Below are 54,173 nucleotides of genomic sequence, written 5' to 3'. Positions count from 1 at the left end.
TAGGCCAGCAGCTTCTGCAGGGCGTTGGGGTTCTTCAGCAGGGCGTCGAGCTGGCCCGGCGGCAGGGCCGCGAAGGCCGCGTCGGTCGGGGCGAACACCGTCATGGTCGGGTGGCTCTTGATCACCCCGACCAGGTTGGCGGTGGTGAGGGCCTTGATAAAGGTGTTGAACTGGCCTGACGCCGCCAGAGTGTCGATGAGGTCACCCTTGGCCACTACCTTGGCCGTGGTCGCGGCGGGAGCGGTTGTCGTGGTGGTCGTGGTCGTTGCGACGGCCGGGCCGGCCGCCGGAGCGGCGGCCGGCGTAGCCGGGGCGGCCGTGGTGGTGGTGGTGGTCGTCGTCGCGGCAGCGGGCTTGGCGGCCGGCGCGGCGGCCGGAGCCGTAGCGGGCTTGGCGGCCGGCTTGGTCGCGGTCGGCGCGGTGGTCTGGGCCGCGGCGGCGCCGGCGATCAGCGCGGCGATGCAGGCCCCGGCGAGCAGGGTAGTGGTCTTCATGGGATCCTCACGGGCAGTTGACGGGAACGCGGCGTAGACGCCGCGCGGGGAAGGAGCGCGGTCCTAGTTGCCGCGCGGGGGAGTCTTGCGGCCGCCATTGGACATCGGGCCGCCGTACTTGGCGCGGTTCTCGGCGGTGTCGGGAATGGGGGCGTTGCTGATGGTGTTGGGCGCGCCGGCGACCAGCTTATAGGCCTGATCCGGCGGGGTCGGCGACGACTGCAGGATGGTCACCGGATTTTGCGACGGCATGGTCGCGGTCGTATCGCCCGGCAGCGGCTGTTCGGCCGGCATCTGGGTGGCGGGATCGGTCGGCGGGGTGACCGGGTCGCTGGACTGGGCCAGGGCGGGCGCGGCGATCAGAGTGGCGAACAAGGCCAGGGCGGACAGAGTCTTCGGGGACATGGCTAATTCTCGCTTTCGGCGTCGCCCCCGACCCCGCATCTACGCGTCGCCCCCGAGTCGAGTTCCGCACACAGCAAGGGATCACGGGTTCGTGATCAGGTGCAGATCAGCGTCCGGTGAAGACAAACGCCGCCCCGACGGCGATGAAACCAAAGCCTACCAAGGTGTTCCATTTGATCGGCTCGCCCAGATACAGGGCGGAAAAGGCCACGAAGACGATCAGGGTAATGACCTCCTGCATGGTCTTCAGCTGGGCGGTGGACCAGGCATAGCTGCCGAGGCGATTGGCCGGGACCGCAAGCGCATACTCCGGCAGGGCGATCATCCAACTGGTCAGCACCGCCAGCCACAGCGCCGAGCCCCGGTGCTTGAGGTGGCCGTACCAAGCGTAGGTCATGAAGACATTCGAGGCCAGCAACAGGACGATGGGCGCCAGGCGGGCCCAGATCGGGGACGGCATCGCAAATCTCTCCATGCGGATGATCGAAGCCTAGCGGCCAGGGCGCCTTTCTTCGAGGCTTTGCGGCGCCTAAAAACCGGGCACGGCGTTTGTGCGGCGCACAAGGAACGGGCGGGGCCGGGGTTTCTTGCCGATTCGTTACCGCCCGCGCCCTTGCCGGGAACCCCCGTCGGTAGCGTGGCCGTGATCGAGGGGGCGGCCAAGCGGGCCTCTCCGCGATCGCCATTAACAAAAACCAGGGGCGCCCGGCGCGATCCGACGGGCGGAACAAGGCGAATGAAACTGATCATGGCGGTGGTCAAACCCTTCAAGCTCGACGAGGTGCGTGAAGCCCTGGTCGCGGCGGGCGTGGAGGGTCTGACGGTTTCGGAGGTCAAGGGTTACGGCCGGCAAAAGGGCCAGACCGAGATCTACCGGGGCGCGGAATACCAGGTGAACTTCGTGCCGAAGGTGAAGCTCGAGGCCGTGGTCGATGACGCCGCGGCCGCCAAGGCGGTCGAGGCCATCAAGGCCGCCGCCGCCACCGGCAAGATCGGCGACGGCAAAATCTTCGTCCTCAATGTCGAGGACGCCGTGCGGATCCGCACGGGCGAAAGCGGCGCCGCGGCGCTTTGATCATCATCGGGTGAAGGGGATACCAACGATGAAACGCAACCTATTCACACGGATGGCGGGCCTTGGCCTGGCCGCCATAGCGGGCTTTGCGCCCCTCCTGGCGCCGGCAATGGCCAGCGCCCAGGAACTGATGGCCCACCAGGCCAAGCTCGAACTGGACGGAGCCGGCACCGCCTGGATCCTGACCTCGACGGCCCTGGTGCTGCTGATGACCATTCCGGGCCTGGCGCTGTTCTACGGCGGCATGGTGCGGCGCAAGAACGTCATCGCCACCGTCGCCCAGTCCTTCGCCATCACCTGCCTGGTAACCGTCGTCTGGATGGCGATCAGCTACGGCATGGCCTTCGGGGTGAACCCGGATCCGAACATCAACAAGTTCGTCGGCAGCTTCCAGGTCCTGTTCCTCAACGGGGTCGGTATCGACACAGCCTATTCGGCGGCCAAGGGCCTGCCCGAGTTCCTGTGGATCACCTACCAGCTGACCTTCGCCATCATCACCCCGGCCCTGATCGCCGGCGCCTTCGCCGAGCGGATGAAGTTCAGCGGCATGCTGCTGTTCATGACCCTCTGGTCGATCCTGGTCTATGCGCCGATCGCCCACATGGTCTGGGGCGGCGGGTGGCTGGGCACGCTGGGCGTGCTCGACTTCGCCGGCGGCACGGTGGTGCACATCAACGCCGGTGTGGCGGGCCTGGTCTGCGCCCTCTTCATGGGCAAGCGCAAAGGCTACGGCTCGGAGAACATGGCCCCGCACAACCTGGTCCTGACCATGATCGGCGCCTCGCTGCTGTGGGTCGGCTGGTTCGGCTTCAACGCCGGGTCGGAATGGGCCGCTGACGGCCTGGCCTCCGCGGCCATGCTCAACACCCAGGTGGCCACCGCCGGCGCCGCCCTGGCCTGGATGCTGGTCGAGTGGGTCGAGCGCAAGAAGCCCGGCATGCTGGGCCTGGCCTCCGGCGCGGTCGCCGGCCTGGTGGCGGTGACCCCCGCCGCCGGCTTCGTCACCCCGCAAGGCGCCCTGATCATCGGCCTGATCGCCGGGGCCGGCTGCTATGCCGGCGCCGTGTGGGTCAAGAAGATCTTCAAGTACGACGACAGCCTGGACGCCTTCGGGGTGCACGGCATCGGCGGCATCATTGGGGCCCTGCTGACCGGCGTGCTGGTCTCCACCTCGATCAACTCCGGCGCGGCCGCCACCGCCGCCGCCGCCGACCGGATGCATGCCCTGATCACCCAGGCCACCGGGATTGGCGTGACCATCGTCTACACGGCGGTCGTGACCTTCGTCATCCTGCTGATCTGCAAGTTCACCACCGGGGTGAAGGTGTCGGAAGAGGCCGAGGTCGAAGGCCTGGACGCCGCCCTGCACGGCGAAGCCCTGCACGAGTAGCGTGCGGCATAACAGTGAAGCGTGGGAGCGGGGGTCCTTTAAGGGCCCCCGTTTTCGTTACTCCGCCTCCGTAGGGGGCGGACGGCCCGCCCGAGGCGCGCCTGCAGCGCGCCCGTGGCCGGCCAGGTGGGGGTGTTCGGGCAGGGGCTGGGGATTGCCGGCTGCGTGAGGGCTGATTGCAAAACGCCCGAGCATTATCGGACAGCAGCGCGCCCTTGCCCGAAGACCCCCTCCTGACCGCGCTCTGGCGCGGTCGTCCTCCCCCTACGGGTGAGGAGTTTCACCCCAGCCGGCACCGCCGGACCCACCAGTCCGGCCGCATCGACTGCAGCCGGTCGGCCAGGCCCTCGGCCTCGATGTCCTCGGCGCAGAGGGCGAAGCAGGTGGCGCCCGAGCCCGACATGCGGGCCAGCAGCACCTCCGGTTCGTCGCGCAGGGTTTCCAGCACCTCGCCGATCACCGGGGTCAGCGACACGGCCGGGGCCTCCAGGTCGTTGCGGCAGTAGCTGAGCCAGCCGGCCAGCTCGACCACGTCCTCGAAGGCGTCCGGCAGGTCCGGCCGCTCGCAGCCGCCCGGCGCGCCGGCGGCGTCATAGGCGCGGTAGACGGCCCCGGTCGGCGATTCCACGCCGGGATTGACCAGCACCGCGTTGAGCTCGGGCAGGCGGGGGGCGCGGGACAACTTCTCGCCCCGGCCCTCGGCGATCACCGCCCGGCCCCACAGGCAGGCGGCGCCGTCAGCCCCCAGGCCGGCGGCCAGGTCTTCGAGGATCTCGTCCTGGATCGGCAGGCCCAGCACCTCGCGCAGCAGGCGCAGGGTCGCCCCGGCGTCGGCCGAGCCGCCGCCCAGGCCCGCCGCCAGCGGCAGGCGCTTGTCGAGGATCAGGCGGAACGGCGGGACCGGCCCGCCGATATGGCCCAGGATGGCGCGGGCCGCCCGCATGACCAGGTTGTCGCCCTCGGGGTCCAGGCCCAGGCCGAACGGTCCGGTGATCTCGAACTCGGGCGTATCGGCCGGCTGGATGGCGATCTGGTCGCCGACGTCGGCGAACACCATCAGGCTGCTGAGCGGATGATAGCCGTCCGCGTCCAGCCCGCCGACATGCAGGTAGAGATTGACCTTGGCCGGCGCGAAGGCGGTCAGGTTCATGTCCGCCCCTCGTTAAGGCCCGACTAGTTGCCGGCCACTCGCGACTTGACCGGCGCGGCCGGCGCCAGGCCGTCCTTCAGCTTGGCCTCGACCTGGGCCTTGATCTTGGCGTCCGGCTGCAGGGTCAGCACCCGGCTCCACTGGTAGCGGGCCTCGACCTTGCGGCCGATCTGCCAGTAGGCGTCGCCCAGGTGGTTGTTGATCTCCGGATCGGCGGCGTCCAGTTCGACGGCCGCCTCCAGCTGGGCGACGGCGTTCTTGTAGTCGCCCAGGCGATAATAGGCCCAGCCCAGGCTGTCGACGATGGCCCCCGAGCGCGGGTTGGCGGCCACCGCCCGTTTGACCATGTCCAGCGCCTCGTCCAGGTGCTCGCCCCGGTCGATCCAGCTGTAGCCCAGGAAGTTGAGCAGCTCGGGCTCGTTGGGCGACTGGGCCAGGGCGGTCTTCAGGTCGCGCTCGGCGTCGGGCCAGCGGCCGGCCGCCTGCAGCGAGACGCCGCGCATATAGAGCAGCCGCCAGTCGGGCGTGGCCCCCTGCCTGGCGATCACCCCGTCCAGCACCCTGACCGAGTCCTCGTAGCGCTCGTTGGCGCGGTAGAGGTCGGCCTGGTTGATCAGGGCCGTCTGGTCGTTCGGGGCGGCGGCGACCGCCGCCTCGACCAGCTTCAGGGCGGTGGCGTTGTCGCCGGCCCCCTGGTAGCTCCAGGCCAGCTTGGTCTGGGCCGAGACCCACTGCGGCGAGCCCAGACGCACGTGCGAATAGGCGACGCGGGCGCCCTCCAGGTTCTTGCGATCCTCCATCAGGGCGCCGACCAGCACCCAGGTCTCGTCACGCTCCGGATCGAGGCGCAGGGAGAGGCGCAGATAGGCCATGGCCAGGTCGCTCTGCTTCTCGGAGATCAGGCCGGCGGCCGCGGCGACCATGGCCCGCGCCGCGCCCTGGCGGTAGCTCAGCATGGCCGGGGCCTTGCCCTTGGCGGCGGCCCGGGCCCGGGCCCGCTGCAGGCCGGCGTCGGCCGGATGCTCGGCCAGGGCCTGGTCGTAGAGGGCGAGGGCGTCGGCCGAACGGCCGCGGCGCTCCAGGAACTCGCCGTAGTCGGCCACGAACAGCGTGCCGGCCCCGTTCAGGCTGGCCAGGGCCTTGTAGTCGGTCTCGGCCTCGTCATAGCGGCGCATGCGCTCATAGAGGCTGGCCTGACCCAGCTGTCCGAACACCGCCACGATGCGGTCGCCGCCATCGACGGGCGAGATGCTGGCGCCCTTCATGTCCCCCGCCGCCGCCGCGGCCCAGGGCTTGAGCAGGGCCCCTGCCCCGCTGAACGGATAGCCGATGCCGCCGTCGGCGCTGAGGATGGCCAGCGAGCCCTTGCCGTCGCCCGAGGCCAGGGCCTCCACGGCCTTGGTCAGCAGGCCCAGCCGCCCAAAGACCGGCGAGGTCGCGTCGGCGTTGGGAGCCAGCTTGGCGGCCCGGGTGATGTCGCCGGCCAGCAGGCTGGTGACGAAGGCCTGCTGCTGGATGTAGGCGCCGTCCAGGCCGGCGTTGGAGGCCTGGCCGAAATAGCGGGCCGCCTGGCTGTTGTCGCCGTCGTTCATCGCCGCCTGGCCGGCCAGGAACAGGCCGAACGGCGAGGATCCGGCGGGCGGCGGCGGCAGGTCGGACTCGGCGGTGACCGGGTCCTGTCCCGGCGGCGGACCGGCGGTGGCGCAGGCTCCCAGCAGGGTGAGCGGGATCAGGATAGCGAGCGAAGCGGCAAGGCGTGACATGGGACGCACCTTGCGCGTTTTTGTGTCGTCGGCAAGGCCACTTAGCTGTCGGCGAGTGTGGCGAAAGACTGCAGTATAGCCGGCCAGCCGCCGGGCGAACCGACACTGTTGGCGACCTCGTCGGCCCGCTGGCCATAGGCCTCCAGGCCACGGTGCTCGAAGTCGACCCGCGTCCCCGTCCCGTCCGGCGTGAAGGTCACCGCCACCTCGGTCGTCAGGTCCGGGTCATAGGTCCAGTCGGCGCTCAGCTGCCAGGCCAGCACCAGTTCGCGCGGCGGGTCCCAGACCAGCACCCGGCCCCAGTCGCACTCGGCCCCGGTGGAGGTCTTCTCGTACCAGCGGCCGTCCACGCGCGGCTCGACGATCACCTGCGCCAGCTCACCCTCGCCGATATGGTGGCTGGGCGGCCACCAGCGGCCCATACCGGCGGCGAAGACGTCGAAAGCCCGCTGCGGCGGCGCCTTGACCGAGAAGCTGCGGCGCACCGGGGCCGGCGTGATCGTCCTCATGGTTCTTCCTTGTCGACTTCGGCGGCGTAGGCGGCCAAGGCGGCATCCCAGAACTGGTCCAGCCAGGCGCGAATGGCCCCCAGGCCAGCCGGATCGATGCGATAGATGCGCCGCGTGCCCTCGGCGTGGTCGGTAACCAGTCCGGCCGATTTCAGCACGGCCAGATGCTGCGATACCGCAGGCCGGCTGACCGGCATGTCCCTGGCCAGCGCGCCCACGGCGCTGGGCCCCGCGCCCAGTCGCTCGAAAATCTCCCGCCGCGTCGGATCGGCCAAAGCCTCTAGGGAAGAATGGGCGTCGAGAGCACGGTTCGCGTTAGCCATGGCTAACTGTTAGCGCCTGCTAACTCAGGGGTCAAGAACAGCCCACGCCGGGATTGCGCGCCGCGATATCCTCCAACAGCCCCCGCACCACATCGAAGTCGATCTTCTCGATCTTCTTGTAGCGGATGCAGCCCTTGCCGCAGTCGATGCCGGCCAGCTGGTCTTTGAACTTCGCCATCGCCGTCTGACCGGCATAGAAGGCGATGTAGCCCTTTTGGCTGTTGAAGGCGGTCACATAGGCGCCGCTCGGGCCATAGGTCGGCATGCCGTAGTTCATGCCCTCCTCGTAACCGACCAGCACCTCCTTGAAGAGCGCCCGCATCCGCTTCATCGCTTCGAGGCGCTCGGGCGCGACCGTCTCCATGTATTCGTCGACGGTCGCGGCGGTGGACTGGACCACGGCTATTCTCCCGTGAAGACCTTCTTCAGCTCGTTCTTCATGATCTTGCCGTTGGCGTTGCGCGGCAAGGTCTCGTGCCAGAACTCGATGCGGATCGGCACCTTGAAGGCGGCGATGCGGTCGGCGACGAAGGCGCGCAGTTCCTGCTCGGTGGCCTCGGCGCCCGGTTTGAGGGTGACCACGGCGCCCGGCTCCTCGCCCAGGGTCTTGTGCGGGATGCCGACCACGGCGGCGTCCATCACGGCCGGATGGTCGTAGAGGACGTTCTCGACCTCGATGCAGTAGATGTTCTCGCCGCCGCGGATCAGCATGTCCTTGGCCCGGTCGATGATGAACAGGAAGCCTTCCTCGTTCAGCCGCGCCAGATCCCCGGTCTTGACCCAGCCGTCGACGAAGGTCTGGGCGGTGGCTTCCGGCTTGTTCCAGTAGAGTTTCACCACCTGCGGGCCCTTGCACCACAGCTCGCCGACCTCGCCGATCGGCAGCTCGCGGTCGCCCTCGATGGTCATGATCTTCAGGTCGGTGACCGGCACGGCCGGGCCGGCGCTGTCGGGATAGGCCTCATAGTCCTCGGCGCTGTTGGACGACGCCGTCGCCGAGGTCTCGGTCATGCCCCAGCCATTGCCGGCCGACGACTTGGGCCAGGCTTCCTTGATCCGCTTGACCAGTTCCGGAGCCGACGGCGCGCCGCCATAGGCCACCGCCTCGATCGAGGAGAGGTCGTACTTGCTGCGGGCGGGATGCTCCAGCAGCTGCCAGGCGATGGTCGGCACGCCGCCGACCTGGGTGACCTTCTCGCGCTCGATCATCTGCATCGCCGCTTCCGGCTCCCAGCGGCGCATCAGGCAGATCTTGGCCCCGCCGAACAGCACGGGGTTAAGCACGGCGAAACAGCCGGTGGCGTGGAAGAAGGGCACTGACAAGAGGGTCGAGCGCTGCGGGGCGTCGGGATCGGGGGCCGGCGGCATCTCCCCCCGGCGCAGGAACGGCCGCTGGGCGGCGGCCATGGCCGCGCCGATGTTGGAGTTGATGTTGCGCTGGGTAGCCAGGGCGCCCTTGGGCTTACCCGTCGTGCCCGAGGTGTAGAAGATGGTGGCGTCGTCGTCGGGGCCGATGGGGACGGTCGGCAGCGGGGCGTCGGGCAGGTCCTTCCAGCTGTTGGGATCGCCGATCACGTCCTCGATCTTGCTGATGTAGGGGTGGGCGACCTCGTCATCCTCGCGGCTGACATAGACCTTCTTCAGGTCGGGGCAGTTGGGCAGGTGCTCGGAGACCCGCTGCAGCCGCTCGGCGTCGACGATGAGGATCTTCGAGCCGGAATCAGTCAGGCCGTATTCCAGCTCCGGCCCGGTCCACCAGGCGTTCAGGGGCGTGAGGATCGCGCCCAGGCTCAGCCCCGCATAGAAGGCTACCGGCCATTCGGGCAGGTTGCGCATGACCAGGGCGATGCGGTCGCCCTTGACCACGCCCTGCTTGGCCAGTTCGGCGGCGAAGGCGGCGACGGCGCGGTGGAAGGCCTCGAAGCTGACCCGCTCGTCCTCATGCACCAGGAAGATCTTCTCGCCATGGGTCGCCCGGCCATAGCTGACCACGTCGCGCAGGGTCGGCGGGATGTTCTTCCAGACCCGGGTCTTGATTCCCCGGATCTCGATCTCCTCCATCTCGCAGGGCGTTCCCGGCGCGGTGATGGCGGCGTAGGCCTCCTTGATCGACATGGCGGGCCAGTTGGTCGGCGCCGGCGCGGCGTCGGTCATCGCAGTTCTCCCAAATGATGTATCGCTCGCGCTCTTTCCGGCGCGTCAGGTGGGGTTCCGATAAGCATCTGCGCGAGGCGATGTAAACGTCCGCCGGCGGCCTTTCATGCGCTGACGGCATGATTGCCATGCCAAGGGCTGGTCTTCCCGCGCCGGCTGGCCGGCGTATCCTCATCGCATGGAGTTTTCGCTGCACAACTGGACGACCGCCCCGGCCGATTCCCGGGCCGCGCTCAAGCGGGTCGGCGAGGAGCTGGGCTATGTCCCCGCCCTGCTGGCCCAGATGGCCGAGAGCCCGCCGGTGCTCGAGGCCTACGGGACGCTGTCGGCCATCTTTCGCCGGTCCAGCCTGACCCCGATCGAACAGCAGATCGTGCTGCTGGCCGTGTCGGTCGAGAACGCCAGCCACTACTGCACCCCGGCCCATGCGATCCGAGCCCGGGCGGCCAGCCTCGACGAGGCGGCCGTCACCGCCATCCGCCGCGGCCGCCCGCTGCCGGACGCCCGGCAGGAGGCCTTACGGCGGCTGACCGTGCAGATGGTCCGCAAACATGGCACGGTCAGCGAAAGTGAACTCGATGCCTTTGTAACCGCCGGCTTCACCCGGGCGAACATCCTGGAAATCATCCTCGCCGTGGGGCTGAAGACCTTGTCCAACTATGTGGCCTTTGTCGCCAAGACCCCGCTCGACCCTCCGATGGTGGCCGAAGCCTTCGCGGCCGGCCGCCCCTGCGCCTGAAAGTGAGCCCGTCATGAAGCGTCTGATCCTTGCCCTGGCCGCCGCCCTCGCCCTGGGCGGCCTGCCCGCCGCCGCCTTCGCGGCCCAACCGGCGATCTACACCGCGCCCTTCAGCAACCTCGCCGTCGGCGGCTACGATACGGTCTCCTATTTCACCGGCCGACCCGTGAAGGGCAGCGCCCTGTTCCAGACCAGCTGGAAGGGCGCGACCTGGCAGTTCGCCAACGCCGCCGACCTCGCCAAATTCAAGGCCAATCCGGCCGCCTACGCGCCGCAGTACGGCGGCTATTGCGCCTGGGCCGTCGCCGACGGCCACACCGCCAAGGGCGATCCGCTGCAGTGGAAGATCGTCGGCGGCAAGCTCTATCTGAACTACGACGCCGCGGTCCAAGCCAAGTGGGTCAAGGACATTCCCGGCTTCATCAAGAAGGCCGACGCCAACTGGCCGGCCGTGCTGAAATAGGGGCCCCATGAATCGCTATCTGAAATACGTCCCGGACCTGATGGCCATCTTCATGGCCGTCATCTTCCTCGACAGCCTGTTCTTCAAGTTCACCGACGATCCCAAGACCATCCAGATTTTCACGATCCGCCTGGATGGTTGGGCGTCCAGCCTCAACCTGCCTGGCCTGTTCGGCCACACCGGGCTGTTCTCGCAATACGTGATCGGCTCCATCGAGCTGTTGGCCTCGGTCCTGCTGCTGGTCGGCCTGCTGCCCCGCTACAAGCACCTGCAGGCGGCCGGCGCCCTGGCCGGTCTCCTGGTGATGATGGGGGCGGTCAGCTTCCACCTCTTCACCCCGCTGGGCATCGATCCCAACAACGACGGGGCGGGCCTGTTCATCGCCGCCTGCACGAACCTGGTGTTCGCGGCGCTGCTGCTGGGCTTCTTCCGCCGGGCGGCCTTCCTGGAGTTCGTCGGCCGGGTGCTGGCGATCTTCAAGCCGAGCTAGGGGCCAGCAGGTCCACCGCGCTGGCCGCGATCATCGCCAGTTCGGACCGCGGCGCTCCAGCCCGCGCTCGCACCGCCAGCGTGTGGAAGATCGAGGCGGCGATCTTGGCGCGGGCGGCCACGTCCGCCCCCGCCGGCAGGTCGCCTTCCGCCGCCGCCCGCTCGAAACGGCGCAGCATGACCATGTCGGTGTTGGCCAGCGCCGACCGCACCGCCTCCAGGATCGGCCCCTCCCCTAGCGCTTCCGAGCCGGCGGTCATCACCGTGAAGCAGCCGCGCGGGTTGTCGCCGCCCTCGCTGTAGACCTCGATAGCGATTTCATAAGCGCGTTCAAGCGTCTGGCGCAACGACTTCTCGGCTGAGAAGGCGTCGGCGAACACCTCGAGCATCCGGGCGCGGTAGCGCTCATAGGCCTTGAGGAACAGCGCCCGCTTGTCGCCGAACGCGCCATAGAGGCTAGGCCGGTTGATGCCCATGGCCGCCGACAGGTCGTCGAGCGAGGTGGCCGAAAACCCGCTGTCCCGGAACACATCCAGCGCTCGCGCCAGCGCCGCGTCCGGCTCGAAGGCGCGGGGACGGCCGCGCGGCTTGGGAGTCGACTCTTTTTGTACCACTTCGCACTTAATCCATTGACCAGCCCTATTTTATGCGAGACGGTATGAAAATCAACTAGCCCAAGGAGCCCTCCCCATGGACCTCTATTTCTCCCCCCTCGCCTGCTCGATGGCCTCGCGGATCGCCCTCTATGAGGCGGGCGGCGAGGCGGCCTATCTGGAGGTCGACGGCAAGACCAAGATCGTCCAGCAGGGCGGCTCGGACTTCCGGACGGTCAACCCGCTGGGCCTGGTCCCCACCCTGCGCACCAATGACGGCGCGGTGCTGACCGAGAACGCCGCCATCCTGCAGTATCTCGCCGAACAGTTCCCCGGGGCCGACCTGGGGGCCAAGGACGCCGCCGAGCGCAGCCGGCTGCAGCAGTGGCTTTGCTTCATCGGCACCGAGCTGCACAAGGCGCTGTTCGTGCCACTGCTCGACGCCAAGGCTCCCGAGGGCGCCAAGCAGTACGCCATCGACAAGGGCCTGGAGCGCCTCGACTACCTCAACGCCTACCTGACCGACCGCGAGTTCCTGCTGGATCGCTTCACGGTGGCCGACGCCTATCTGGCCACGGTGCTGAACTGGTCGCTGGCGACGCCGCAGATCGATTTCAACAAGTGGCCGGCGGTGAAGGCCTATCTCGACCGCCAGCGCGCCCGGCCCGCCATGGCCCGGGCGCTCGGCGAGGAACTGAAGCTCTACCAGGCTGAAATGGCCCGGCGGGCCGCCTAACCCACCGTCTCCAGCCGACCGAGCGCCGCCTGCAGCTTGGCGCGGGCGGCCTCGGCTTCGGCCAGGCGCTCGCGGTTCTCCTCGACCACCTCTTCCTTGGCCTTGGCCAGGAAGTCGGGATTGCCCAGCTTGCGGTTGGTCCGCTCGATGTCGGCGTCCTGGGTGGCGATTTCCTTGGTCAGGCGGGTGCGTTCGGCCGCCAGGTCGATGAAGTCGGCGATGGCCAGAGCCGCCGTCGCCTCACCGATCACAAAGGGCACGGAGCCGGCCGGCGGGGCGGCCGCTTCGGCGACGTCGCCCAGACGGGCCAGGGTCAGGATCAGGTCGCGGTGACGGGCGAGGCGCTGTCGGGTCGCCTCCCCTGCCCCGGTGACGCTCAGCGGAATGCGGGCGCCCGGCGGCACGTTCATCTCGGCGCGGATCGAGCGGACCTCGCCGACCAGGCCGATCAGCCAGCCGATCTCGGCCTCGGCCTCGGGGTCGACCCAGGCCAGAGGCAGGTCGGGCCAGGACGTGGTCATCAGGAATCCATCGCGCTCGCCCGTCTGGGCCCAGAGTTCCTCGGTCAGGAACGGCATAACCGGGTGCAGCAGCAGCTGGCACTGGTCCAGCACCCAGGCGGCCATGGCCTGGGTCTCGGCCTTGGCGGCTTCATCGTTCCCGTTGAGGATCGGCTTGGCCAGCTCGACATACCAGTCGCAGACGACGTTCCAGATGAAGCGGTAGAGGGCGTTGGCCGCATCGCCGAATGCGCAGGCCTCCAGCGCCGCGGTGACCTCGGCCGAGGTCTTGGCCGCCTCGCCGCGGATCCAGCGGTTGATGGTCTGCCTCACGGTAGCGGGATCGAAACCCTCCACCCGCGCGCAGCCGTTCATCTGGCAGAAGCGGGCGGCGTTCCAAAGCTTGGTGCCGAAATTGCGATAGCCTTCAATGCGTTGCTCGGACAGCTTGATGTCCCGCGCCTGGCCCGACATGGCGGTCATGGTGAAGCGCAGGGCGTCGCAGCCGTATTTGTCGATAATAACGAGCGGGTCGATGACGTTGCCCCTGGTCTTGGCCATCTTCTCACCCTTGGCGTCGCGGACCAGGGCGTTGATCACCACCCGCTGGAACGGAACCTCACCCGTGAAATGCAGCCCCATCATCATCATCCGGGCGACCCAGAAGAAGATGATGTCGAACCCGGTGACCAGGGTGTGGGTCGGGTAGAAGCGCTGTAGGTCCGGCGTCTTCTCCGGCCAGCCCAGGGTCGAGAAGGGCCACAGGCCCGAGGAGAACCAGGTGTCCAGAACGTCCTCGTCCTGGGTCAGCGGCCGCTCGTGGCCGTAGATGTCCAGAGCCTGGGCCTTGGCCTCCTCCTCGGTCTCGGCGACGAAGATGCGGCCGTCCGGGCCATACCAGGCGGGGATGCGATGACCCCACCAGAGCTGGCGCGAGATGCACCAGGGCTCGATGTTGCGCATCCATTCGAAGTAGGTCTTGTCCCAGTTCCGGGGCTCGAAGACCGTGCGGCCGTCCTCGACCGCCTTGATGGCGGGCTGGGCCAGGGTCTTGGCGTCGACGTACCACTGGTCGGTCAGCCAGGGCTCGATGACCACGCCCGAGCGGTCGCCGTGCGGGACCATGTGGCGGGTCTTCTCGATGCCGCGCAGCAGGCCCAGTTCCTCGAACGCCGCGACCACCTTCTTGCGGGCGGCGAAGCGGTCCAGGCCCCGGTATTCGGGCGGCGCGCTGTCATTGATCCGCGCGAAGGCGTCCATGACGTTGATGACCGGCAGGTTGTGGCGCTTGCCGACCTGGAAGTCGTTGAAGTCGTGGGCCGGGGTGATCTTGACCGCGCCGGAGCCCTTCTCGGGATCGGCGTAGTCGTCGGCGATGATCGGGACCGGCCGGCCGACGATCGGCAGTCGGACGCACTTGCCGATCAGATGCTTGTAGCGTTCGTCGCTGGGGTGAACGGCGACGGCGGTGTCGCCCAGCATGGTCTCGGGCCGGGTGGTGGCGACGACGATCTCGCCGCTGCCGTCCTCGAGCGGATAGGCGAAATGCCAGTAGGCGCCCTCGACCTCCTTCTGCTCGACCTCGAGGTCGGAGATGGCGGTCTGGAACTGCGGGTCCCAGTTGACCAGCCGCTTGTCGCGATAGATCAGCCCCTGTTTGTGCAGGGTGACGAAGACCTTGCGGACGGCGGCCGACAGGCCCTCGTCCAGGGTGAAGCGCTCGCGGCTCCAGTCGCAGGAGGCGCCGAGCCGGCGCAGCTGGTTGACGATGACCCCGCCGCTTTCGGCCTTCCATTCCCAGACCTTGTCGACGAAGGCCTCGCGGCCCATGTCGCGGCGTCCGGCATTGCCGCTGGCGGCCAGCTGACGCTCGACGACCATCTGGGTGGCGATGCCGGCATGATCGGTGCCGGGCAGCCACAGGGCCGCCTTGCCGCGCATGCGCTGGAAGCGGATCAGCACGTCCTGCAGGGTGTTGTTCAGGGCGTGGCCGATGTGCAGCGAGCCGGTGACGTTGGGCGGCGGGATGACGATGCTGAACGGCTGGGCGTTCGGGTCGTCGGTCGGGGCGAAGGCTCCGGACGATTCCCAGGCGGCGTAGAGCCGCGGCTCGGCGGTTTTCGGGTCGAAGGTTTTTTCAAGCATGGTCTTTGAACACGGAGAAGCCGCCGGCGCTTTTTGCAGCGCCGCCGGCGTCTCTATCAGGGGTGATACGGATCGCGAAGCGGCTGGCGGCCCTTACGGTCCGCTATGTCAGCCTAGGCTACTCGGCCGCGGGTGATCCGCTCGACTTCCTCGGCGACCTTGGCTTCGACGATGTGGGTCAGGTTGTCGTCCAGCCACTGCTTGAGCAGCGGGCGGAGCAGTTCGCGAACCACGTCTTCGAGCGTGCGGCCGCTGGCCGGCATGGCGATGGCGGCCGAGAGCTGGCCAAACATCGAGGCCGAGGCCGCCGCCGTGGCGGCGCTGACCAGCGGCTCATCGGCCGCGGGCGGTGGGGAATAGACCGGCTCAGGGTCCTGGCGCCAGTCGGCGACGGGTTCCGGCGCGGGGGCCGGCGGCTCGTAGACATCGAGGTCGCCGTGAGTCTCGACGGGCGCGACATAGGGCTCGGGCTCGTCGATGGCCTCGGTCAGTTCCAGCACATCGTCCTCTTCCGGCGGGGCCGGGATGGGCATGGGGGCCGGTTCCGGCGCGGGCGCGGCTGCATCGGCGGCCGGCGCGTCATCTTCCGAAATGATGCGGCGGATGGAGGCCAGGATTTCCTCCATCGTCGGTTCCTGGGCGGACTGGTCGGACATGGGCTCGCCGTGGGCTGGAGGCGCGACGAATCCGCCGCAAATTCAACGTAGCGCGCCCAGCCGCCTCTGCAAACACCTGCTGGTGCGACAGAGCGCCTTGGCGCGGGTTTCATAGAGCCTGGAAAGCCTTGCGCGGGGGTTACCGCGCAAGGTCCGCGTTGCGTTTGCCTATTTGGACGTCGCCATGGGCGCATCGGCCGGCGCCGGGGCGATGCCTGGGGCCAGTATGCGGTCGGCGGCCAGGATCAGGCCGTCCCAGGGCGTGCCGCCCCAGGCCTTGTTGACCCTCTTGGCGTTCCGGGTCGGGTCGTAGCGCGGCACGTCGGGGGTCAGGTAGCGGGCCTCGAGCGAACCCATGGCCTGCAGCAACAGGGCGGCGGCGACATACTCGTCGTGACGGGCGCTGACCAGCGACAGCTCGGCGTTGCGCAGTTCCTGCTCGGCGTTCAGCACGTCCAGCGTGGTGCGCAGGCCGACCTGGGCCTCCTGGCGCACGCCCTCGAAGGCGATCCGGGCGGCCTTGACCTGCTCTTCGTTGGAGATCAGCAGCGCCCGCTGGCCCTGCAGGCCGTTCCAGGCCTGGGCGACATTCTTGAGCACCTCGCGGCGCGCCACCTCGATGGCCAGGCGGTCGGCGTTGCTGCGTTCCTGCTGCTGGCGGATCTGCGAGGAGGTCAGGCCGCCGGTGAACAGCGGGATGGTGGTGACGATCGAGGCCGAGGAGGCGCGGTCGAAATCATCGAAAGGCGGGTTGTTGCCACTTTCGCTGTCGCTCCAGCCGACGCTGCCGCGCAGGGCGACAGTCGGGCGGGTGGCGGCCTTGGCCTGGGCGACGCGGGCGCGGCTGGCCTGCTCGGTGTAGTCGGCGGCCAGAATCTGCGGGTTGTATTTCTCGGCGGCGTCGAAGGCCGCCTCGATGGTGGTGGGCAGCAGGTTGTCGAGCGAGGGCTCGGCTTCCAGGTCGGTGGGGTTCTGGCCGACGACGGCGGCGTAGGAGGCGCGGCTGATCGCCAGCTGGGCCTGGGCCGAGGACAGGCCGGCCTGGGCGGCGGCCAGGCGCGCCTGGGCCTGGGCAACGTCGGTGCGGGTGATCTCGCCGACGTCGAAGCGGGCCTGGGATTCGTCGAGCTGGCGCTGCAGCACCGCGACATTGTCCTGGGAAATCTTCAGCCGCTCCTGGTCGCGGCGCACGTCGACATAGGCCTGGATGACGCTGAACAGCACCCCGGCCTCGACCCCGCGCAGGCTCTCGCGGCCGGCCAGGATGTCGGCCTGGGCCGCGTCGATGGCCGAGCTGACCCGCCCGCCGGTATAGAGGGGCTGGGTGAAGGAGATGGTGGCGCCCGAGGACGAGCCTTCCTGGCTGCGGATCTTGGTCGGCGAGAAGATGCTGGTCTGGGTCAGGCTGCCGAAGACGGTCTGCTGGCGGGCGACGTCGGCCGAGAGGCTGGCCGTCGGCCGGATGCCGGTCTTGGCCTGGACGACGTTCTCATCGAGCGCGCGCAGATTGGCCCGCTGCTCCTGCAGGGTCGGGTTGGTCTGGTAGGCCAGGGTCAGGGCGTCAAGCAGGCTCTCGGCCGCCACCGGCGAGGCGAGTGCGGCCATCAGGCCGACGCTGCAGACTGCGGCCAAAAGCTTGGCCCGACGACTCTTCGACATCGATACTATCCCCTGGGGACGCGCATGGGGCGCGCCGCCAACCTTTATATGATCGCCTGTAAGTGGGACCGCCAGTCCCGACCAGTTAAGCTTTTTTCACACGCCGAACATTGCTGCCGGATTTCAACACTCAGAACCTTTTGGGGCCCTCAAAAGGCAAAGCCCCGCGCCGGCTCGAAACCCTGAAGATATGGCGGCGCCGAGTCAAACACCGGCCGGCCGCTGATTCCGTCGTCGGCGCGGACATAGATCATGGCCCGGCCGGCCGGTCCGGTGCGCTCGACGACGCCCAGCCGGCCCCCGACCTTCAAGGCGGCGGTCCAGGCGTCCGGGACCTTGGCGACGGCGCCTTCCGAGACGATCAGGTCGTAGTCGGCGCCGGAAACGGCCTTCAGATCGCCCTCATCCAGCCGCTCGACGGTCAGACCCATGCCCTCCAGAACCAGGGCGGCATAGGGGGCCGCGATGGCCAGGGCCCGCTCGCCGGCCTTGGGGCGCAGGTTCTGCAGCAGCTTCGATATGTCGCGCGGTCGCAGCAGCCAGCGGCCCGGCGCATACTCGACCTCGGCGTCGGCATAGGCGGCGAAGGCCTTGGCCGGCGGCAGCAGCGATTCGCGCGGCGCGGAACGGATGACGTCGGTCAGGGCCAGGTCGGTGACGTCGGCCGTGCGCACCTGGCTTTCGACCATATTGGCCCGGGCGGCGGTGAAGTCGGCGCTCATGAGTCTCACACTCTGGAAGATGGCAGGCTTATAGGTCGGCCCTTAACGACAAGGCAATCGCCTGACCATAGACGTTGAACCGCGCGGCGGGCTCTGATAGCCATCCGCCCTCCCGATGGCCCGCCAGCATCGGGATGACGTGAGGCCCGGTGGCGGAGTGGTTACGCAGAGGACTGCAAATCCTTGCACCCCGGTTCGATTCCGGGCCGGGCCTCCAATCTTCCCTTTCAGGATCAGCCTTCTCCGTTCGGGCCTGAGCGTTCAGGCCGCGTTAACCATGTTTGGCGCAGAGATTCCCCGTCTTCAGTTTTGCAGTTTCTTGAGGACACCCATCACCACCGACTTCTTCAGCCCGGCTTCGCGCCGGGCTTTTTTTGCGGGCAAACGGCGCTTGCGTGCCCCCTTCTTTCCTAAGAAACGGCGCTTGCGCGCCGGGCGGACCCATCCTATACCCCGCGTCCTTCAAGGCCGATGATCCTCGGTAGCTCAGTTGGTAGAGCAGGCGACTGTTAATCGCCGGGTCGCAGGTTCGAGTCCTGCCCGGGGAGCCATCCCCCTTCATCGAAAACCTTGAATCCGCTTCCCCATCGATTTTCCCCTGGCGGTTTCGCCTCGTTGCGTCGCCGCGGGAAGCCGGTATGACTGCCGGGATTGGTGAGGGGGATTTCACGTGAAAACGCGTCTGTTCGCGCCGGTGCTCGCCGGCCTGCTGTTGCTGGCGGGGGCCGCCTGGGCCGACGCCATCGACGACGCCAATGACGCCCTGGACCGCAAGGACTACGCCACGGCGCTGCGGCTGCTACTGCCTATCGCCGAAAAGGGCGACGCCGCGGCGCAGTACGATCTGGGGCTGATCTACGACGAGGGGTATGGCGTCCAGGAGGACGACGCCCAGGCCGCGAAATGGTACCGGCTCGCCGCCGACCAGGGCGACGCCGACGCCCAGCTGGCGCTCGGCCTGTTCTATGACGAGGGCGACGGCGTGCCGCTCAACGACAAGGAGGCGGCCAAATGGTACCGCCGCGCCGCGGACCAGGGCAACCGGGCCGCCCAGTTCAATCTGGGCCTGATGTACGACGCCGGCGAAGGCGTGCCGAAGAACTCTGGCGAGGCGGCGCGCTACTACCGGCTCGCCTCCGACCAGGGCGACGTCAACGCCACCTACAATCTGGCGATCATGTACGACAACGGCGAGGGCATGGCCGAGGACAATGTCGAGGCGGTCCGGCTCTATCGCAAGGCCGCCGAGGCCGGCAGCGCCCTGGCCCAGGGTAATCTCGGCGTGATGTATATCGACGGCGAGGGTGTCGACCGCGACCCCGAGATGGGCGTCCACTGGTTCCAGATGGCGGCCGACCAGGGTGAGGCCGGCGCCCAGGCCAACCTGGCCTACTGCTATCGCAAGGGCATCGGCGTCACCCGGGACGAGGTGAAGGCCTATGCCTGGCTGAAGCTGGCCGTCGCCAATTTCAAGCCGGACGACAAGCGGCTGAGCGAAGCGCGGTCGGACGCGCTGATGCTGACCGCCAAACTAAGCCCCGAGGAGCGCGCCCGAGGGGACCGAATGGCGGAGGCCTGGTCGCACAACAGCTCGTCCGGTTCGTAAGGCCATCGATTTTCGAGGGGAATTGGCATGAAATCACGTCTGTTCGCACCGATGTTGGCCAGCCTGCTGCTGGTGGCCGGAGCAGCGCTGGCGGGCTCCCTTGAGGACGCCACCGACGCCTTCAAACGCAAGGATTATGCGGAGGCCATGCGCCTGACCCGGCCTGTGGCGGAAAAGGGTGACGCCGTCGCTCAGTACGACATGGGTCTGTTCTATGACCAGGGCCTGGGCGTGCCCGAGGACAATGCGGAGGCCGCGCGCTGGTACCGCCTCGCCGCCGATCAGGGCGACTCGGACGCCCAGTACAACCTGGCGATCATGTACAGCGCCGGAGAGGGCGTGCCGAAGAGCGACGCCGAGGCGGTGCGGCTCTATCGCCTGGCCGCCGCGCAGGGGGACCTCGAGGCGCTCTTCAATCTGGCGACCCACCTGGACAACGGCCGGGGCGTCCCGGAGGACAATGTCGAAGCCGCCAGGCTGTATCGCGAGGCGGCGGACGCCGGCCAAGCCAAGGCCCAGGCAAACCTGGGCATACTGTATCTCAAGGGCGAAGGCGTCGATAAGAACCCCGAAGAGGGCGTCCGTTGGCTCCGGAAGGCGGCCGATCAGGGCCTGCCGGGCGCTCAGGCCAACCTCTCCATCTGCTACGAAAGGGGTGAGGGCGTCGCCAAGGACGCGGTGAAAGCCTACGCTTGGCAAAAGCTGGCCGTCGCCAATTTCGAACCTACCGACAAGCGGTTGAAGAACGCCCAATCGGACCTGGCCGAGTTGGCGGCCCGGTTGACCCCCGCGCAACTGGCCAGAGGCGACGCCCTGGCCGAGACCTGGTCGCACGGCAAGGGGTCCTAGACGGCCGGCCGCCGCGCGCCGCGCCGAAGGGCGTCGGCGCCGATGCCGTCCATGATGGCCTGGGCCAGGGGGCGGGCCAGGCGCGCCATCAGCAGCATCAACCCGTTGGAGAACCCCAGCAGCCGTTCGGGCGGTCCGCGCTCGGCCGCCCTGGCGAACCGCGGCGCGGCCCAGGCCTTGGTGAAGGGCTGGGGGCCGACCAGGTCGGCGCCGCCGTCGGTCATGTGGGGCGGGGACAGGATCTGCACGGCGATGCGATGGCCGGCCAGTTCGCGGCGGGACGAGCGGGCGAAGCTGATCAGGGCGGCCTTGGAGGCGCTGTAGCCGTCCAGCGAGGGACAGCCGACATAGCCCAGCGTCGAGGCCACGGCGACCAGCCGCACCGTCTGGCCGGTCGGCTTGAAGGCGGCGACCGCCTGGCAGAGCCGCACGAAGCCCAGATAGTTGGTGTCGATCTCGGCCCGCAGCATGGCGTCCGGCGCCTCGGTGAGCGGCCCCTGGTAGAGGGTCGAGGCCATGTAGACGATCACCGCCGGCCCCCGCCCCTCGCCATACAGGCCGGCGATGGCGGCCTCGAAGCTGTCGAGGCTGGTGACGTCCGCCTGGCGCCAGGCCTCGAACAGGTCGGGCGCCGGGCAGGGCCGCCGGCCCAGTCCCACCACCCGGCGCTTTCGCCGCGCATAGTCCCGCGCCACCTGCAGCCCCAGGCCCTGCGAGGCTCCGACGATCCAGATTTCCTTGGCCATTCGCGGCTCCCGGTTCTAAGTTGACAGGAGCAACATCAAGGCTGGAGACAATGTTGTCAATGCCAACATCTGAGCGTCCCTATCATCATGGCGATCTGCGGCGCGCCCTGGTCGCCGAGGGCGAAGCGCTGCTGGGCGAGGTTGGGGCGGCCAATCTGGCGCTGCGCGAGGTCGCCAGACGGCTGGGCGTCTCCCACAATGCCCCCTATCGCCACTTTCCCACGCGCGAAGCGTTGCTGGCGGCGATCGCCACGGCCGGCTTCGAGGCCCTGGCCGAACGCACCGATCAGGCTGGCAAGCGCGGGACCGGCGGCGTCATGCAGGAGCGGGGCCTGGCCTATGTCGCCTTCGCCCTGGAGCGGCCGGCGGTGTTTCGGCTGATGTTCTCCGACCAGGTCGACCGGACAGCCTTCCCCGAGCTGGCCGCCGCCGCCCAGGCCAGCCTCGCCCGGGCCAGCGCCGCCATCGGCGCCGCCTATGGCGAGGAGGGCGACGCCGTCATGGCCGCCTGGTCGTTCGTGCACGGCCTGACCGTCCTGCTGCTCGACGGCCAGACCCCGGAGGCCCTGCGCAAGGGTCGCGACGACCTGGCCCTGGCCAAGGCGACGCTGGCCGCCATGGCTCATGCGGTGAGTGAGGATTGAATGTAAGGACGATGAGCCTTACATTGCCGGATCTGGAGTTCGTCCGATGAGCAAACTCACCGTGACCGCCAAGGGTCAGGTCACCTTCCGCAAGGACCTCCTGCAGCACCTGGGAGTAGGGCCCGGCGAGAAGCTGGAAGTCCATAAACTTCCCGACGGCCGCCTGGAGGTCCAGGCCGCCAGACCGACGGGTGACATCTCCGAGGTGTTCGGCATGCTCAAATCGAAGACCTCGGTGGCGCTCTCGATCGAGGAGATCAATGAGGTCGCCGCTCAGGGTTGGGCCGGAAAGCGGTGAGGATCACGGCTGACACCAATCTTCTCGTCCGCGTTCTGGTCGGCGACGACCTCGATCAGGCCGAGGCGGCGCAAGCCGAACTGTCCGCGGCTGAACTTGTCGCTCTCCCCCTGGCCGCTCTTTGTGAGCTGGTATGGGTGTTGGAGCGAGGCTACGGGATCGAAGGCTCCGATGTCTCCAAGGCGCTTCGTGGCCTCTTGAACGGCGCCAATATCGAAACCAACCGGCCGGCCGCGGAAGCGGGCCTGGCGATGCTCGAAGCAGGCGGCGACTTCGCCGACGGCGTAATCGCCTTCGAAGGCTACTGGCTGGGTGCGGAGACTTTTGTTTCCTTCGACCGCAAGGCCGTGCGGCTGATCGCTGCGCAGGGCCGGTCGGCGCGCCTGCCCGCCTAGGTATTCAGTCCCGCCCTTCCGGCGCCCCCAGCGGGAACATGTGGCGGTAGGGCCGGGCCTCGTCGAGGGCGCGGGCGTAGCTGGGCCGGGCCAGCAGGCGGTCGCGATAGGCCCACAGATGCTTGAACTGGCGCGGAATGGCGTAGGTCCAGTCGGCGTAGAGCAGGGCCGGCGCGGCGGCGCAGTCGGCCAGGCTGAACTGGTCGGCGGCCGCCCATTCGCGGCCCTCCATGCGTTTGTCGAGCAGGGCGTAGGCCTTGTCGAACTCGTCCTTCCAGCGGGCGCCGTCCTGGCCGTCGGCGGGCTCGCGGCCGATGGCGAGGTAGACGATCCGCTGCTGGGGATAGTTGACGTAGTTGTCGAAGAAGCGATCCCACATCCGCACCTCGGCGGCGGCGGCCGGGCTGGCCGGGATCAGCCGAGGGGTATCCGGATACTTCGCCTCCAGATACTCGATGATGCCGGTCGCCTCGAAGACCAGCTGGCCGTTGTCCACCACCACCGGGAACTTGCCGATGGGCCAGAGGGCGCCAAACTCGCTGGCCACGGGTTCGGAGCCGTCCAGCATCTTGGCCTCGAACGGCACGCCTTTTTCGTAGAAGCCGGTCTTGGCCTTCTGCACATAGGAGGACAGGGGGTGGAGATACATCGCCAGGGTCATGGCCGCGTTCCTATCGGCTGAAGGTGACATGGGTCGCCAGGTCGCTGGCGGTGCTGGAGGTGACGCGATAGCCCAGGGCAGGCAGGTCCAGCCCGGTGAACAGCGCCTCGCCCTGACCCAGCACGACGGGCGAGATGGCCAGGTGCATCTCGTCGATGACGCCTGCGGTCAGATACTGCCGCACCGTCGAGACGCCGCCGCCGACCTTGACGTCCAGATTCCCGGCCGCCGCCCTGGCCTGCTCCAGCGCCGCCATGGCCCCATTGACGAAATAGAAGGTGGTGCCCCCCTCCATGACGATGGGGTCACGCGGGTAGTGGGTCAGGACGAAGGTCGGGACGTGATAGGGCGGGTTGTCGCCCCACCAGCCCTTCCACGCGTCGTCGGTCCAGTCGCCTCGGCTCGGGGCGAACATGTTGCGGCCCAGGATGTGGGCGCCGAAGCCATCCATGGCGGCGTGGGCGAAGTCCTGGTCGACGCCGTCGACCCCACCGCCCTCCCCGATCATGTCCTTGAAGAAACGGGTGTTGAATATCCACTCATGAAGCTCCTCGCCACGCCTGCCGAGCGGGTTCTCCAGGCTCTGATCGGACCCCGCCCCGAAACCGTCGAGCGAGACCGAGAAACCGGCGACCTTGACCTTGGACATGACGACACCTCACCGCTTGCAATTTGCAACCAGTTTCGAAATAGCAGGACCGATCCGGATATGCAAGCGGTCCTAGCCGCCGCCTATCCTGTCGATCAGCACCACCTCACTGTCGGGCCTCAGCGCCGCGCCCCAGGCGTTGCGGTGGATCTCACCGTCGATGGCGATGGCCACCCGGCGCTCGATGAGGTCGCCCAGCCCCGGGAACCGCTCGTCCAGGGCCAGGATCAGCCGGCGCACCGTGTCGGCCGCCACCTCGAACCGGGTCTCCCCGCCCGTGAAGGCCAGGACGTCGGACGAGACGGCGACCACCTGGGCCATGCTCAGCCGCTACGGTCGAGCGCGGCGCGGACCTTGGGCGGCGACAGAGGCAGGTGCGCCATGCGGAAGCCCAGCGCCCCGCGCACGGCGTTGGCGACGGCGGCCAGCGGCGGCACGATCGGCACTTCACCGACGCCCTTGGCGCCGAACGGGTGGCGGGGATTGGGCACCTCGACCATCACCGCCTCGATCATCGGCAGGTCGCTGGCCACCGGCATGCGGTAGTCGAGGAAGCCGCTGTTCTGCATGCGGCCGTCGTCGCCGAAGACATATTCCTCGTTCAGCGCCCAGCCGATGCCCTGGGCCGCCCCGCCCTGGATCTGGCCCTCGACATAGGCCGGATGGATGGCCCGGCCGACATCCTGCACCGCCGTGTAGCGGGTGATGGCGACATGACCGGTCTCGCGGTCGATGGCGACGTCGCAGATGTGGACCCCGAAGCCGGGGCCGGCGCCCTGGGCGTTCAGCGACACCTCGGCGCTGATCGGTCCGCCGGTGCGGGCGGCGTTGGCGGCCAGCTCGGCGAGGCTGAGGGCTTTGACGTCCTTGGCCGGGTCGAGGCAGATGGCTTGGCCGTTCTCCCAGGCGACGTGCTCGGCGCCGGTTTCCCAGGTCATGGCGGCCCGCGCCTTGAGGCTCTCGACGACCTTCTGGGCGGCCTGGGTGACGGCCATGCCGGTGGCGAAGGTGGTGCGGCTGCCGCCGGTCAGCATGGAAAACCCGATCGAGGCGGTGTCGGCCACGACGGGCCGGACGCGGTCGGCGCCGACGCCCAGCACCTCGGCGGCCATCATGGCCATCGAGGCGCGCGAGCCGCCGATGTCGGGGCTGCCGGTGACCACCACGGCGCTGCCGTCCTCGTTGAGGTGCAGGGCCGCGGTCGATTCGCCGCCGACATTGAACCAGAAGCCGGCCGCCACCCCCCTGCCCTCGCCGGGCGCCAGCGGAGCGCTGTAGTGGGGGTGCTCGCGGGCGGCCTGCAGGGTTTCCTGGAAGCCGATGTTGCGGAAGGTCGGGCCGTAGGACGCCTTCATGCCGTCGCGCACGCCGTTCAGTTCGCGGATGGCAATGGGGTCGATGCCCAGGTTGCGGGCCAGCTCGTCGATGACGCCCTCGACCGCGAAGGCGACCATGGGAGCGCCCGGCGCGCGATAGGCCGCCACCTTGGGGGTGTTGGTCACCACGTCCCAGCCGATGATGGAAAAGTTCTCCAGGTCGTAGCAGGCGAGCGCGGTCATCACCGCCGCCCCGGCCGGGGAGCCAGGGAAGGCGCCGGCCTGGTATTTCAGCTCGACCTGCGCGGCCGTGAACCTGCCGTCGCGGGTCGCGCCGATCTTGACGGTGATCGCCGTGCCCGAGGTCGGGCCGGTGGCGCGGAACACCTCGTCGCGGCTCATCACCAGCTTCACCGGCGCGCCGGAGATGCGGGAAAGCGCCAGGGCGACCGGCTCCAGATAGACCGTGGTCTTGCCGCCGAACCCGCCGCCGATCTCGGCCGGGATGACCCGGACGTCGGCCACTTCCAACCCCAGCAGCTTGGCGCAGTAGGTGCGGACCATGAACTGGCCCTGGCTGGACGACCAGACGACCGACTGGCCATCCTCGGTCATGGTGGCGACGCAGGCGTGGGGCTCGATATAGCCCTGGTGGACGGCCTGGGTGGTGAAGCTGTCCTCGATGACCACCTCGGCGGCGGCGAAGCCGGCCTCCAGGTCGCCGCGCTGGGAGGCGAAGCGCTTGGCGATGTTCGAGGGCCGGGTCGGCGGGGGCGTCACGCCCTGGGTGATCATCCCCTCATGCAGCAGCGGGGCGGTCGGCGACATGGCCTCCACGACGTCGGTGACGTGGGGCAGAACCTCGTAGACCACCTCGATCAGGCCTAGGGCCTCCTCGGCGACGGAAGCGGAGGTGGCGGCGACGGCGGCCACCGCATGGCCGTCATACAGCACCTTGTGGCGGGCCATGACGTTCAGCGACAGGTCGCGGATGTCGGCGGCGCTCTCGCCGGCCTCGTATTCCTCGGAGTCGAGGTCGGGGAAGTCGGCGGCCGTCACAACCGCCTTCACCCCGGCCAGGGCCTTGGCCTTGGTCGTGTCGATCGAGACGATCCTCGCATGCGGATGCGGGCTGCGCAGGATCCGCCCCGTCAGCATGCCCGGCAGGCGGTAGTCCGCCCCGAACGCGGCGCGGCCGGTGACCTTGTCCACCCCGTCGGGGCGGACCGGGCGGGTGCCGACGACTTTCAGGTCGGGCCCATCCTGCTTAGGCTTGTCGATGACGTCGGTCATGTCACGCGCTCCTTTGGGGTTCAGGCGCTGTGGGCTTGGCGAAGTTCGGCGGCGGCATCCATCACCGCCCGGATCACCTTGTCGTAGCCGGTGCAGCGGCAGAGGTTGCCGGCCAGCCAGAAGCGGGTCTCGGTCTCGGTGGGGTCGGGGTTCTGGTCGAGCAGCGCCTTGGCGGCCACCAAGAGACCCGGCGTGCAGAAGCCGCACTGCAGGGCCGCATGTTCCAGGAACTTGCGCTGCAGCGGGTGCAGGCCGCCGTCGCGGGCCATGCCCTCGATTGTCTCGATGCGCCGGCCCTCGGCCTCGGGGGCCAGCATCAGGCAGGAACAGACCAGCCGCTCGTCGACCATGATGCTGCAGGCGCCGCAGTCGCCCGAGCCACAGCCTTCCTTGGCGCCGGTCAGGCCCAGCTCGTCGCGCAGGGCGTCCAGAAGGGTCATGCCCTGTTCGGCCAGGAACTCGACCGGATCGCCATTCACCCGGGCACGGATATGAACCTTGCTCACGCTCTTTTCTCCGCGCGTTCCCAGGCGATGGCCACAGCCCGCCTTGCCAGCACCCCGGCGATCCGGGTGCGATATTCGACGGTGCCGCGTTTGTCGCTGATCGGCCGGCAGACGACCTGGGCCGCCGAGTCCAGCCGCTCCAGCGCCGCCTCGTCCAGCCTGAACCCGACCAGGGCCGCGCTGGCCCCGGCCACGATGACGGCGGTGGGCGCCACCGCCCCCAGCACGACGCGAACGTCCTGGCAGACGCCGGCCTCGTCCAGCACGATGTCGGCTCCCGCCCCGGCGACGGCGATGTCCATCTCGGTGCGCGGGATGGCCCGCAGATAGGCGTCGGCGGCGCGGGGCGGCCGGGGCGGCAGGCGGATTTCCAGCACGAACTCGCCGGGTCCCAGCGAGGTCTTGCCGACCCCGGTGACGATGGCCTGCACCGGAACCTCGCGCCGGCCGCCGGGCCCGGCCACGATACAGGTCGCCCGCGCCGCGATCAGCGCCGGCACGCTGTCGGCGGCGGGCGAGGCGTTGCAGAGGTTGCCGGCCAGGCTGGCGCGGTTCTGGATCTGGGTGGAGCCGATCAGGCCGGCCCCTTCGACCACGCCCGGCCAGGCGGCGACCAGGCCGGCATGCTCGCCCAGCAGGGCGGCCGGCGTCGCGGCGCCGATGATCCAGCCGCCGTTCTCCTGGCGGATGCCCTGGGTGCCGGCCACGTTCTTGAGATCGACGATGGGTCCGGGGGGCAGGCGGCCGGCCCGAAGTTGCACCAGGAGGTCGGTGCCTCCGCTCATCGCCCGGCCGCCGGCGCCGAGAGCCTTGACGGCGTCCTCGACGCTGCCGGGCGCATAGTATTGCAGCTGACTCACGGTCTCTCCCTGCGCTGGTCGCCTATCGTGGCGCCTGGAACCGCGCTTGTCGCCTGCCTCTCGGCTGTCGCCGCGCGTTTGTTGTGCAGGTGGGAGGCTGGACCGGCCGGCGCCAGTCCCGCGCCGGCAAAACCGGCGATCAGTCGCCGGCGTCGGCCCGGCCGGTTTCGCCGTCGTTCAGCAGGATCGGCAGGATCAGGAACTCGGCCAGCAGGCCCAGCAGGCCCAGCCCCATCGCCAGGACGATGGCCTGTTGGCCAAACTCAAAGATGTCACGCCGCTGGTTGCTCAGCCCGGACAGCGCCATCCAGGTCCAGACGCCGCCGACCGCCAGGGGCGGGCCGACCAGCAGCAGGACCGATAGCACCCTCAGGAGCATGAGGCCGGGCCGCAGTCTGTGTCGGGTCACTCGGGTCATTCGGCGGCTCCGAACCATCGCGGGCCAGACGGGCGCCCCGCACTGTGCTTGGGGGGACAGCGGGACGCCCTGGCCGTCCGCGGTTGCAAGTGGACGGTTTGCCGGTCGGAGGGATCGGCGAGAGGCAGGTTGGCTTGGCCGCCGCCGAGTCGCCTTGATGCAGATCAACGGCGCCGCGCCGGCAAGCATACATCCCCAGATTGGGGTGACAGCCCGCAACATACATTCAATAGAAAGAGCGCCTGGCTGAAGCCAGGCGCTCTTAACCGGATTACCGGGCGGGGGGACCGTCCCGGTGGGCGAACAAGTTACGCAGTTGCTTTGTCCGGTCGCCGACATATATCTGACTCGGCTCGATCTATGCCTGCGATCATTACCCAAAATGACGTTTCAGGGAATTTGTCGCAGGCGCGGTTCCTTGACGGCCACGACCAGCACCGTCAGCGCGACGAGCTGCAGCCCGATCGAGAGGCCGAACACCGGCCCATAGCCGAGCCAGTCGGCGATGACCCCGCCGGCCAGCGGCCCCACGAAGGACATCAGGCCCTCGACCGTGCTGGAGATGCCCAGCCGCATGGCCACGTCCTGCCTGGCGCCGAACTCCAGCACCATGGTGCTGCTGCTCATGCTGTAGCCGGACTGCGCCGCCCCCAGGCCGAAGAAGGCCAGGGCCAGGAACAGGGTGTTGTGGGAGACCATCAGCAGCACGGTCGAGCCGATGAACAGCACCAGCGAGGCGACGAAGCTGGAGCGGAAGCCGCCCCGGTCGCCCAGATAACCCCAGACCAGGTTGGAGAGGGTGTCCGCCCCCAGATAGGCCAGGCTGAGCAGGCCCAGCTGCGCCCCGGTCAGGACCGCCACCTTGCCGGCGTGCAGCACATAGAAGGGCGCGGCGACCCGGGCGGCCATGGCGAACAGCTGGGCGATCAGGAAGTTGCGGTAGTCGCGGTCACCGGCCACCAGGGCCGGAAAGTCCTTCATCCGGTCGCGGAACCGGGTCTGCTGGGGCAGGTGCGGCGAGACAGGCTCGCGGATCAGCACCTGCAGTACGGTGAGGCCCGCGCTGGTCAGCAGGAAGGCCAGCATGAAGGTGGTGGCGTAGCCGTTGCCCAGGACATTGAGCTCGATCAGGTAGCGGCCCGCCAGATAGGCCAGGCCCGCGGCGATGGCCCCGCCGGTGAAGTTGCGCCAGGCCTGCAGCCGCCCGCGCCGGCTGATTGGGATGACCTTGGCCATCAGGAGCTGGAAGACCACTCGCTGCGAGCCGCTGAACAGCCCCATCAGGAACAGCATGACGATCAGGGTGATCAGCAGCGGCTGGCCGTGCATCAGCCAGCCGGTCACCGCCATGGCCAGGATCGGCAGGCGCATCAGCGTGCCCAGCAGCACCGCCGCCGGCATCAGCTTGGCCCGATGCTCGACATGGGCCGCGCCGACCACGGGCGAGACCACCCCGCCCAGCTGCTGCAGGGCCATGCCCAGCCCGACGACCGCATTGGAGCCGGACAGCATGTGCAGATAGGCCGGCACGATGGTCGGGGCGTTGAGCAGCCGAAAGCCGGTCATGCCCAGCATGCCGTGGACATAGTTGGCGGCGTAGTTGCGGCGCAGATTGGCCCAGACGAACCTGTCGAACTCCGCTTCCGGCGTCTCGGGGGCCGTCTCGGGACTCGGCGGATTCTCGCTCATAAGCCTAGCGTAGCATCCGGTTTGCCCGGGCGAGTAACCAGAAAAGACGAACCCAGCCTCAGGCAATCGCGCAGGCCCGCCGTTACCTGCCGGGTAATCGCTTCGCCGCCGCCGATCGGTTTTCCTGCCGCCATCGCACAGGAGGCCATCATGCACCGCCGAGACATCCTCACCCTGACCGCCGCCGGCGCGGCGGCTGCCGCCCTCCCCGCCCCCTCTTCAGCAAAAGGGGCCGCCCCTCGCTCCAAGACCCCGGACCTGTTCGTCCGCGACTGGGGCGAGGGCCGCCCGGTCGTCTTCCTCGCCGGCTGGACCCTGACCTCGGACACCTGGGGCTATGTCATGCAGCCGCTGGCCCGGCAGGGCTTGCGGACCATCGCCTATGACCGCCGCGGCCATGGCGGCTCCGCCGACCCTGGCCGGGGCTACGACTTCGACACACTGGCCGACGATCTCAAGGCTGTGCTGGAGCGGCTCGACCTCAAGGACGTCGTGCTGGTCGCCCATTCGATGGGCGGCGGCGAGGCGATCCGCTATTTCGCCCGTCATGGCGGAACGCGCCTGTCCCACCTGGTGCTGGTCGCCCCGGCCACCCCCTGCATCATGCAGAAGGCCGACAACCCGATGGGGGTCCCGGCCGCCGCCCTGGATCAGAACCGCGCGGTCATGGCCCGCGACTTCCCCGCCTGGATGGACGCCAACGGCGGTGGCTTCTTCACCCCCGACACTTCCGAGGGGGTGAAGACCTGGGTCAAGACCCAGATGCAGCGAACCTCGCTGCAGGCCCTGGTCGAATGCAATCGCGCCCTGTGCGAAGCCGACTTCCGTCCCGAACTTTCGAAGGTCAGCGTCCCGACGCTGGTCCTGCACGGCGACAAGGACGCCTCCGCCCCGCTCGACTTCACCGGCCGGCGCACGGCGGCGGGGATCAAGGGCGCGAAACTGGTCGTCTACGAGGGGGCCCCGCACGGCCTGTTCGTCAGCCACGCGGCGCGTTTGGCGGCGGACATCGCCGCCTTCGCCAAGACCTAGCGCGTCACGATCGGCCGCTTCATCGGGGCCAGCAGGGCCAGGAGCCTGTTCTGGGCCGCGAAGGGCACCTGCTCCCTGTCCATCGCCGCCTGCAGGTCCTCGACCAGGAAGTTGAACTCGGCGGTGGTGACGCCCAGGTCCTTGTGGACGCTGGTCATTTCGCGGCCGGTGTAGTCGCAGCCGCCGTTGAGCAGGTAGCAGAACTGCTCCTTCAGGGTCCGGCGCAGGCGAACGATGTCGTGGCTCTTGAACACGTCGGCGATGCGGGGATCGGTGGTGATGCGGTCGACGAAATCGTCCACCACACGGTCCAGACCGGCCTTGCCGTGGAAGGCCTCCAGCAGGGTCGCGCCGGTCACGGGGCTCGCCCCGGCGTTGGCGTTGGACTGGGTGTAGGGATCGACCGGCTGCTCCTGGGCCAGGACCAGGGTGGGCGCCAGGGCCAGGGCGATGACGAGATGCTTCATGGCCAGGGTCCTCTAGAAGCCGGCCTGCAGGGACAGGTAAAGGCCGCGCTGGCCGTCGAAGGTGGCGATCTCGCCCAGGTCCGCGTAGCCAACCGTCACCGAGACGGTCTTGTTGATGGCGTAGGCGGCGAAGAGATCGAACCAGTCGTCTTCCTTCAGTCCCGCCAGGTTGTCGGGCTTGGAGCGGTACTCGCCGCCGATCAGCAGGCGCCTTGAAACAAGCCAGCCGGCCGAGCCTTCGAACTGGGCGCTGTAGCCGTCGTCCTTATTGCCGCCGAAGCCCAGCAGGCCGGTCTGGTTGGCCTTGGTCATCCGCACCGTGCCGTTCAACACCAGGCTCTTGTCCAGCAGCACCTTGGTGGCGGCGACATAGTAGTCGGTCCCGCTGTCGTTCCGTCCGCCAACGGCGGCGATGATGGCGCCCTGGCCGGCCCGCTTGTGCTGAACGCCCACGGCGATCTGCGGCAGGAGCCGGTCCTGGTCATAGAGGGCGTCGCCCACCACCCGCAGCTTGGCGCCATAGACGTCCTGGCCAAAGGCAAAGCCCTTGCCCAGACCCAGCAGAGCGCCGGTGTCGCCCGTGTCGAACTCCTGGCGCGTGTAGGAAAGCTCGACCCGGTCATAGAGGCCGACTGCCGCCCCATAGGCGCGGAATTCGTAGTCGGGGGTCCTCACATAGGTGGCGTGGACGTTGGCGCCGATCCCCTCGGGGGTCTCATAGCCGGTGATGGTGGCCCAGGTGGCCAGGCCGCCGCCACCCGAGCCCTCGAGGGTGGTGACTCCGCCGGTCAACAACAGCTTGCCGCCGTTGACCACCTCCCCGGCCCGGCACGGATCGGCCGCCAGCAGGCCCAGCCCCAGAGCCAGCAGGGTTCCCAGACGTCTCGACATGCGTCACCCATGACCGCCGGGCGACCCCGCCGCCCGCCTACCCGTTTTGGGCGGGGCAAGTTGCGGGAAGCTTAACGTCATGGCGTTTCAGTCCAGCGCTGCGCAGGCTCGCAACTGGTCCAGAAAAATGAGCGTTTCACTTGGACGGTATTGAGTATTGAGGTCGAAACAGATCCGGACATCTGTCCGCCTGGACCCAACCGGCGGCGGATTTACGCCCAATTCACGCCCACCCGTTATGGGTAGGGCATGCGTCCCGCCCTCGCCGCCCTCATCGCCACGCTGTGCCTCGCCGCCCAGGCCCAGGCGGCCGACCTGACGGTGCGGTTGAAGAACGCCGCCGGCCAGCCGATCGCCGACGCCGTGGTGACGGTCAAGCCGGCCGCCGGCCTGCCATCCGGACCCATCAGGTTCGACTGGCCGCTGCGCATGTCGCAGCAGAACATCGCCTTCCACCCCTTCGTGCTGATCGCCCCGGTGGGCGCCACGGTGGCCTTTCCCAATTTCGACAAGGTCCGCCACCACGTCTACTCGTTCTCCCCGGCCAAGAAGTTCGAGTTGAAGCTCTATGGCAACGACGAAACCCGCTCGGTGGTGTTCGACAAGCCTGGCGTGGTCGCCCTTGGCTGCAACATCCACGACCAGATGCTGGCCTTCATCCGGGTGGTCGATACCCCCTATGCCGCCAAGACCGACGCCAGCGGCCTGGCGGTGATCCGCGGCCTGCCCTCCGGCGCCGCCACGGCCACCATCTGGCAACCCTATCTGCGGGCGCCCAAGAACGAGATGAGCCGGCCCGTCAGCGTCACCCCGGCCGGCGCGAGCCTGAACCTGACCGCCGAGGTCCGCCCGCCGGCCCCGATGAAGATGTAGGCGTCCCATGTTCACCCGCCTGCGCACCAAGCTGACCGTCCTCTATGCCGGTCTTTTCGGCCTGGCCCTGCTGCTGATCGCCAGCGCCGTCTACCTGGCCATCGCCAGCAACGCCGAACGCCAGGTGCGCGGCGAACTGCAGGCCAGCGGCACGGTGTTCGACCGGGTCTGGGCGCTGCGCAGCCAGCAGCTGCGCGACAACGCCGACCTGATCTCCAAGGACTTCGGCTTCCGCGCCGCCGTCGCCACCCGTGACGCCGCGACCGTCCGCTCGGCGCTGGACAACCTCAAGGGCCGGGTCGGGCTGGAGACCGCCTTCCTGGTCGACATGGACGGCAACGTCACCGGCCTGGACGCCGCCCGACTCGACGCCGGGGTCGAGGCCCTGTGGAGCGCGCTCGACGCCCAGGACGGCGCCTCGGGCGTGCTGATGATCGGCGGCCAGCCCTACCAGGCCATCTCCGCCCCGGTCATGGCCCCGACCCTGACCGGCTGGGTGGTGTTCGCCACCCGGCTCGACGCGGCCCAGATGCGCTCGCTCGAACAGCTGTCGGCCATTCCGCTGACCGCCCGGGTGCTGATCCGCAAGCCCGACAGCCACTGGACCAGCGGCCGCGACACCGCCCGCGTCGACGCCTTTGTAGCCGGCCGCAGCAACGCGCCGGGCGAACTGGACCTGTCCAGCGGCGCGGCGCTGGCGCTCGCCAAGCCCCTGCCCTCGCTGGGCGCCGCCTCGCCGGCCGTGCTGTTACTGCAGTATCCGCTGGCCACCGCCATGGCCCCCTACCGGCCGCTGCTGATCACCATCGGCGTCACCGGCCTGCTGGGCATCCTGCTGCTGATCGCCGGCAGCTGGGTGCTGGCCCGCAGCCTGACCCGGCCGATCTCGGCCCTGGACAAGGCCGTCCGCCGCCTGCAACGGGGCGAGGAAGCCGATGTCGCCATCGAGACCCAGGACGAGATCGGCCGCCTGGCCGGCAGCTTCAACAGCATGGCCGCCGAAATCCGCGAGCGGGAACGCCACATCACCCACCTGGCCCTGCACGACAGCGAGACCGGCCTGCCCAACCGCGTGTCCCTGGACCGTGGCCTGGAGACGCTCTGCCAGTCCAGCCGCCGGACGGTCTTCGTCGCCGCCCTGGGTCTCGACCGCTTCCAGATCGTGCGCGGCGCCATCGGCTACGAACTGGCCGCCCGCCTCATCGCCGAGGTCGGCGGCCGGATGATGCGCCAGCATCCCGATCGCCCGATCGGCCGCCTGTCGTCGGGCATCCTGGCCCTGGCCTTCGAGGCGAGCAGCCTGGAAGACGCCCGCGCCTTCGCCGCCGCCCTGCTGGGCGACCTGGAACAGCCCGTGACCCTGGACGGCTCGACTGTCGATGTCAGCCTGACGATCGGCCTGGCCCCGCATGCCGACCAGGGCGCGCCGGCCATCGACCGGGCCAGCATCGCCGTCGATCAGGCCCGCGCCGGCCATCAGAAGATCGGCCTCTTCGACGCGCAGGCCTATGGCGATCCCGCCAGCAATCTGTCGCTGACCAGCGAGATGATGAGCGGCCTGAAGGATGGCCAGCTCTTCCTGCATCACCAGCCCAAGTTCGACCTGCGCAGCCGCAGGATCGGCGGCGTCGAGGTCCTGGCCCGCTGGAAACATCCCGAGCGCGGCATGATCCGCCCGGACCTCTTCATCGGCATGGCCGAGGAGACCGGTCATATCCGCCCCCTGACCGAATGGGCCCTGACCCAGGCCATCGCCGACCAGGCCCGCCTGCGCGAGGCCGGCCATGCGCTCACGGTCTCGGTCAACCTTTCCGGCCGGCTGATGAGCGACCCCGACCTGGCGCAGGCCGCCATCGATCAGATCCGCGCCGCCCAGGCCGACATCTGCTTCGAGATCACCGAGACGGCGGTGATGGATAACCCCGCCGTGGCGCTGGGCATCATCGACGCCTTCGCGGCCAATGGCATCGGCGTTTCGATCGACGACTATGGCTCGGGCGTCTCGTCGCTCGCCTATCTCAAGCAGATCAAGGCCAACGAGCTGAAGATCGACAAGGCCTTCGTCTCGACCATGGCGGACAGCCGCAGAGACGCCCTGCTGGTCAAATCCACCATCGACCTGGCCCACAGCCTGGGCCTGAAGGTCACCGCCGAGGGCATCGAGACCCCCGAGGTGCTGGCCATGCTGACCGGCATGGGCTGCGACCTGGCCCAGGGCTACCTGATCGCCAAGCCGATGCCCCTGGCCGAGCTGATCGGCTTCCTGGACAGCGAAACGGCCCCGGTCGCCAGGCCCCGCCGCAAACGGGCCTAGTCGGCCCCAACAGCCGGAGAGCCCGTCACCTCTTTCCATTCCATGACACCGGTGTCAGTGTGTATGGACAAGAGCGTCCAACGCCGTCCAGGAAGCGTACCCATGTCCCTCGACCGTAGAAGCCTGCTGACCGCCACCGCCGCCACGGCCCTGGCTGCCGCCCTGCCTGCGCTGGCCGCTCCCACCAAGGACGCCGTGCTGGCCACCATGCGCCGGGCCACCGCCTTCATGACCGACAAGGTCGCCAACCGCGGCGGCTATGTCTGGTCCTACCTGCCGGACTTCTCGCGGCGCTGGGGCGAGATGGAGGCGTATCCGACCCAGATCTGGGTGCAGCCGCCGGGCACGGCGACCATGGGCCATCTGTTCCTCGACGCCCTGCACGCCACCGGCGACGAGGCCTACTACCGCGCCGCCGAGAACGCCGCCCAGGCCCTGGTCGACGGCCAGAACCCCAGCGGCGGCTGGAACTATCTGATCGACTTCGCCGGCGAGGCCTCGACCCGGCGCTGGTACGACACCATCGGCAAGAACGGCTGGCGGCTCGAGGAATTCCAGCACTACTACGGCAACGCCACCTTCGACGACGCCGGGACCTCGGAGTCCGCCCAGTTCCTGCTGCGCCTGCATGTGGAGAAGGGCGACAGGCGCTGGCGTCCGCCGCTGGACAAGGCCATCGCCTTTGTCCTGGACAGCCAGTACCCCAACGGCGGCTGGCCCCAGCGCTTCCCGCTGAAGGACGAGTTCCACCACCACGGCCTGCCCGACTACACCAGCCTGATCACCTTCAATGACGACGTGGCGGCCGAGAACATCAAGTTCCTGCTGATGTGCCTGCAGGCGCTGGGCGACGAACGGGTCATCGACCCCATCCGCCGGGCCATGGACTGTTTCATCATCTGCCAGCAACCCCAGCCACAGCCCGCCTGGGGGTTGCAGCACACGGTCGCCGACCTCAAGCCGGCCGGCGCGCGAACCTACGAACCCAAGGCCTTCGTCACCCACACGACGGCGGCCAATATCGGCCAGATGCTGACCTTCTACGAGCTGACGGGCGAGGAGAAATACCTGGCCCGCCTGCCCGAGGCGATGGACTGGCTGCAGTCGGTGAAACTGCCGCCGGAACAGGCCCATGACGGCAAGGCCTGGCCGACCTTCATCGAGATCGGGACGAACGAGCCGCTCTATATCCACCGCAAGGGCTCGAACGTCGTCAACGGCGAATACTATGCCGACAAGAACCCGGCGGGGACGCTGATCCACTACAGCAGCTTCCGGAAGATCGACGTGGACGGCCTGCGCAAGCGCTACGCCGCGCTGAAGGCCCAGCCAGTCGCCGAGCTGGCAGCCAAATCCCCGCTCAAGCTGCGCGGCCAGCCCCTTCCCCGCTACTTCTCGCTGGGCGAGGTCTCGGTGTCGGACCTGAACGTGGGCGACATCGGCGCCAAGGGCAAGGTCACCGACGACCAGATCGCCGCCCTGGGCGCCGGCCTCAATGCCGAGGGCTGGTGGCCCACTGAACTGAAGGCGACCAGCCATCCCTACAGCGGCGACGGCTCGCCCACGCCCGCGCCCGGCGACTACAGCCAGACCCGCGTCGGCGACATCACCGACACCTCGCCCTTCATCGATCCCAAGCCGGCGATCGGGATTTCGACCGGCGCCTATATCGAGAACATGATCGCGATGATCCGGTGGTTGGGGGCGAAATAGCCCCGGCTAGTCCACCGCCACCGTATAGTTCAGCGCCAACCTTCCCCCGTCCGGATAGATGGTCTGGCCGGTCATGTAGCTGGCGTCCTCGCTGGCCAGGAACACCGCCACCCGGCCGATCTCGTCCGGCTCGCCGAAGCGCTTGAGCGGGGTACGGGCCAGGACGCCGCGCCTGGCGGCCTCGTCCTTCATCACGCCCTTGAGGATGTCGGTGGCGATGGTGCCCGGGCCGATGGCGTTGACGCGGATGCCGTGCGGGGCCAGGCCCAGGGCCATGGTCTTGGTCAGCTGGTTGATCGCGCCCTTGCTGGTCACGTAGGGGACCTGGTTGGGGATGGCCAGGACGGCGTTGATCGAGCTCATATTGATGATCGCGCCCTTGATCCCGCCGGCGACCATGGCCTGGGCCACGGCCTGGCCGATGACGAAGACGGCCCGCAGGTTCACCGCCAAGACGCGGTCGAAGTCTTCCAGCGTCGTGGTCAGGATGTCGCCCGGCGCCAGGATGCCGGCGTTGTTGACCAGGATGTCGAGCGGCCCGATCGCCTGGGCGGCCTGGGCGACCATCGCGCGTGCGGCCATGGCGTCGGCGATATCGCAGGCCAGGCCGACGGCCTTGCGGCCGGTCTTGGCAACGATCGCCTTTGCAGCGCCCTCGACCCCGGCGGCGTCGATGTCGGCCAGCACCACGTCGGCCCCCTCGCGGGCGAAGGCCTGGGCGCAGGCCAGGCCAATGCCGTGGGCGGCGCCGGTGACCAGCGCCCGCCTTCCCTCCAGCCGCATCACCAGGCCCCAACGTTGGGCATCGAGGTCCAGGGCTCGGCGGGTTCCAGGCTCTTGCCCTTCTGCAGCAGCTCGACCGAGATGTTGTCCGGCGAGCGGACGAAGGCCATGTGGCCGTCGCGCGGCGGGCGGTTGATGGTCACCCCGCCGTCCATCAGCCGCTGGCAGGTCGCATAGATGTCGTCGACCGCATAGGCCAGGTGGCCGAAGTTGCGGCCGCCCTGATAGTCCTCGGCATCCCAGTTGTAGGTCAGCTCGACCATCGGCGCCTTGCGGGCCTTGGCCATCTCGACGTCGTCGGGGGCGGCCAGGAAGACCAGGGTGAACCGGCCGCCGGGATTTTCGACCCGGCTGACTTCGCTAAGGCCCAGCTTGTCGACATAGAAGGCCAGCGAGGCGTCCAGGTCGCGCACCCGGACCATGGTGTGGAGATACTGCATGGCTTGGCCTCCTTGAGGGTTTCGAGACGCCATACACGGAAATCGGCTGAGTGGGCTATGCTGGCTTCATGCTGCGGCGCCTGACCCTGGAAGACATGGATACGGCGGCCGTCATCCACCGGACGGCTTTCGACGACCGGCTGCCCTGGCTGATGGGCCTGCACACCCCCGAAGAGGACCGCGACTATTTCCGAGGTCCGGTGTTCGAGACCTGCACGGTCTGGGGCGCCCTGCGCGGCCAGCGCATCGTCGGCTTCATCGCTTTTCGCGAAGGCTGGATCGACCAGCTCTACGTCCTGCCGGACGCCCAGGGGCTGGGCCTGGGCCGCATGCTGCTCGACCGGGCTAAGGGGAGCTGGCCGATCCTCAAGCTGTGGACCTTCCAGGCCAACAGCCGGGCGCGGGCCTTCTACGAGGCGGCGGGGTTCGAGGCCATCGACGAGACCGACGGCGACAACGAGGAGCAGGAGCCCGACGTGCTCTACCGCTGGGAGCGGGCCTAGGTCACCGCCGTGCGGACGCTGTAGGCCGGGTCCTCGTAGACCCGTTCCGCCACCACCTCGCCCAGCATTTCCGCCGCCGCCTCGACCTCGGCGAAGGACAGGAACAGCGGCGAGAAGCCGAACCGGCAGATGTCCGGCGCCCGGAAATCCCCGATCACCCCGCGCGCGATCAGCGCCTGGACGATGGCGTAGGCCTGCGGGTGGCGGAACGACACCTGCCCGCCCCGCTCGCCCGAGTCCCTCGGGCTGGCGAGGCTGAGCGCCGCCGCCGCCGGTCCGGCCTCGATCACTTCGATGAACAGGTCGCCCAGCGCCCGGGCCTTGGCCGCCAGGCGCGCGGGGCCGGCGCGCAGGGCCAGGGCGGCGCCGGCTTCGAGGCCGGTCAGGCTGAGGATCGGCGGGGTGCCGCAGGCGAAGCGGCGGATGCCCTCGGCGGGGGCGTAGCCGTCCTCGAAGGCGAAGGGCTGGGCGTGACCCATCCAGCCGCCCAAGGGCGAGATCAGGCTGTCCTGATGGCGTTTGGCGACGAAGAGATAGGCCGGCGCTCCCGGCCCGCCGCTGAGGTATTTGTAGGTGCAGCCCACCGCCAGATCGACGTTGCAGGCGTTGAGCTCGACCGGCAGCACCCCACCGCTGTGGCTGAGATCCCAGAGCACCAGCGCCCCGGCCGCCTGGGCCCTGGCGGTCAGGCCCGCCATGTCGCGCACCCGGCCGGACTTGTAGTGGACATGGCCCAGCAGCAGCACCGCCGTGTCGGGGCCCAGCGCCGCTTCCAGGTCTTCCGGCTCGCGCAGGTCCAGCCGCCGCCCGCCGCCCAGAGTGCGGACCGCGCCCTGCGCCATATAGAGGTCGGTGGGGAAGTCGCCCGGCTCGCTCAGCACCACCGTCCGCTCAGGCCGCGCCTGCAGGGCGGCGACCAGCAGCTTGAAAAGATTGACCGAGGTGGAGTCGGCGACGATCACCTCGCCGGGGTCCGCGCCGATCAGCCCGGCCAGCCGGTCACCCAGCCGGGTCGGGGCGTCGATCCAGCCGGCGGTGTTCCAACTGCGCACCAGCCCCTGGCCCCAGGCCTCGTGAGCGGCCTCATTGAGGTCCTCCAGGGCCGCCAGCGGCGGCGGCCCCAGGCTGTTGCCGTCCAGGTAGATGACGCCTTCCGGCAGAGCGAAGGCCTCGCGGAAATCCGCCAGCGGATCGTCGCGGTCCAGGTCCTCGGCGCGGCTCCCAAAGGCGCTCATCGGGTCAGCTCCCGCAGCACCGCCCGCACCGGAGCGGCATCGAGGTCGGCGAGGTTGAGCGGCAGGGCGATCAGTTCGTAATCGCCGGCCGGCGGATCATCCAGCACCAGGCCCTCCAGAATGGCCATGCCGTGCCGGGCCACCACCGCATGGGCGTCCATGGTCTTGGATTGCTCGGGATCCAGCGAGGGGGTGTCGATGCCGATCAGCCGCACCCCCGCCGCCGCCAGCCGCTCCAGCGTCGCGGGGGCCACGGCGGTAAAACCGTTGTCCCAGGCGTCATGCGGAAACCGCTCGTAGGTGCGCAGCAAAAGGCGCGGCGGCGGGTCAGCCAGCGCCGCCTCGACATGCCGCGGCTGGACCAGCGGCCCGCAGTCCCGCACGTCCACCAGCCGGCAGGGGCCGACATAGACGGAAAGATCGAAGTCGCCGGCCAGATGTCCCTCGGCGACATAGTGTCTCGGCGCGTCGGCGTGGGTCCCGGCATGGGTCGATTGCGAGAAGCGGCCGACATTGACCGGGCTGCCGGGTCCCATGGTCCAGACCTGCGCCTGGGCGAAGGGCGTGTCGCCGGGCCAGGTCGGCATGCCGGCCCGTAAAGGCTGGCTGATATCCCAGAGCTTGGGGGACTGTTGCATGCTCGCCTTATCCGGCGCCGGAACAGTTCTGACCAGTCAACCTGTCCAGGATTTCATTTGCGATTTCGAGTGCGGCGCAGCATATCAGAACGCTGTTCAGATCAAGGTTCCCGGGGTGGCCGGGTCGCGCGCGCGGCCCGAGACGCCGGGCGCTACCCGGGAAGCTGGCTCTATGCGGATCAAAACGTCTTATCTTGTCGCGGGCGGCATCGTGCTGTTCGTGATCCTGTTCCTGGTGGTCATGTCGTTCGCCAGCGCCGGCAAGACCAAGGCCAAGGCAAAAGCCGAGGCCCAGGCCGCCGCGGCCGCCAGCAAGACCGTGACCCCGCTGGTCACCGCCCCGATCGTCCAGGAGACGATGCGGCCGGTCAGCCTTGTCGTGCGCGGCCATACCGAGGCCAACCGCACCGTTGCGGTGCGCTCGGAAACCGCCGGCCCGGTGGCCGCCACCCCGGCCCGCGAAGGCGGGTTCGTCAAGAAGGGGACCGTCCTCTGCCGCCTGGCCGTCGACGCCCGCCAGGCCAGCCTCGACCAGGCCAGGGCCAACTGGAAGATGCGCCAGCTGCAGCGTGAGGCTTCCGCCAAGCTGGCCGACCAGGGCTTCCGCTCGCCGACCCAGGTCCTGCAGGACCAGGCCAACCTCGATTCCGCCCAGGCCGCCGTCCGGCAGGCCGAGGTGCAGCTTGAGCAGGTCAATATCCGCGCGCCCTTCTCGGGCGTGTTCGACAACCGCGTCGCCGAGATCGGGACCTATCTGTCGCCCGGCGGCGAGTGCGGCACGATGATCGAGCTGGACCCCATCGTCATCATCGTCGACGTGTCGGAGAGCGATATCGGCACGGTCAAGATCGGCGCCCCGGTCACCGCCAAGCTGGTGTCGGGCGAAGTACTGTCGGGTGTCGTCCGCTCGGTCGGCCGCGACGCCGATCCGGCCACCCGCACCTATCGGATCGAGATCGCCGCCCGCAATCCGACCGCCGCCCGCGCCGGCCTTTCGGCCGAGGCGCGGATCGGTTCGGGCATTGGCCCGGCCCTGATGGTCCCGGCCACGGCCCTGGTGCTGGATTCGGCGGGCCGCCAGGGAGTGCGCTATGTTCGGCCCGATGGGATTGTCGCCTTCGCGCCCATCACCGTGCTGGACGAGACCCCCGACGGCATCTGGATTTCGGGCCTGCGCGGCCCGGTCCGGGTCATCACCGTCGGCCAGGCCTATGTTTCCGAAGGCCAGAAGGTCAGGGTCTCGGACCGCTAGGTCCGGGATCCCGAACCTGCAGGAGAATTTGGGATGATCTCAGCTCTGATCCACGGCGCCCTGAAGCGACGCAAGGTAGTGCTGGGCGTCGCCTTCGTCGCCTCGATCTTCGGCCTGTTCGCCTATGCGGGCCTGCCCCGGGAGTCCAATCCGGACATCCCCGTGCCGTTCATCGCCATCACCGTGCCCTATCCCGGCGTCAGCCCGGAAGACGCCGAGCGCCTGCTCGTGCGGCCCATGGAACGCGAGCTTCAGTCCATGGAAGGCCTGAAGCAGATGAACGCCTACGCCAGCCAAAACGCGGCGACCATCCTTCTGGAGTTCGAAGTCAACTTCAACAAGGACAAGGTCCTGCAGGACGTGCGGGCCAAGGTCGACCTGGCGAGAGGCTATTTCCCGCCCGACGCCAAGGAACCGATCATCCAGGAGAACAACGTCAACGACGATCCGGTGATCGGCGTGATGCTGTCGGGCGACACGCCCGAGCGCGCCCTCTACCAGACCGCCCGCGACCTGCAGGACCGCATCGAGACCCTGCCGGGCGTGCTGCGCACCGAGCTGGGCGGCGGCCGTGAGGAGCTGCTGGAAGTCACCATCGACCCCACCCGGATGGAGGCCGCCAACGTCACCGTCGGCGAGCTTTCGGCGGTCATCGGCCGCAACAACCAGCTGGTCCCGGCCGGCAACCTGCAGACCGCCAACAGCCGGTTCGCGGTCAAGATTCCGGGCGTTGTCGAAAAGCCCGAAGACATCCTGGCCCTGCCGATCAAGAAGAACGGCGACCGGCTGATCACGGTGGGCGACATCGGCGAGGTGCGCCGCACCTTCAAGGAACCCAGCCGGATCACCCGCTTCAACGGCCAGCGGGCCTTCACCATCGACGTGGTCAAGCGCTCGGGCGCCAACGTGCTCGACACCGTCAAGGACGTCCGCAAGCTGGTGGCCCAGGAGCAGAGCGGCTGGCCGGTCGCCATCAAGTCGACGATCAAGGTCGCCTACTCCTATGACGACAGCGAGTTCATCGAGCGCGGCCTGAACGTTCTGGAGAGCGGGCTGATCACCGCCACCCTGCTGGTGATGATCATCATCATCGCCAGTCTGGGAATCCGTCAGGGGATCATGGTCGGCCTGGCCATTCCACTGTGCTTCATGCTGGCCTTCCTGATGCTGCAGGCCTTCGGCATCACCCTCAACCAGATGGTGATGTTCGGCCTGATCCTGGCCGTGGGGATACTGGTCGACGGCGGCATCGTGGTGGTCGAGTACGCCGACCGGAAAATGGCCGAGGGGCTCGACAAGAACGAGGCCTTCGCCCAGGCCGGCACCCGCATGTTCTGGCCGGTGGTCAACGGCACCCTGACGACGCTCTGCGCCTTCGTGCCGTTCTTCTTCTGGAACTCGATCGCCGGCAAGTTCATGAGCTTCCTGCCGATCACCCTGTTCTTCGTGCTGGGCGCCTCGATCTTCGTGGCCCTGATCTTCACCCCGGCCCTGGGCTCGTTGATGGGCCGCAAGGCCGGGGTCGACGAGCAACACCTGGAAGAGATCCGCAAGTCCGAAGAGGGCGATCCGCGCCAGATGAAGGGTTTCATGGGCTGGTACGCCAACGCCCTGTGGGCGGCCGGCCGCGCCCCCGGCATCGTCACCCTGGCGGCCGTGGCGGTGATCGTCGTGATCATCGGCCTCATGGGCTTCACCGGCCCGCACCGGACCGAGTTCTTCCTCGACCAGGAGCCCGACTGGGCGACCGTCTGGGTCAAGGCGCGGGGCAACCTCTCGCCCGAGGCCGACAACGTCCTGGTCGCCCAGGTCGAGAAGCGGCTGGTGGGCCTGAAGGGCATGGAGTCGATCTACACCGCGGCTGGGCCGTTCAACGGCGGCGGCGGCCGGGGCGGCGGTCCGCCCAACGATTCCGTCGGCCGCCTGCGCATCGCCTTCGTCGATTTCGAGCACCGCAAGGAACTGGGCATCCGCGGCAACGACATCGTCAAGGACATCCGTAAGCGCCTGGAAGGCCTGTCGGGCATCGAGACCGAGGTCGCCCTGCCCCAGGGCGGTCCGCCGCAGGGCAAGGACGTCCAGGTCGAGCTGCGCAGCAGCGACCCGGTCGCCCTCAACCGCGCCGCCGACCTGATCAAGGCCAAGCTGGCCGGCGACAAGCAGCTGTTCGAGCAGGAGGATAACCGCGCCTCGCCCGGCATCGAGTGGAACCTGACCGTCGACCGCGAGGCCGCCGGCCGCTATGGCGTCGATGTGCTGAGCGTCGGCCAGGCCATCCAGTATGTCACCAACGGCGTGCTGGTCGGCCGCTTCCGCCCCGACGACGCCGAGGACGAGCTGGACATCCGCGTCCGCTTCCCCTCGGACCAGCGCAACCTGACCGCCTTCGACCGCCTGAAGATCACCACGGCCCAGGGCCCGGTGCCGGCCAGCTATTTCATCAAGCGCGTGCCGGGCCAGCAGGTGACCAGCATCCAGCGCCGCGACAGCCAGCGGCTGGTGGTGCTGCAGGCCAACACCGTCGAGGGCGTGGCCGCCAACCAGAAGATCGCCGAGCTGAAGCCGTGGCTGGAGAAGGCCAACATCCCCGACAACGTCCACTGGAAGTTCACCGGGGCCGACGAAGAGGGCCAGAAGGCGGGCGTGTTCTTCATGCTCGCCATGGCGGCGACCCTGGTGATGATGGGCGCCATCCTGCTGTGGCAGTTCAACAGCTTCTACGGGGTGCTGGTCACCCTGTCGGCGGTGGTGCTGTCAACGATGGGGGTGTTCCTGGGTGTGGCCGTGAACTTCATGCACACCTTCGACTACATCTCGATCATCATGTTGGGCACGGGCATCGTCGCCCTGGCCGGGGTGGTGGTGGGCCACAACATCGTGCTGGTCGACACCTTCTATCAGCTGCGAAGGCAGAACTACGAGGCCGACGAGGCCGCCATGCGCGCCGCCGTCCAGCGCTTCCGGCCGGTGATGCTGACCACCCTGGTGACCGTGGTGGGCCTGCTGCCGCTGATGTTCCAGATCCACCCCAACTTCAAGCTCGGCACGATCGAGTACAAGTCGCCGGGCTCGGAATGGTGGGTGCAGCTCTCCGGCGCCGTGGTCTGGGGTCTGAGCTTTTCCACCCTGCTGACCCTGTTCCTGACGCCGGCCGCCCTGGCCGCGCCCAAGGTGCTGGCTCGCCGGTTCCGCAACGTCTGGAACTTCGCCCGCGGCCGGATCAGCTGGGACGAACGCGAGCGGGCGGACGAGGAAGTGCATGAGCACGCCAAGCCCGAGTTCTCCCGGGCGGCTGAGTAGGGCCTAGCTGTCCCGGGTCTGCTTGCGCCAGAGGGCGGCGTATTCGCCGCCCGAGGCCAGCAGGGCGTCGTGGCTGCCACGCTCGACGATCCGGCCACGGCGCAGGACCAGGATTTCGTCGGCGTCGGCCACGGTCGACAGGCGGTGGGCCACCACCAGGGTCGTGCGGCCCCGCCGGGCCTTGCGCAGGGTGGCCTGGATGGCCGCCTCGGTGCGGCTGTCCAGGGCGCTGGTGGCCTCGTCCAGGATCAGCACGCGCGGATCGGCCAGCAGGGCCCGGGCCAGACCCACCCGCTGGCGCTCGCCGCCGGATAGCTTCAGTCCGCGCTCGCCGACCTTGGTGGCCATGCCGTCGGGCAGGCTGTCGATGAAGGCCGTCAGCTCGGCCGCCTCGGCCGCCGCCATCACCTCGGCCTGGCTGGCGTCGGGCCGGCCAAAGGCGATGTTGGACTGTAGGGTGTCGTTGAACAGGGCCACGTCCTGCGGCACCAGGGCCACCGCGCGGCGCAGGCTCGCCGACTTGAGATCGCGCAGGTCCACGCCATCGATGCGCACGGCGCCGGCCTGCGGGTCGATCATTCTGAGCGCCAGCCGCACCAGGGTGGTCTTGCCCGCGCCGCTAGGGCCGACCAGGGCCACGGTCGTTCCCGGCGCGGCCGTGAAACTGACATCCATCAGCCCATCCGAGCGGGCCCCGTGGCGGAAGGAGACCTGATCGAACGTCACCTCGCCCCCCTGCCCTTCCCGGGCCGGCGGCAGGTCCACAGCGTTCGCCGTCTCGGCGATCTCGGGCAGCTGGCGGCGCAGGTCGAGCATCGCCTCCATGTCGATGAAGGACTGGCGGATTTCGCGGTAGGCGAAGCCCAGGATGTTCAGGGGGCCATAGAGGCCCAGCAGGATCAGGATCGAGGCGGTGACGTCGCCCGGCCCCATGCGGCCGGCCTCTGCCTCCACACCCGCCATCAGCGCCATGATGGCCAGGCCCAGGCTCATGATCGCCGACTGGGCGGCGTTGAGCAGGTTCAGGCTGTTGGTCGCCTTGATCTGGGCCCGGTTGTAGACCTCCATCGCCCATTCGTATCCGGCCACGGCCCGGTCCTCGGCCCCGAAGGCCTTGACGGTCTCGTAGTTGATCAGGGCGTCGACCGCCCGGCCGGCCGCCTCGCTGTCGGCCTCGTTCAGCGCCCGCCGATGGCCGATCCGCCAGTCGGAGATGGCGAAGGTCATGGCCCCATAGATCAGGATGGTGATCACCGCCGTGGCCGCGAACCGCCAGTCATAGGCCTTGGCCAGCACCCCGGCGGCGATGATCAGCTCGATGAAGGTCGGACCCAGGTTGAAGATCAGGCTGCGGATCAGGAAATCCACCGACCGGGCGCCGCGGTCGATGGTCCGCGACAGCGCCCCGGTCCGCTTTGTCTGGTGGTAGTCGATCGACATCGACAGGGCGTGGGCGAAGGTCTCGACCGCCGCGCGGCTCTGGGCCGCCTGGGCGACGGGGGTGAAGATGGCGTCCCGGGCCTGGGGCGCGGCGCCGGCGATGAAGCGGATCAGCGCCCAGCCGATGATCAGGCCGGCAAACCCCAGTCCCAGCGCCGCGCCCGGTCCCCGGTCCTTGGCCAGATGGTTGACCGCCGCGCCGAGCAGCAGCGGGGCCAGCACCCCCAACACCTTGCCCGCCAGGGTCAGGCCCAGGGCCGCCGTCAGCCGCCAGCGCAAGCCCGGGGCCCTGGAGCGCAGCACCAGGCCCAGCAGGTCGCCCATGGCGGTCAGCGGCTTGACCTTGCGCGCCGCCTCGGCCGCTTCCTTGGGACCGCTTTCGATGCGAGCGACGTGGGCGTGGGTCACGCGCCGGTTTCCACGCGGGCGACCACGATGCTGGACTGCAAGCCGCCGGCCGGGGTCATCCAGTCGATCCGCCAGGCCCTGTCCAGGCGCGTGGCCCGGAACTGGCCGCCCGCCAGCGGCGCGGCGCGGCTGGCGCTGATGACGATCTGATCCTGTCCGGCCTCGCCCGAGACGTCGATCAGATGCGAGCCCTCGCTAAGGCGGCCGATCGCCGCCACGAACCGGCCCTGGGCGTCGACGGTGACATTGCCGCTGGCCCGGTGATCGACCCGGATATTCATGCCGCTGCCGGCCGTCGCCACCCCGCCAATCACCGCTCCACCGCCGCCATCGAAGTCCACGGAAAAAATCCTGGGCGACGCCGTCACCGGCGCCAGCACCTTGCTGGCGGAGCTGGGTCGCAGCTCGGCCGACCGGCCGTCGGGGGCCAGCATCAGCATCCCCTCGCCCACAACCGTGCGCTGGCCATGGGTCATCTGCACGAGGAACAGCCTGACCCCCGCGGCGGGCGGGGCCACCAGGCTCCAATGCCCTTCCGCGTCCGCCACGGCGCTGACGACGCCGCCGCCGCCGACCGGCGACAGCTGCACCCGTGAGCCCGGCAGGGCCACCCCCTCGATGCGGAAGGCGCCGTCACGGCCGGCCTGGGCGGTCAGCACGCCGGCCGGCTTCAGATAGGCGGCGACGTTCGAGCGGGCCGGATCACGCGCCGGATCGGTCGCCGACGGTCCGCCGCAGCCCGCGCAGGCCAGCAGCAACAGCGCCGGCAGGATGGTTCGAATCGACACGGTGCTTGAAACCCTTCGCGCGACAGCGGATCATGTATGTCGTATCGGCACGGCGCGCCCGCAAGCGCGCCGTTTCCGTCTCACCCTGTTCTTGAGGCCAGATCAAATGGCAAACGAGTCCAGGCGTCTGGATTCGGTCTGCGTGTTCTGCGGATCCTCGAACGACGCCGACCCCGCCTTCCTCGCCGCGGCGGCCGATCTGGGCCGCGTCCTGGCCGCCGCCAAGGTGCGGCTGGTCTATGGCGGCGGCGGCGTGGGCCTGATGGGCGCCAGCGCCCGGGCCGCCCACGAAGCCGGCGGCGATGTGCTGGGGGTGATTCCCCAGTTCCTGGTCGCGGCCGAGCGCCAGCTGGACGTCGTCGAGACCGTGGTCGTCGAGACCATGCACCAGCGCAAGACGATGATGTACGACGCCTCGGACGCCTACATCATCCTGCCGGGCGGCATCGGCACCCTGGAAGAAGTCATCGAGCTGTTGTCCTGGCGGCGGCTGGCCCTGCACGCCAAGCCCATCGTCTTCTTCAACCCGCGCGGCTTCTGGCAGCCCTTGTTCGACCTGCTGCACCACACCATTTCCGAGAAGCTGTCCCCCGCCGGGTTCGAGCGGTCCTGGACCTCGGTGGACACGGTCGCAGAAATCCTGCCCGCCCTTGAAGCAGAATTGCGGGCCATGCCGTCGGTGGTCGACGCCACACACTTGACATAGTTTCTATTCGCAACGCACCCTATGTCCAAGCGCCGGACTCCCCTCCGGCGCGGGGATAAGGAGAAGTAGCATGCGTAGCTTTGTACTCGGCCTGGCCGGGGCGATGGCCCTGGCCGGCGCCGTCAGCGCGGCCCAGCCGCCTTCGGCCGCCTGGCTGACCCTCAAGACCAAGACCTCGCGCGACCACCTGATGCAGGACGGCAACCTGTGGCAGTGCAAGATGACGGTCTGCCGGGCCGCCAAGGTCAAGACCACCGACGCCGATGCGGCCTGCAAGACCCTATCGGGTCAACTGGGTGAAGTGACGGCCTTCAGCTGGCAGGGCACGGCGCTCAGCGCCGAGGCGCTGGCGGCCTGCAACGCCAAGTCCTAGTAGCGTGAGAGGCGGCTAGGCCGGTTCGCCGGCCAGCCGCTTCAACGCCTTCTCACGACCGATCAGGGCCAGCAGTGGCCCCATTTCCGGGCCCCGTTCCTCGCCCGTCAGGGCCCGGCGCAGCGGCGCGTAAAGGCCCTTGCCCTTGGCCCCGGTGGCGGCCTTCACCGCCTCGGTCCAGGCATGCCAGGTCTCGCCGTCCAGCGTTTGCGGCAACAGCGCCGCCGCCTGGCTCAGGAAGGCCTGATCCTCGACGATGGGGGTGGCGGTTCCACCGACCACGCGCGCCCACAGGCTGGCGTCGGCGAAGCGCGAGAGGTTGGAGCGGATGGCCAGCCAGAAGGTTTCGCCCAGGTCCGCGCCCAGATTCTGCAGCCGGGGCTGGGCGCTGGCGTAGTCCATGGCGTGCAGCACCGCCGCGTTCATCCGCGCCAGGTCCTCGAAATCGTAGCGGCCCGGATGGCGGGCCATCTTGCCGAACTGGAAGGCGGCGGCCAGCTCCTCGATCGAACCGGCCGGCTCCATGGGGTCGGAGGTGCCGATCCGGGCCAGATGGCTGACGATGGCCAGCGGCTCATAGCCCTGCTCGCGCAGATCCATGATCGACAGCGAGCCCAGCCGCTTGGAGAGCCCCGCCCCGTCCGAGCCGACCAGCAGGGTGGTGTGGGCGAATTCCGGGGATTTGGCCCCCAGCGCCTCGAAGATCTCGATCTGCACGCCGGTGTTGGTGACGTGGTCCTCGCCGCGGATCACGTGGGTGATGGCCATGTCGATGTCATCGACCACGGATGGCAGGGTGTAGAGGAAGGCCCCGTCCTCGCGGATCAGCACCGGATCGGACAGCGAGGTGGTGTCGACCTCGCACGGCCCGCGCGCCAGGTCGTTCCACTTCACCCGCTTGCCTTCCAGGCGGAAGCGCCAGTGCGGCTTGCGGCCCTCGGCCTCCAGCGCCTTGCGGTCGGCTTCGCTGAGCTTGAGCGCGGCGCGGTCATAGACCGGCGGCAGGCCCTGGCTGAGCTGCACCTTGCGGCGCAGGTCCAGCTCGACCTGGGTCTCATAGGCCGGATACAGCCGCCCGGCGGCCTTCAGGCGCTCGACGGCCTGGGTATAGACGGGGAAGCGCGCCGACTGCTGGTGGCGCTCGTCCCAGGTCATGCCCAGCCAGGTCAGATCGGTCTCGATGCCGGTCTCGTATTCCTTGGTCGAGCGCTCCAGATCGGTGTCGTCGATGCGCAGCACAAAGACGCCGCCCTCCTCGCCGTGCTGCCCCTTGGCGAACAGCCAGTTGATCAGGCCGGTGCGGATATTGCCGACATGCAGACGCCCCGTCGGCGACGGGGCGAAACGGACCCGTACGGTCATGGAAAATCGTTCCTCGTCAGAGGCGGGGTAGGTCGGCTTTCGAGGGCGCTAAGTCAAGACCGGGCAGCGCCATGCTCCCCCCTTGGGGGCAGCCGCACCGCAGGTCAGCGCGAAATCGTCCGGCGGGGTCCCCCTCCGTCCGCTTCGCGGCCACCTCCCCCCAGAGGGGGAGGATGAAAAACGGCCGGGAACATGTCCCGGCCGCGTGTCAGTCGTCCCGATGGACCCGTTCGCGTCGTTCGTGACGCTCCTGGGCCTCGACGCTCAGCGTGGCGATCGGGCGGGCTTCCAGCCGCGCGAGGCCGATGGGTTCCCCCGTCTCCTCGCAATAGCCGTAGGCGCCTTCCTCGATTCGACGCAGAGCCTCGTCGATCTTCGAGATCAGTTTCCGTTGCCGGTCGCGGGTGCGAAGTTCAAGAGACCGATCAGTCTCCGACGAGGCGCGATCGGCCAGGTCGGCATGATTCTCGGTCTCTTTCTGGAGATGGGACACCGTCTCGCGGGATTCGCGGAGGATGTCTTCCTTCCAGTCCAGCAACTTCTGTTTGAAATACTCGAGCTGACGCTCGTTCATGAACGGCTCATCGTCCGTTGGACGATAGCCATCTTCCTTAGTCAGAACCGCAGCCGTCTGCATGACGCCTCACGCCCCCATACGCGCGCTCGTTGCGAGCGCGGCCTTATAACAAAAGCATTTGCACGATCAATGAACCTCGCGTTCGGCGCGTGTTCATGCCGCAGGCCTCGCCCGTTCGAGCTTGGCCAGTTCGACCGCCGCCCGGGTCTCGATCTCGTTCAGAATCCCCTCCAGACGGGGATCGTCGGTGGTGTCTCGCTCGGCCCGGATGGCCCGCATCAGGCGGTCCATGGCCATGGGCGTCACCTCGCCATCGATCAGCGCGATCTTCACATCGTCCAGCACATCCAGGATTCGTCCGGCCCGGCCCACCGCCCGCCGGCGGCGCTCCAGCGGCCCGCCCATTTCCTGCAGGGCCAGTAGCGCATCCACCGAGGCGACGCCGCTGACGCCGCCGGTCCGCGCCGCGGCGGCCGGTCCGCTGGCGCCCGCCGTGGCGCCCAGGCTGAAGCCCGTCGCCGCAGCCTTGCCGCCGGCCTTGCCGCCGGTGGTGGACGATAGCCCGCTGGGGCCCTGGACCTTCATGCTCTGACGCAACGCTCCGACAACTTGAGCCTCAACCTGCGCCGACAGCCTTGCGGCATGGTTAATGCCGGGCAATTTCTGCCGCCAGGAGAACTCACCCGATTCAACGCACTGTTTTCACAAAGGTTTCCCCTGGCCCGGTTCTGGCATGGTTACCCCCGGACTCTGCGTTGTGGGAGCATCATGCGTCGTATTCTGGCAGCCTTCGCGATCATCCTGGCCGGCCTCTTCGCCGCCCAGCCGGCCTGCGCCGCCTCGCGCATCAAGGATATAGTCGAATTCGAGGGCGTACGGGACAACGTCCTGGTCGGCTATGGCCTGGTCGTGGGCCTGAACGGCACCGGCGACAACCTGCGCAACTCGCCGATGACCAAGCAGTCCCAGGAGACCATGCTCGAGCGTCTGGGCATGAATGTCCGGGACGCCAACCTCAACACCAAGAATGTCGCCGCGGTCATGGTCACGGCCAAGCTGCCCGCCTTCGCCGCCGCGGGCTCGCCGATCGACGTCACCGTCTCCTCGATGGGCGACGCCAAGAGCCTGCAGGGCGGCACCCTGCTGGTCACCCCGCTGTTCGCCAGCACCGGCGACGCCTACGCCGTGGCGCAGGGCTCGGTGCAGACCGGTTCGGTCTCGGCGTCCGGCGCCTCGGGCAGCTCGGTCAGCAAGGGCGTTCCCACCGCGGGCCGCATCGCCGGCGGGGCGCTGATCGAAAAAGAAACCGGCTTCCAGCTGGCCTCGATGGGCGTGATGCGCATGACCTTGCGCAATCCCGACTTCACCACCGCCCAGCGCATCGCCCAGGCGGTCAACGCCCGCTTCCCCGGCTGCGCGGTCGCCGAGAACCCCACCATCATCAGCATCCGCCCGCCGCCGGGCATGGACATGGTCAGCTTCGTCACCCAGGTCGAGACCCTGGAGGTCCAGACCGACACCCCCGCCAAGGTGATCATCGACGAGGTCGCCGGGGTCATCGTCATGGGCGACGACGTGCGCATCTCCACCGTCGCCATCGCCCAGGGGAACCTGACCATCCAGGTCCAGGAAAATCCCGGCGTCAGCCAGCCGGCCCCCTTCAGCCAGGGCCAGACCACCCTCGTCCCGCAGTCGAACCTCAATGTCGACGAGGAGAAGGGCCGCCGGCTGATCACCCTCAAGGACGGCGCCTCGCTGGCCAGCCTGGTCAAGGGCCTCAACGCCCTGGGGGTCAGCCCGCGCGACATGATCTCCATCCTCCAGGCCATCAAGGCGGCGGGCGCCCTGCAGGCCGACATCGAAGTGATGTGATGACAAGCCCCCTCACCACTCCTGTCGACATGCTCGGCGCGACCAGGCCCATGTCCACCGCTGAGCTCGCCACCCGCGGCAAGATCGGCAAGACCGCCGAGGCCTTCGAGGGCCAGTTCCTGGGCATCATGCTGCAGTCGATGTTCCAGGGAACCGACGCCGACGCCCCGTTCGGCGGCGGCCAGGGCGAGCAGATGTTCAGGTCCTTCCTGACCGACGCCATCGCCAAGCAGACCGTCAAGGCCGGCGGCCTGGGCATCGCCGCCGTCGTGCAGCGCGAGATGCTCAAGCTGCAGGGTCTCACCGACCAACCCGCCCCCACGCCTACCCAGCCGCAGGTCACCGCCAATGTCGCTTGAAACCCCAATTTCGCCCAGCGAGGGGGACGCCGTCGTCCGCGTCGATCAACTGATCCTGCTGACCGAGCGGCTGACCGAGCTGATCGCCCTGGAAGCCCAGGCCTTCGAGCAGCGCCGCCCGCAGGACGCCGCCCGGCATCTGGACGAGACCTCGCGCCTGGCCAACCTCTACCGGCATGAGTCCGCCCGGGTCCGGGCCGACCCCAGCCTGGTCGGCGCCGCCCCGCGTGAGAAGCGCCTGAAGCTGATCCGCGCCACCGAGGCCTTCGACGCGGTGCTGGCCCGCCAGGGCCGGGCGCTGGAAGCCGCCAAGACCGTCACCGAAGGCCTGGTCCGCGCCATCGCCGAGGAGGTCGCCACCCAGCGCAACGAAGCCTCCGGCTACGGCCCCGGCGCGACGAACCGCACCGCCGACGCCCGGGCGATCACGCTGAACAAGAGCGCCTGAAGAAAACCTGGGACAGCGGAGCCATCTGCTGGAATGGTGGGTGTCCGCGCAATCGAGGGACGCCCGCATGAGATGCGCCCTAACCGCCGCGCTGATGTCCGCCTGCCTGACCGTCACGGCTGGGGCCGCCCTTTCGGCGCCAGCCGATCCCATTCCGATCCCGCCGAGCGGCGAAGAACCGGCGCTGCCGACGGGTCCGCTGCAGGCGGTCTTCGTCCTGGCAGAGCAGGGCGGCGTCATCTACCTGGTGCTCGATGGAGTCGCCGCCGACGAAGATGTCGTCCGTTTCTGGACTTATCTGGTCTGGGACCCCCCTCAATACGGCCACGTCATCGTGTCGCAGTCGATGATCTTCCAGACGATCGATTGCCGGACCCGCACCTATCGGCAGCTCTATTTCGCCTTCTATGACCCGGACGGCATCGGCGCCGGCCAGACAACGCCCGATATCGCCCAACCCATCAAGCCGGGTACGCTACCGGACGCCGAGGCGCGCGTGCTGTG

General features: G+C 68.7%; 58 protein-coding genes and 2 tRNA genes (2 of these 60 running past the window's edge). 26 read left to right on the top strand and 34 right to left on the bottom strand.

The annotated features are described in order from the left end of the window. The 3 genes from QO010_RS08385 to QO010_RS08375 all read right to left on the bottom strand — a co-directional run. Positions 1–494, bottom strand: partial view of a fasciclin domain-containing protein gene (locus QO010_RS08385; RefSeq protein WP_307348151.1) — the 5' portion only. It extends 394 nt beyond the left edge of the window; 494 of the gene's 888 nt are visible here — the first part of the coding sequence; the start codon lies at positions 492–494; its stop codon lies beyond the left edge, outside the window. Positions 495–557: 63 nt separating this feature from the next. Continuing rightward, a complete protein-coding gene (locus tag QO010_RS08380; RefSeq protein WP_307348149.1) occupies positions 558–899 on the bottom strand; it encodes a hypothetical protein in 342 nt (113 codons plus the stop codon). Positions 900–1,005: 106 nt separating this feature from the next. Next, positions 1,006–1,359 (bottom strand): DMT family protein, encoded by a 354-nt coding sequence (locus QO010_RS08375; RefSeq protein ID WP_307348147.1) that lies wholly within the window; start codon positions 1,357–1,359, stop codon positions 1,006–1,008. Positions 1,360–1,635: 276 nt separating this feature from the next. Between QO010_RS08375 and QO010_RS08370 the strand changes: the two genes are divergently transcribed. Further along, positions 1,636–1,974: a P-II family nitrogen regulator gene (locus QO010_RS08370; protein ID WP_307348145.1), complete on the top strand. Its 339-nt coding sequence runs from the start codon at positions 1,636–1,638 to the stop codon at positions 1,972–1,974. A gap of 28 nt (positions 1,975–2,002) precedes the next feature. Further along, positions 2,003–3,364 (top strand): ammonium transporter, encoded by a 1,362-nt coding sequence (locus QO010_RS08365; protein ID WP_307348143.1) that lies wholly within the window; start codon positions 2,003–2,005, stop codon positions 3,362–3,364. A gap of 280 nt (positions 3,365–3,644) precedes the next feature. Here the strand turns inward: QO010_RS08365 and QO010_RS08360 are convergent, their stop codons facing one another. From QO010_RS08360 to QO010_RS08335, 6 genes are read right to left on the bottom strand one after another with little or no spacing between them, the layout of a single operon-like run. Further along, positions 3,645–4,514, bottom strand: a complete 870-nt coding sequence (locus QO010_RS08360) for a 4-(cytidine 5'-diphospho)-2-C-methyl-D-erythritol kinase (protein ID WP_307348142.1) — start codon at positions 4,512–4,514, stop codon at positions 3,645–3,647. A 23-nt stretch (positions 4,515–4,537) separates the two neighbouring features. Next, a complete protein-coding gene (locus QO010_RS08355) occupies positions 4,538–6,277 on the bottom strand; it encodes a tetratricopeptide repeat protein (protein WP_307348141.1) in 1,740 nt (579 codons plus the stop codon). 41 nt (positions 6,278–6,318) lie between these two features. Continuing rightward, on the bottom strand, positions 6,319–6,786 hold the full coding sequence (locus QO010_RS08350) for an SRPBCC family protein (protein ID WP_307348140.1): 468 nt from the start codon (positions 6,784–6,786) through the stop codon (positions 6,319–6,321). Further along, a complete protein-coding gene (locus tag QO010_RS08345) occupies positions 6,783–7,109 on the bottom strand; it encodes an ArsR/SmtB family transcription factor (protein ID WP_307348139.1) in 327 nt (108 codons plus the stop codon). Before QO010_RS08345 ends, QO010_RS08350 begins: the two co-directional genes overlap by 4 nt. A gap of 31 nt (positions 7,110–7,140) precedes the next feature. Further along, positions 7,141–7,509 (bottom strand): iron chaperone, encoded by a 369-nt coding sequence (locus QO010_RS08340; RefSeq protein ID WP_307348138.1) that lies wholly within the window; start codon positions 7,507–7,509, stop codon positions 7,141–7,143. Between the two features lie 2 nt (positions 7,510–7,511). Then, on the bottom strand, positions 7,512–9,263 hold the full coding sequence (locus QO010_RS08335) for a class I adenylate-forming enzyme family protein (RefSeq protein WP_307348137.1): 1,752 nt from the start codon (positions 9,261–9,263) through the stop codon (positions 7,512–7,514). Between the two features lie 178 nt (positions 9,264–9,441). Between QO010_RS08335 and QO010_RS08330 the strand changes: the two genes are divergently transcribed. Genes QO010_RS08330 through QO010_RS08320 form a run of 3 tightly spaced genes read left to right on the top strand, consistent with a single transcriptional unit; the run spans position 9,442 to position 10,955 of the window. Continuing rightward, entirely contained in the window at positions 9,442–10,002 is a 561-nt protein-coding gene (locus QO010_RS08330) for a carboxymuconolactone decarboxylase family protein (protein ID WP_307348136.1), read from the top strand. Between the two features lie 13 nt (positions 10,003–10,015). Beyond that, the gene (locus QO010_RS08325) at positions 10,016–10,465 is read left to right on the top strand and encodes a YHS domain-containing (seleno)protein (protein ID WP_307348135.1); all 450 of its coding nucleotides are present in this window, start codon (positions 10,016–10,018) and stop codon (positions 10,463–10,465) included. Positions 10,466–10,472: 7 nt separating this feature from the next. Continuing rightward, the gene (locus QO010_RS08320; protein WP_307348134.1) at positions 10,473–10,955 is read left to right on the top strand and encodes a DoxX family membrane protein; all 483 of its coding nucleotides are present in this window, start codon (positions 10,473–10,475) and stop codon (positions 10,953–10,955) included. On the opposite strand, the gene QO010_RS08315 is transcribed toward QO010_RS08320, so the two are convergent. Next, positions 10,942–11,568, bottom strand: coding sequence for a TetR/AcrR family transcriptional regulator (locus tag QO010_RS08315; RefSeq protein ID WP_307348133.1), 627 nt, complete (start codon positions 11,566–11,568; stop codon positions 10,942–10,944). The two genes, QO010_RS08320 and QO010_RS08315, sit on opposite strands and share 14 nt — an antisense overlap. Before the next feature lie 76 nt (positions 11,569–11,644). Here QO010_RS08315 and QO010_RS08310 point away from each other — a divergent pair, with 76 nt between their 5' ends. Next, entirely contained in the window at positions 11,645–12,283 is a 639-nt protein-coding gene (locus QO010_RS08310) for a glutathione binding-like protein (RefSeq protein WP_307348132.1), read from the top strand. Here QO010_RS08310 and QO010_RS08305 read toward each other — a convergent pair. From QO010_RS08305 to QO010_RS08290, 4 genes are all read right to left on the bottom strand, one after another. Further along, positions 12,280–14,928 (bottom strand): valine--tRNA ligase, encoded by a 2,649-nt coding sequence (locus QO010_RS08305; RefSeq protein WP_307348131.1) that lies wholly within the window; start codon positions 14,926–14,928, stop codon positions 12,280–12,282. The two genes, QO010_RS08310 and QO010_RS08305, sit on opposite strands and share 4 nt — an antisense overlap. Before the next feature lie 113 nt (positions 14,929–15,041). After that, a complete protein-coding gene (locus QO010_RS08300) occupies positions 15,042–15,584 on the bottom strand; it encodes a DUF2497 domain-containing protein (RefSeq protein WP_307348130.1) in 543 nt (180 codons plus the stop codon). Positions 15,585–15,752: 168 nt separating this feature from the next. Continuing rightward, the gene (locus tag QO010_RS08295) at positions 15,753–17,243 is read right to left on the bottom strand and encodes a TolC family outer membrane protein (RefSeq protein ID WP_307348129.1); all 1,491 of its coding nucleotides are present in this window, start codon (positions 17,241–17,243) and stop codon (positions 15,753–15,755) included. Between the two features lie 149 nt (positions 17,244–17,392). Beyond that, on the bottom strand, positions 17,393–17,965 hold the full coding sequence (locus tag QO010_RS08290; protein WP_307348127.1) for a protein-L-isoaspartate O-methyltransferase family protein: 573 nt from the start codon (positions 17,963–17,965) through the stop codon (positions 17,393–17,395). 143 nt (positions 17,966–18,108) lie between these two features. Between QO010_RS08290 and QO010_RS08285 the strand changes: the two genes are divergently transcribed. The 4 genes from QO010_RS08285 (at position 18,109) to QO010_RS08270 (ending at position 20,420) form a co-directional block, all read left to right on the top strand. Beyond that, positions 18,109–18,182, top strand: a tRNA-Cys gene (locus QO010_RS08285). Between the two features lie 258 nt (positions 18,183–18,440). Beyond that, a tRNA-Asn gene (locus QO010_RS08280) sits at positions 18,441–18,516 on the top strand. Positions 18,517–18,635: 119 nt separating this feature from the next. Beyond that, positions 18,636–19,571 (top strand): tetratricopeptide repeat protein, encoded by a 936-nt coding sequence (locus QO010_RS08275; RefSeq protein WP_307348125.1) that lies wholly within the window; start codon positions 18,636–18,638, stop codon positions 19,569–19,571. A gap of 27 nt (positions 19,572–19,598) precedes the next feature. Continuing rightward, positions 19,599–20,420 (top strand): tetratricopeptide repeat protein, encoded by an 822-nt coding sequence (locus QO010_RS08270; protein ID WP_307348124.1) that lies wholly within the window; start codon positions 19,599–19,601, stop codon positions 20,418–20,420. Here QO010_RS08270 and QO010_RS08265 read toward each other — a convergent pair. Further along, positions 20,417–21,166 carry an SDR family NAD(P)-dependent oxidoreductase gene (locus QO010_RS08265; RefSeq protein WP_307348122.1) on the bottom strand — a complete coding sequence of 250 codons (750 nt, stop codon included), beginning with the start codon at positions 21,164–21,166 and terminating at the stop codon, positions 20,417–20,419. The two genes, QO010_RS08270 and QO010_RS08265, sit on opposite strands and share 4 nt — an antisense overlap. A gap of 59 nt (positions 21,167–21,225) precedes the next feature. Between QO010_RS08265 and QO010_RS08260 the strand changes: the two genes are divergently transcribed. Genes QO010_RS08260 through QO010_RS08250 form a run of 3 tightly spaced genes read left to right on the top strand, consistent with a single transcriptional unit; the run spans position 21,226 to position 22,503 of the window. Next, a complete protein-coding gene (locus QO010_RS08260; RefSeq protein ID WP_307348120.1) occupies positions 21,226–21,810 on the top strand; it encodes a TetR/AcrR family transcriptional regulator in 585 nt (194 codons plus the stop codon). Between the two features lie 46 nt (positions 21,811–21,856). Beyond that, on the top strand, positions 21,857–22,108 hold the full coding sequence (locus QO010_RS08255; RefSeq protein ID WP_307348117.1) for an AbrB/MazE/SpoVT family DNA-binding domain-containing protein: 252 nt from the start codon (positions 21,857–21,859) through the stop codon (positions 22,106–22,108). Next, a complete protein-coding gene (locus QO010_RS08250) occupies positions 22,105–22,503 on the top strand; it encodes a type II toxin-antitoxin system VapC family toxin (RefSeq protein ID WP_307348115.1) in 399 nt (132 codons plus the stop codon). Before QO010_RS08255 ends, QO010_RS08250 begins: the two co-directional genes overlap by 4 nt. A gap of 4 nt (positions 22,504–22,507) precedes the next feature. On the opposite strand, the gene QO010_RS08245 is transcribed toward QO010_RS08250, so the two are convergent. The 8 genes from QO010_RS08245 to QO010_RS08210 all read right to left on the bottom strand — a co-directional run bounded on the left by QO010_RS08245 (position 22,508) and on the right by QO010_RS08210 (position 29,895). Then, complete coding sequence (locus tag QO010_RS08245; RefSeq protein ID WP_307348112.1) at positions 22,508–23,164, bottom strand: glutathione S-transferase family protein; 657 nt, start codon at positions 23,162–23,164, stop codon at positions 22,508–22,510. Positions 23,165–23,174: 10 nt separating this feature from the next. Next, the gene (locus QO010_RS08240) at positions 23,175–23,813 is read right to left on the bottom strand and encodes a dihydrofolate reductase family protein (RefSeq protein ID WP_307348110.1); all 639 of its coding nucleotides are present in this window, start codon (positions 23,811–23,813) and stop codon (positions 23,175–23,177) included. Positions 23,814–23,885: 72 nt separating this feature from the next. Next, on the bottom strand, positions 23,886–24,134 hold the full coding sequence (locus QO010_RS08235) for a MoaD/ThiS family protein (protein ID WP_307348108.1): 249 nt from the start codon (positions 24,132–24,134) through the stop codon (positions 23,886–23,888). A 2-nt stretch (positions 24,135–24,136) separates the two neighbouring features. Continuing rightward, entirely contained in the window at positions 24,137–26,422 is a 2,286-nt protein-coding gene (locus QO010_RS08230; protein WP_307348107.1) for a xanthine dehydrogenase family protein molybdopterin-binding subunit, read from the bottom strand. A 20-nt stretch (positions 26,423–26,442) separates the two neighbouring features. After that, on the bottom strand, positions 26,443–26,928 hold the full coding sequence (locus QO010_RS08225; RefSeq protein WP_307348105.1) for a (2Fe-2S)-binding protein: 486 nt from the start codon (positions 26,926–26,928) through the stop codon (positions 26,443–26,445). Next, positions 26,925–27,788, bottom strand: a complete 864-nt coding sequence (locus tag QO010_RS08220; RefSeq protein ID WP_307348103.1) for an FAD binding domain-containing protein — start codon at positions 27,786–27,788, stop codon at positions 26,925–26,927. Before QO010_RS08220 ends, QO010_RS08225 begins: the two co-directional genes overlap by 4 nt. Before the next feature lie 139 nt (positions 27,789–27,927). Further along, the gene (locus tag QO010_RS08215) at positions 27,928–28,197 is read right to left on the bottom strand and encodes a hypothetical protein (protein ID WP_307348101.1); all 270 of its coding nucleotides are present in this window, start codon (positions 28,195–28,197) and stop codon (positions 27,928–27,930) included. A 399-nt stretch (positions 28,198–28,596) separates the two neighbouring features. After that, the gene (locus QO010_RS08210) at positions 28,597–29,895 is read right to left on the bottom strand and encodes an MFS transporter (RefSeq protein WP_307348098.1); all 1,299 of its coding nucleotides are present in this window, start codon (positions 29,893–29,895) and stop codon (positions 28,597–28,599) included. A 150-nt stretch (positions 29,896–30,045) separates the two neighbouring features. Between QO010_RS08210 and QO010_RS08205 the strand changes: the two genes are divergently transcribed. Continuing rightward, entirely contained in the window at positions 30,046–30,927 is an 882-nt protein-coding gene (locus QO010_RS08205) for an alpha/beta fold hydrolase (protein WP_307348097.1), read from the top strand. Here the strand turns inward: QO010_RS08205 and QO010_RS08200 are convergent. Then, positions 30,924–31,394 carry a group I truncated hemoglobin gene (locus QO010_RS08200; RefSeq protein WP_307348094.1) on the bottom strand — a complete coding sequence of 157 codons (471 nt, stop codon included), beginning with the start codon at positions 31,392–31,394 and terminating at the stop codon, positions 30,924–30,926. The genes QO010_RS08205 and QO010_RS08200 overlap by 4 nt on opposite strands. A gap of 12 nt (positions 31,395–31,406) precedes the next feature. Next, on the bottom strand, positions 31,407–32,285 hold the full coding sequence (locus QO010_RS08195; RefSeq protein WP_307348091.1) for a DUF3034 family protein: 879 nt from the start codon (positions 32,283–32,285) through the stop codon (positions 31,407–31,409). A gap of 249 nt (positions 32,286–32,534) precedes the next feature. On the opposite strand from QO010_RS08195, the gene QO010_RS08190 reads away from it, so the two are divergent. The 3 genes from QO010_RS08190 to QO010_RS08180 all read left to right on the top strand — a co-directional run bounded on the left by QO010_RS08190 (position 32,535) and on the right by QO010_RS08180 (position 37,185). Continuing rightward, positions 32,535–33,158 carry a methylamine utilization protein gene (locus QO010_RS08190; RefSeq protein ID WP_307348089.1) on the top strand — a complete coding sequence of 208 codons (624 nt, stop codon included), beginning with the start codon at positions 32,535–32,537 and terminating at the stop codon, positions 33,156–33,158. Positions 33,159–33,165: 7 nt separating this feature from the next. Beyond that, the gene (locus QO010_RS08185) at positions 33,166–35,472 is read left to right on the top strand and encodes a putative bifunctional diguanylate cyclase/phosphodiesterase (RefSeq protein ID WP_307348088.1); all 2,307 of its coding nucleotides are present in this window, start codon (positions 33,166–33,168) and stop codon (positions 35,470–35,472) included. Positions 35,473–35,574: 102 nt separating this feature from the next. Beyond that, complete coding sequence (locus QO010_RS08180; RefSeq protein ID WP_307348086.1) at positions 35,575–37,185, top strand: pectate lyase; 1,611 nt, start codon at positions 35,575–35,577, stop codon at positions 37,183–37,185. A gap of 6 nt (positions 37,186–37,191) precedes the next feature. Here QO010_RS08180 and QO010_RS08175 read toward each other — a convergent pair whose 3' ends face one another. Together QO010_RS08175 and QO010_RS08170 are read right to left on the bottom strand one after the other, a co-directional pair. Continuing rightward, complete coding sequence (locus QO010_RS08175; protein WP_307348085.1) at positions 37,192–37,968, bottom strand: SDR family NAD(P)-dependent oxidoreductase; 777 nt, start codon at positions 37,966–37,968, stop codon at positions 37,192–37,194. After that, positions 37,968–38,408 (bottom strand): VOC family protein, encoded by a 441-nt coding sequence (locus QO010_RS08170; protein ID WP_307348084.1) that lies wholly within the window; start codon positions 38,406–38,408, stop codon positions 37,968–37,970. The genes QO010_RS08175 and QO010_RS08170 overlap by 1 nt, the downstream gene beginning before the upstream one ends. 68 nt (positions 38,409–38,476) lie before the next feature. On the opposite strand from QO010_RS08170, the gene QO010_RS08165 reads away from it, so the two are divergent. Continuing rightward, complete coding sequence (locus QO010_RS08165) at positions 38,477–38,911, top strand: GNAT family N-acetyltransferase (RefSeq protein WP_307348083.1); 435 nt, start codon at positions 38,477–38,479, stop codon at positions 38,909–38,911. Here the strand turns inward: QO010_RS08165 and kynU are convergent. Beyond that, a complete protein-coding gene (kynU, locus tag QO010_RS08160) occupies positions 38,908–40,146 on the bottom strand; it encodes a kynureninase (protein WP_307348081.1) in 1,239 nt (412 codons plus the stop codon). The genes QO010_RS08165 and kynU overlap by 4 nt on opposite strands. Then, entirely contained in the window at positions 40,143–40,784 is a 642-nt protein-coding gene (kynB, locus tag QO010_RS08155; RefSeq protein WP_307348079.1) for an arylformamidase, read from the bottom strand. The genes kynU and kynB overlap by 4 nt, the downstream gene beginning before the upstream one ends. Positions 40,785–40,956: 172 nt before the next feature. Here kynB and QO010_RS08150 point away from each other — a divergent pair, with 172 nt between their 5' ends. Together QO010_RS08150 and QO010_RS08145 are read left to right on the top strand one after the other, a co-directional pair. Further along, positions 40,957–42,036 carry an efflux RND transporter periplasmic adaptor subunit gene (locus QO010_RS08150; protein ID WP_307348077.1) on the top strand — a complete coding sequence of 360 codons (1,080 nt, stop codon included), beginning with the start codon at positions 40,957–40,959 and terminating at the stop codon, positions 42,034–42,036. 33 nt (positions 42,037–42,069) lie between these two features. Continuing rightward, entirely contained in the window at positions 42,070–45,336 is a 3,267-nt protein-coding gene (locus QO010_RS08145; RefSeq protein ID WP_307348075.1) for an efflux RND transporter permease subunit, read from the top strand. Between the two features lie 3 nt (positions 45,337–45,339). Here the strand turns inward: QO010_RS08145 and QO010_RS08140 are convergent, their stop codons facing one another. Further along, positions 45,340–47,100 carry an ABCB family ABC transporter ATP-binding protein/permease gene (locus QO010_RS08140; RefSeq protein ID WP_307348638.1) on the bottom strand — a complete coding sequence of 587 codons (1,761 nt, stop codon included), beginning with the start codon at positions 47,098–47,100 and terminating at the stop codon, positions 45,340–45,342. 80 nt (positions 47,101–47,180) lie between these two features. Further along, a complete protein-coding gene (locus QO010_RS08135) occupies positions 47,181–47,972 on the bottom strand; it encodes a hypothetical protein (protein ID WP_307348074.1) in 792 nt (263 codons plus the stop codon). 106 nt (positions 47,973–48,078) lie between these two features. Between QO010_RS08135 and QO010_RS08130 the strand changes: the two genes are divergently transcribed. After that, positions 48,079–48,678 carry an LOG family protein gene (locus tag QO010_RS08130; RefSeq protein WP_307348072.1) on the top strand — a complete coding sequence of 200 codons (600 nt, stop codon included), beginning with the start codon at positions 48,079–48,081 and terminating at the stop codon, positions 48,676–48,678. A gap of 70 nt (positions 48,679–48,748) precedes the next feature. Continuing rightward, positions 48,749–49,051, top strand: coding sequence for a CC_3452 family protein (locus tag QO010_RS08125; RefSeq protein ID WP_307348070.1), 303 nt, complete (start codon positions 48,749–48,751; stop codon positions 49,049–49,051). 15 nt (positions 49,052–49,066) lie between these two features. Here QO010_RS08125 and gltX read toward each other — a convergent pair whose 3' ends face one another. From gltX to fliX, 3 genes are all read right to left on the bottom strand, one after another. Then, on the bottom strand, positions 49,067–50,413 hold the full coding sequence (gene gltX / locus QO010_RS08120) for a glutamate--tRNA ligase (protein ID WP_307348069.1): 1,347 nt from the start codon (positions 50,411–50,413) through the stop codon (positions 49,067–49,069). 208 nt (positions 50,414–50,621) lie between these two features. Beyond that, positions 50,622–51,050, bottom strand: a complete 429-nt coding sequence (dksA, locus tag QO010_RS08115; protein WP_307348068.1) for an RNA polymerase-binding protein DksA — start codon at positions 51,048–51,050, stop codon at positions 50,622–50,624. Positions 51,051–51,143: 93 nt separating this feature from the next. Further along, entirely contained in the window at positions 51,144–51,575 is a 432-nt protein-coding gene (fliX, locus tag QO010_RS08110) for a flagellar assembly regulator FliX (protein ID WP_307348065.1), read from the bottom strand. A gap of 183 nt (positions 51,576–51,758) precedes the next feature. Here fliX and QO010_RS08105 point away from each other — a divergent pair, with 183 nt between their 5' ends. The 4 genes from QO010_RS08105 to QO010_RS08090 form a co-directional block, all read left to right on the top strand. Then, positions 51,759–52,862: a flagellar basal body P-ring protein FlgI gene (locus QO010_RS08105; protein WP_307348063.1), complete on the top strand. Its 1,104-nt coding sequence runs from the start codon at positions 51,759–51,761 to the stop codon at positions 52,860–52,862. Next, entirely contained in the window at positions 52,862–53,221 is a 360-nt protein-coding gene (locus QO010_RS08100; protein WP_370873729.1) for a rod-binding protein, read from the top strand. The genes QO010_RS08105 and QO010_RS08100 overlap by 1 nt, the downstream gene beginning before the upstream one ends. Beyond that, positions 53,211–53,669, top strand: a complete 459-nt coding sequence (locus QO010_RS08095) for a flagellar basal body protein (protein ID WP_307348060.1) — start codon at positions 53,211–53,213, stop codon at positions 53,667–53,669. Before QO010_RS08100 ends, QO010_RS08095 begins: the two co-directional genes overlap by 11 nt. Positions 53,670–53,736: 67 nt before the next feature. Next, positions 53,737–54,173 carry the 5' portion of a surface-adhesin E family protein gene (locus QO010_RS08090; RefSeq protein WP_307348058.1) on the top strand. It continues 88 nt past the right edge of the window, so 437 of the gene's 525 nt are visible here — the first part of the coding sequence; the start codon lies at positions 53,737–53,739; the stop codon falls past the right edge of the window.

This window comes from Caulobacter ginsengisoli (genome assembly GCF_030814835.1).
Taxonomy (GTDB): domain Bacteria; phylum Pseudomonadota; class Alphaproteobacteria; order Caulobacterales; family Caulobacteraceae; genus Caulobacter; species Caulobacter ginsengisoli.
This window is presented reverse-complemented; position numbering and strand designations above follow the sequence as displayed.

Excerpts from the sequence above, each read along its gene's own strand:
- QO010_RS08200 (WP_307348094.1), bottom strand. The coding sequence starts at position 31,394 with ATGAAGCATCTCGTCATCGCCCTGGCCCTGGCGCCCACCCTGGTCCTG.
- gltX (WP_307348069.1), bottom strand. The coding sequence starts at position 50,413 with ATGACCGTACGGGTCCGTTTCGCCCCGTCGCCGACGGGGCGTCTGCAT.
- QO010_RS08305 (WP_307348131.1), bottom strand. The coding sequence starts at position 14,928 with ATGCTTGAAAAAACCTTCGACCCGAAAACCGCCGAGCCGCGGCTCTAC.
- QO010_RS08230 (WP_307348107.1), bottom strand. The coding sequence starts at position 26,422 with ATGACCGACGTCATCGACAAGCCTAAGCAGGATGGGCCCGACCTGAAA.
- QO010_RS08165 (WP_307348083.1), top strand. The coding sequence starts at position 38,477 with ATGCTGCGGCGCCTGACCCTGGAAGACATGGATACGGCGGCCGTCATC.
- QO010_RS08380 (WP_307348149.1), bottom strand. The coding sequence starts at position 899 with ATGTCCCCGAAGACTCTGTCCGCCCTGGCCTTGTTCGCCACTCTGATC.
- QO010_RS08330 (WP_307348136.1), top strand. The coding sequence starts at position 9,442 with ATGGAGTTTTCGCTGCACAACTGGACGACCGCCCCGGCCGATTCCCGG.
- dksA (WP_307348068.1), bottom strand. The coding sequence starts at position 51,050 with ATGCAGACGGCTGCGGTTCTGACTAAGGAAGATGGCTATCGTCCAACG.
- QO010_RS08130 (WP_307348072.1), top strand. The coding sequence starts at position 48,079 with ATGGCAAACGAGTCCAGGCGTCTGGATTCGGTCTGCGTGTTCTGCGGA.
- QO010_RS08180 (WP_307348086.1), top strand. The coding sequence starts at position 35,575 with ATGTCCCTCGACCGTAGAAGCCTGCTGACCGCCACCGCCGCCACGGCC.
- QO010_RS08190 (WP_307348089.1), top strand. The coding sequence starts at position 32,535 with ATGCGTCCCGCCCTCGCCGCCCTCATCGCCACGCTGTGCCTCGCCGCC.
- QO010_RS08325 (WP_307348135.1), top strand. The coding sequence starts at position 10,016 with ATGAAGCGTCTGATCCTTGCCCTGGCCGCCGCCCTCGCCCTGGGCGGC.
- QO010_RS08095 (WP_307348060.1), top strand. The coding sequence starts at position 53,211 with ATGTCGCTTGAAACCCCAATTTCGCCCAGCGAGGGGGACGCCGTCGTC.
- QO010_RS08125 (WP_307348070.1), top strand. The coding sequence starts at position 48,749 with ATGCGTAGCTTTGTACTCGGCCTGGCCGGGGCGATGGCCCTGGCCGGC.
- QO010_RS08370 (WP_307348145.1), top strand. The coding sequence starts at position 1,636 with ATGAAACTGATCATGGCGGTGGTCAAACCCTTCAAGCTCGACGAGGTG.
- QO010_RS08100 (WP_370873729.1), top strand. The coding sequence starts at position 52,862 with ATGACAAGCCCCCTCACCACTCCTGTCGACATGCTCGGCGCGACCAGG.
- QO010_RS08365 (WP_307348143.1), top strand. The coding sequence starts at position 2,003 with ATGAAACGCAACCTATTCACACGGATGGCGGGCCTTGGCCTGGCCGCC.
- QO010_RS08355 (WP_307348141.1), bottom strand. The coding sequence starts at position 6,277 with ATGTCACGCCTTGCCGCTTCGCTCGCTATCCTGATCCCGCTCACCCTG.
- QO010_RS08210 (WP_307348098.1), bottom strand. The coding sequence starts at position 29,895 with ATGAGCGAGAATCCGCCGAGTCCCGAGACGGCCCCCGAGACGCCGGAA.
- QO010_RS08170 (WP_307348084.1), bottom strand. The coding sequence starts at position 38,408 with ATGCAGTATCTCCACACCATGGTCCGGGTGCGCGACCTGGACGCCTCG.
- QO010_RS08150 (WP_307348077.1), top strand. The coding sequence starts at position 40,957 with ATGCGGATCAAAACGTCTTATCTTGTCGCGGGCGGCATCGTGCTGTTC.
- QO010_RS08295 (WP_307348129.1), bottom strand. The coding sequence starts at position 17,243 with ATGTCGAAGAGTCGTCGGGCCAAGCTTTTGGCCGCAGTCTGCAGCGTC.
- QO010_RS08265 (WP_307348122.1), bottom strand. The coding sequence starts at position 21,166 with ATGGCCAAGGAAATCTGGATCGTCGGAGCCTCGCAGGGCCTGGGGCTG.
- QO010_RS08205 (WP_307348097.1), top strand. The coding sequence starts at position 30,046 with ATGCACCGCCGAGACATCCTCACCCTGACCGCCGCCGGCGCGGCGGCT.
- QO010_RS08320 (WP_307348134.1), top strand. The coding sequence starts at position 10,473 with ATGAATCGCTATCTGAAATACGTCCCGGACCTGATGGCCATCTTCATG.
- QO010_RS08175 (WP_307348085.1), bottom strand. The coding sequence starts at position 37,968 with ATGCGGCTGGAGGGAAGGCGGGCGCTGGTCACCGGCGCCGCCCACGGC.
- QO010_RS08375 (WP_307348147.1), bottom strand. The coding sequence starts at position 1,359 with ATGCCGTCCCCGATCTGGGCCCGCCTGGCGCCCATCGTCCTGTTGCTG.
- QO010_RS08290 (WP_307348127.1), bottom strand. The coding sequence starts at position 17,965 with ATGAGCGCCGACTTCACCGCCGCCCGGGCCAATATGGTCGAAAGCCAG.
- QO010_RS08335 (WP_307348137.1), bottom strand. The coding sequence starts at position 9,263 with ATGACCGACGCCGCGCCGGCGCCGACCAACTGGCCCGCCATGTCGATC.
- QO010_RS08245 (WP_307348112.1), bottom strand. The coding sequence starts at position 23,164 with ATGACCCTGGCGATGTATCTCCACCCCCTGTCCTCCTATGTGCAGAAG.
- QO010_RS08105 (WP_307348063.1), top strand. The coding sequence starts at position 51,759 with ATGCGTCGTATTCTGGCAGCCTTCGCGATCATCCTGGCCGGCCTCTTC.
- QO010_RS08360 (WP_307348142.1), bottom strand. The coding sequence starts at position 4,514 with ATGAACCTGACCGCCTTCGCGCCGGCCAAGGTCAATCTCTACCTGCAT.
- QO010_RS08345 (WP_307348139.1), bottom strand. The coding sequence starts at position 7,109 with ATGGCTAACGCGAACCGTGCTCTCGACGCCCATTCTTCCCTAGAGGCT.
- QO010_RS08240 (WP_307348110.1), bottom strand. The coding sequence starts at position 23,813 with ATGTCCAAGGTCAAGGTCGCCGGTTTCTCGGTCTCGCTCGACGGTTTC.
- kynU (WP_307348081.1), bottom strand. The coding sequence starts at position 40,146 with ATGAGCGCCTTTGGGAGCCGCGCCGAGGACCTGGACCGCGACGATCCG.
- QO010_RS08350 (WP_307348140.1), bottom strand. The coding sequence starts at position 6,786 with ATGAGGACGATCACGCCGGCCCCGGTGCGCCGCAGCTTCTCGGTCAAG.
- QO010_RS08260 (WP_307348120.1), top strand. The coding sequence starts at position 21,226 with ATGCCAACATCTGAGCGTCCCTATCATCATGGCGATCTGCGGCGCGCC.
- QO010_RS08185 (WP_307348088.1), top strand. The coding sequence starts at position 33,166 with ATGTTCACCCGCCTGCGCACCAAGCTGACCGTCCTCTATGCCGGTCTT.
- QO010_RS08300 (WP_307348130.1), bottom strand. The coding sequence starts at position 15,584 with ATGTCCGACCAGTCCGCCCAGGAACCGACGATGGAGGAAATCCTGGCC.
- QO010_RS08310 (WP_307348132.1), top strand. The coding sequence starts at position 11,645 with ATGGACCTCTATTTCTCCCCCCTCGCCTGCTCGATGGCCTCGCGGATC.
- QO010_RS08235 (WP_307348108.1), bottom strand. The coding sequence starts at position 24,134 with ATGGCCCAGGTGGTCGCCGTCTCGTCCGACGTCCTGGCCTTCACGGGC.
- QO010_RS08140 (WP_307348638.1), bottom strand. The coding sequence starts at position 47,100 with ATGGGCGACCTGCTGGGCCTGGTGCTGCGCTCCAGGGCCCCGGGCTTG.
- QO010_RS08195 (WP_307348091.1), bottom strand. The coding sequence starts at position 32,285 with ATGTCGAGACGTCTGGGAACCCTGCTGGCTCTGGGGCTGGGCCTGCTG.
- fliX (WP_307348065.1), bottom strand. The coding sequence starts at position 51,575 with ATGAAGGTCCAGGGCCCCAGCGGGCTATCGTCCACCACCGGCGGCAAG.
- QO010_RS08255 (WP_307348117.1), top strand. The coding sequence starts at position 21,857 with ATGAGCAAACTCACCGTGACCGCCAAGGGTCAGGTCACCTTCCGCAAG.
- kynB (WP_307348079.1), bottom strand. The coding sequence starts at position 40,784 with ATGCAACAGTCCCCCAAGCTCTGGGATATCAGCCAGCCTTTACGGGCC.
- QO010_RS08270 (WP_307348124.1), top strand. The coding sequence starts at position 19,599 with ATGAAATCACGTCTGTTCGCACCGATGTTGGCCAGCCTGCTGCTGGTG.
- QO010_RS08145 (WP_307348075.1), top strand. The coding sequence starts at position 42,070 with ATGATCTCAGCTCTGATCCACGGCGCCCTGAAGCGACGCAAGGTAGTG.